Genomic DNA, 57,003 nt, shown 5'->3' with positions numbered 1-57,003 from the left:
CATCAGCGAGATCAACCAGCAGGGCACCACGGTGCTGCTGGTGGAGCAGAACGCCCAGCAGGCGCTGGCCCGCAGCGACCGCGCCTACATCATGGAGACCGGTGAGGTCACCAAAACCGGTCGCGGCGCGGAACTGCTCACAGATCCCGCGGTGAAATCGGCGTATCTGGGCGTGGGTTAGGCGCCCGCCTCGCCGTGCGCGGGCCCGGGGACGTGTCATGCGTGCCCGGTGCCCGCGGGCGCGCCGACTCCGGTGCCGCGCGGGCCGGCTCGAGGCATGATCGTGACCATGGATGGTCACGACGAGCTGATGAGCCTGGCCGAGCGGTATTGGGACAGTGTGCTCGAGGCGGCGCCGAGCGAGGCTACCTTGCTCGGCGACCGCCGCTTCGACGATCGGATCGAGGATCTGTCCGTCGACGCGGAGCAGCGGTTGCTGTCGACCTGGCGCGATCTGCTGCGCGCGGTCGACGCGCTCGACGCGGAGCCGTTGAGCCCGACCGACCGCATCACTCGCAGCCTGTTGCGCACCGAGTTGAGCGGCGCGGTCGAGCATCTGGAATGGCGGCCGGTGGAGATGGCCTCCGACCAGATGAACGGCGTGCACGCGGGCGTGCTGATGGTGGCGCCGCAGACGAACGCGCCGCGGCCCGAGCACGCGCTGGCACTGGTGCGGCGCTACCGGCAGTTCGGTGACATGCTCGGCCAGGCCGTGGAACGGTTCCGCGCGGGCCTGGCCGCCGGACGAGCGCCCGCGCGGATCACCATCGAGCGTTCGCTCAACCAATTGGACGGCTACCTGGATTCCGACCTCGCCGCCGACCCGTTCGTCACCTTCGCGGGACCGGAGGGCTGGGACGGCGAGGCCGCGTGGCGCTCCGAAATGGCCGACGTGACGCGGGATGTCATCCGGCCCGCGTTCCAGGTCTACCGCGACGCGCTGTACGACGAGCTGCTGCCCGCCGCCCGTCCCGACGACCGGCCCGGCCTCGGCTGGCTCGGCGCCGACGGCGAGGACATCTACCAGCGACTGCTGCGCCACCACACGACGCTGCCCGATCTGGGCGCCGACGAGATCCACGACCTCGGGCTCACCGAGCTGGCGAAGCTGCGCGAGGAGTACGCGACGGTGGGCGCGCGCCTGTTCGGCACCGGCGATCTCGGTGAGATCTTCGCCCGCCTGCGTGACGATCCCGCGCTGTGCTACGACGACGCGGAGCAGATCATGTTCGACGCCCGCCGAGCGCTGGCCATGGCGGGCACCGAGATGGGGAACTGGTTCGGGCGCCTGCCGAAGGAGTCCTGCGACATCGTCCCGGTGCCGGAATTCCTGGCCGCGGATTCGCCCGCGGCGTACTACTTTCCGCCCGCCGCCGACGGTTCCCGGCCCGGCACGTATTTCGTCAACCAGCACCATCCCACCGGCCGCGGCCGGTACGAGACCGCGTCGGTGGCCTACCACGAGGCGATCCCCGGCCATCACCTGCAACTCACCATCGCCAACGAACTCGACCATCTGCCGCGCTTCCAGCGCCAGTCCTTCGCCAACACCGCTTTCGTCGAAGGGTGGGCGCTCTACACCGAGCGGCTGGCCGACGAAATGGGTTTGTACGAGGACGATCTGGGCCGGCTCGGCATGCTGGCCGGAGACTCGTGGCGCTCCTGCCGTCTGGTGGTCGACACCGGCTTGCACGCGAAGGGGTGGAGCAGGCAGCGGGCCATCGACTTCATGGTGGCCAACGCGCCGGTCGGGCTGGCCGAGATCACCGTCGAGGTGGACCGCTACATCGCCATGCCGGGGCAGGCGGTCGCCTACAAGGTCGGCCAGCTGGAGATCCTGCGCCAGCGGGTGGCGGCCACCGAGCGGCTCGGCGCGGACTTCGACATCAAGGCATTCCACGACGTGGTGCTCGGCTCCGGATCGGTGAGCCTGCCGGTGCTGCGAGAACTGGTCGCCACGCTGTGACAGCCGCGGGGCGCGATCGACGCGCGTCCCGTGAGCCGGAAGTCCGGCGCCGGGGGCACCTGGGTGTCGGCGTATCGCCTTGTCGGTGCCGGTCCCTAGACTCTGGGGCGTGAGTTCACCCACGACCGCTCCGCGTCCCGCCCCCGCGTCCGGCTCCGGCGATCCCGGCTCGGGAGACCGGCCGACGTTGCTGTTGCTGGACGGGCATTCGATCGCCTATCGCGCGTTCTTCGCGCTACCCGCGGAGAACTTCAAGACGGTCACCGGGCAGACCACGAACGCGGTCTACGGCTTCACCGCGATGCTGATCAACCTGCTGCGCGACGAGAAGCCCACGCACGTGGCCGCGGCGTTCGACGTCTCGCGCCAGACCTTCCGCGCCGAGGCGTACCCGGAGTACAAGGCCAATCGCAGCGCCACCCCGGACGAGTTCCGCGGCCAGGTCGAACTCACCAAGGACGTGCTGGGCGCCTTGGGCATCCCGGTGATGGCGATCGAGGGCTTCGAGGCCGACGACCTCATCGCCACGCTCACCACGCAGGCGACGGCCGCGGGTTTCCGCGTGTTGATCGTCACCGGCGACCGGGACTCCATCCAGTTGGTGAACGAGAACGTCACGGTGCTGTACCCGCGCAAGGGCGTCTCCGACCTGACCCGGTTCACCCCGGACGAGGTGATGGCGAAATACGGCCTCACGCCCAACCAGTACCCCGATTACGCGGCGCTGCGCGGCGACCCGAGCGACAACCTGCCCGGCATCCCGGGCGTGGGGGAGAAGACCGCCGCCAAGTGGATCCGCGAGTACGGCGACCTGAACACCTTGGTCGAGAAGGTCGATCAGGTGAAGGGCAAGGTCGGTGACGCGCTGCGGGCGAACCTGAGCAGCGTGGTGCTCAACCGGCAGCTCACCGAGCTGATGCGGGACGTGCCGCTGCCCTACACCCCCGACCAGCTGGCGCAGGGGCCGTGGGATCGCGAGAAGATCCATCAGCTGTTCGACGACCTCGAATTCCGCGTGCTGCGCGACCGGCTGTTCGAGACGCTGGCGCCGCCGGAGCCGGAGGCGGAGGCGGGATTCGAGATCAGCGGCGGCGCGCTGGAGATCGGCGCGGTCGCGGACTGGCTCGGCGAGCACGCGAAAGCCGGTGTGCGCCACGGCGTCTCGATTCTCGGCACGGGCTCCCCGGCCGGTGGTGACGTCCGCGCGCTGGCCATCGCGGCGGGCGACGGCGAGAGCGGTTACATCGACGTCACCGTGCTCACCCCCGAGGACGAGGCCGCGCTGGGCGCCTGGCTCGCCGACCCGGCGGTGCCGAAGGCGCTGCACGAGGCCAAGGCCGCCGTGCACGCGCTGCGCGGCCGCGGCTGGACCCTCGGCGGGCTGGCCAGCGACACCGCGCTGGCGGCGTATCTGGTTCGCCCGGGCCAGCGCACGTTCAACCTCGACGACCTGTCGCTGCGCTACCTGCACCGGGAGTTGCGCGCCGAGACCGGCGAGACCGCGCAGCTGTCGCTGCTCGACGAAGAGGACGCCGTCGACGCCGAGCTGGCGCGGGCGCAGATGCTGCGCGCGCGTGCCGTCGCGGACCTGGCCGACGCGCTCGACGGGGAACTGGCCCAGATCGAGGCCACCCCGCTGCTGGCGGAGATGGAACTGCCGCTGCTGGGCGTGCTGTCCACCTTGGAAGAGGCGGGCATCGCGGTGGACACCGACCAGCTCGCGACGCTGCAGCGGCAGTTCGCCGACCGGGTGGCCGAGGCGGCGGAGGCGGCCTACGAGGTGATCGGCAAGCAGATCAACCTCGGCTCGCCCAAGCAGTTGCAGGTGGTGCTGTTCGACGAGCTGGACATGCCGAAGACCAAGCGCACCAAGACCGGCTACACCACCGACGCGGACGCGCTGGAGTCGCTGTACGAGAAGACCCAGCACCCGTTCCTGGAGCATCTGCTCAGGCACCGCGACGCCACCCGCCTCAAGGTCACCGTCGACGGACTGCTCAAATGCGTCGCCGACGACGGCCGCATCCACACCACGTTCAACCAGACGATCGCGGCCACCGGGCGGCTGTCCTCGACCGAACCGAATCTGCAGAACATCCCGATCCGCACCGACACCGGCAGGCAGATCCGCGACACCTTCGTGGTCGGCTCCGGCTACCAGTCGCTGATGACCGCCGACTACAGCCAGATCGAGATGCGGATCATGGCGCACCTGTCCGGGGACGAGGGGCTGATCGAGGCGTTCAACTCCGGTGAGGACCTGCACACCTTCGTGGCATCCAAAGCCTTCGACATCCCGATCTCCGAAGTGAGTCCGGAACTGCGCCGCCGGATCAAGGCGATGTCCTACGGCCTGGCCTACGGGTTGAGTTCCTACGGCCTGTCCGCGCAGCTGAAGATCAGCACCACCGAGGCGAAGGAGCAGATGGAGGTCTACTTCGCCCGCTTCGGCCGCATCCGCGACTACCTCTACGAGGTGGTGGAGCAGGCGCGCAAGGTCGGCTATACCGAGACGCTGTTCGGCCGCCGCCGCTACCTGCCCGATCTGGACTCCAGCAACCGGCAGCGCCGGGAATCGGCCGAGCGGATGGCGCTCAACGCCCCGATCCAGGGCACCGCGGCCGACATCATCAAGGTGGCGATGATCAACGTGCACCGGGCGATGCGCGAGGCGGGGCTGCGCTCCAGGATGCTGTTGCAGATCCACGACGAACTGCTGTTCGAGGTCGCCGACGGGGAACGAGAGACGCTCGAGGCGCTGGCACGCGAGCAGATGTCCGCCGCCATCGCCCTTTCCGTGCCGCTGGAGGTATCGGTCGGCGTCGGCCACAGCTGGGACTCCGCCGCGCACTGACCGGCGCGGCGCGGGAGGACATGCCGGGCCCGACCGCAGGGGCCCGGCATCCGGCATCCGGAGAGCTACCATCGGGCCGCCGCGTGCAAGTAAACGAATCACGGTGAACGGGACGGATGTCCCGTGCCGCGCGGCCACCTACCGTGGGGCTGGTCGTACCGAGGGATTCACGCATACCGAGCGCAGGGGATGGCCCATGACTGTCACCGATGAGTACCTGGAGAACAACGCGGCCTACGCGAGCACCTTCCGAGGCCCGCTGCCGCTACCGCCCTCGAAGGGCGTTGCCGTGGTCGCGTGCATGGACGCGCGGCTGAACGTCTACGGCGCGCTCGGCCTCGCCGAGGGCGAGGCGCACGTCATCCGCAACGCGGGCGGCGTGATCACCTCCGACGAGATCCGCTCGCTGGCGATCAGCCAGCGACTGCTCGGGACGAGGGAGATCATCCTGATCCACCACACCGATTGCGGCATGCTCACCTTCACCGACGACGACTTCAAGGCGAGCATCCAGGAGGAGACCGGCATCAAGCCGGAGTGGTCGGCGGAGTCGTTCTCCGACCTGGAAACCGATGTGCGCCAATCGATCGCGCGCATCGTCGCCAGTCCGTTCGTGCCGCACAAGGACTCGATCCGCGGTTTCGTGTTCGACGTGGCCACCGGCAAACTGAACGAGGTCCTTGCTCGCCGGTAAGGCGAATTTCCCACTATGCCAGTGAGGTCCGGGTGAGATTCCCCGGATCTCACTGTGTTCCGGCGTATTTCACGGGAGCCGGTGCGGAACGAGGCGCGCCGAACCCGCTGTGAGGTCCACGTCGTCGCGCGGCGGCGCGCCGTCGGAGGGGTCCTCCCGGTGCATCAGCGTCGTCAGGCGCTGCTCGAACTCGTGGTGTTTGCCGCCCTGGAAGACTGCCGTGACCTCCTCGAAGCCCGCGGCGGCCACGGGGCGGCCGGACCGCGCGCGAGTCCAGGGCAGTGCTCGGCTGCCGGTGAGCCTGTTCCAGGCCACTTCGGCGAAGGCCAGGACGATGAGCAGCACCGCCAGACCTGGAATGGTCATGGCCACGAGGAGACCCATGTCACCGACGCTACCCTCGTACCGGCCGCAACGTCCTGAACTGCAGGGATGGTACTCGTCAGTAGACAAATCGGGCATCGGATGTGGTTGCTATTGCGCCGCGATGTCCCTATCCTCGATGCCGTGCCGAATCCCGCCGACCGCCGCAGTGCAGCGCTCACCGTCGCAGACCGCGACAGCGCTCTGCTTTCGGCGTCGCTCATCGGGCCCTCCGTGGCTGCGCAGGCTACCGCCTCCGAGTCCGAGGTTCGCGCCGAGCTACTTCCGCTCACCGCGACGGTGGCGCCGCGTCCCCGAGTTCTCGTAGTAGCCCGCCGTAGCGGGGTCTGATCCGGGCCGGCCCCCTCGCTGCGGGCTTTTCCACTTGTTAGTGCTGGTCCCCTCTGTCAACTGAGCCACGACATTCTTCGGGAAGACCTACTTTCAATGACCATCCTGACTCTTGATACAGACCTGTTCCACGCCGCCGCTCCCAAGGCCCTACGTGCCGAAGCGGCCGGGCTGACCTCGGCGGAGTTCCACAGCCGCTACTGTGCGCACGGCGGTCCGATCCGCCTCGGCGAATGGTCGCCCGCGGGCGCCAGGACCGCGGAGTTCACCGCCACGCTGGAGTTCGCAGGCCATTTGCGGACCGTCATCGCCACCGGCAGCCCCGTCGCGGCGATGACCTCGGCCCTCTACGAGGAGGGCTATCCGGTGGAGATCCTGCAATTCCACCAGCGGCGCACCGCCGAGGGCACCGCCACGTTCGTGCAGTGCGAATGCAACGGCAGGCGCGGCTGGGGCGCGGCGATCGCGGACGACGGCGCCGAGTCGACGGTCCGCGCCATGATCGCGGGCGTCAACCTGCTCGGCGTGTCCTGAGATCCGGCGTTCGACCGCGGGGCGGCAGCACGTCGCCCCGCGGTCGGACGCTGACCGGCGCCGGACGTGGTGCGGGCCCGGATACGGACTGCCGCATTCGCCTGTCCGTACCCGGGCCCGAATCAATACCATTGCGGCGCAAGGCCTGTCGCGCCGCGTGGTCCACCGTCGGTCTGCTACTCGGCGGCCTGCTGCTGCTCGGCGATCTGCTTGCGCACCTCGTCCATGTCCAGCGCCTTGACCTGGCTCACCAGATCCTCGAGCGCCGCGGGCGGCAGCGCGCCGGGCTGCGCGAACACCAGCACGCCCTCCCGGAAAGCCATGATCGTCGGAATGGAGCGGATGTTCGCGGCCGCCGCGAGGCCCTGCTCGGATTCGGTGTCGACCTTTCCGTGCACCACGTCGGGGTGCTTGGCGGAGGAGGCCTCGAAAGTCGGTGCGAAACTCTTGCACGGACCGCACCAATCGGCCCAGAAATCGACGAGTACCACGTCGTTTCCGGTGACTACCTCGTCGAAGTTCTGCTGGGTCAGCGTCTGGGTGGCCATGACGTCCTCTCGTTTCGGTGTGCCTGCTACAACGCGGGCTGCTCCGGTTATCTTCCACGGCGGATCCGGCCGACCGGCCACTCGCGCCGCTGATCCCCGTCCCATCGACGGATACCCAGCACGGTCGCCGGAAAATCCCGGTCCCTGGCGACGGCGTGGATCGCCTCGCCGAGTTGGTGCGGCGGCACCCGCCTGGCCAGGGTGATGTGCGGGGTCCACGCGTCCGGTTGCACGTTGGCGGGCACGCCGGGGCACGGGGAGATCGTGTGGAAGATCCGGCGGTGCAGGGTGAGCAGCGCCTCGGTCGGCACCACCAGCCGCACCAGGATGCAACGGCGCGCACCGAAGACCACCACGCCACCGAGCCGTACCGGGATCGGCGCGAAGATCTGCTCGTCGAGCGCCTGCTCGATGCGCGGCCAGATCTGCTTTGCCACCGCGGCGGTGATGTGCGGACGATTGGACTCGTCGGTGCGCGCGGCGAGGCTGCGCACACCGGCCTCCGCGAGCAGTTGCCACTGCCCGCGGATCTCGGCGTCGGCGGCCTCGTCGAGGAGTAGTTCGACCGACTGCACCATGGTCCCCGAAGGTAACCGCAATCGGCGTGTCCGCGGGCCGCTTCGGGCAGCCGGGCGCGTCGGCGGGAGGATGTTGCGGTGAACGACGCGAACCAACCCCGCCGGAACCGGGCGCTGCGGCTCGGCCTGATCGATGGCGACGGTATCGGCCCCGAGGTGGTGCGAGCGGCCGGGCAGGTGGTCGACGAGGCGCTGGCCGCCGCGGGAGCCCCGCCGGTCGAATGGGTGCCGCTGCTCATGGGGCACCGCGCCATCGCCGAGTTCGGCACCCCATTGCCCGAGCAGACGCTCGAGGAGCTGGCCGGGGTGGACGCGTGGATTCTCGGCCCGCACGACAACGCGTCCTATCCGGCCGAACATCGCGTCGCGCCCGGCGGCCTGATCCGCAAGCATTTCGGCCTCTACGCCAACATCCGTCCCGCGCGGGCCTTCGCCGGTGTGCGCGCCGCGGCGCCGGACATCGACCTGGTGATCGTCCGGGAGAACAGCGAAGGGTTCTACGCCGACCGCAACATGTTCGCCGGGTCGGGGGAGTTCCGGCCGACGCCTGACGTCGCGATGTCGGTGGGGCTGGTGACCCGTGCGGCCTGCGAGCGGATCGCGCACGAGGCGTTCCGGCTGGCCGCGACACGGCGCAAGCGGGTGACCATCGTGCACAAGGCCAATGTCCTGCCGTTGACGATGGGGCTGTTCCGCGACGTCTGCCGCGAGGTCGGCGGGGCGTACCCGGGGATCGAGGTGGACGACGAACACGTCGACGCGGCGGCCGCGCACCTGGTCCGAGCCGCCGCCGACTACGACGTACTGGTCACCGAGAACCTGTTCGGTGACATCCTGTCCGACCTGGCCGGGGAGTTGAGCGGATCGCTCGGGCTGGCCGCGTCGCTGAACTGTTCGGCTACCACGGCGATGGCCCAGGCGGTGCACGGCGCGGCGCCGTCGCTGGCCGGGCACAACCGGGCGAACCCGGCGGCGCTGCAGTTGTCGTCGGCGATGCTGTTGCGCTGGTTGGCTACCCGGGACGCCGAGGGGACCTTGGCGCGGGCGGGTGAGCGCATCGAGCGGGCCGTGGCCGCGACCTTCGAGGCGGGCATCGCCACCGCCGACCTCGGAGGGCTCGCCTCCACCGGTGAGTTCACCGAGCAGGTGTGCGCCAGGGTGCACCGCCGGTAGCCGGAGCCGGTCGTTCGTACGCCGTCGGCGTTCGCTCGCCCGGGGCTCCGCGCGGCCCGCGCCCGGTCCTGAATTCGCAGGTCAGCGACCAGGAGGGTAGGGTGTCCCGCCGGTGAACCGGCATCGGACGGCGCGCCCGGTCGTGTTGCTGTTGCATTACTGTCCAGCGCGGAGCGCCCTGGTCGCTTAGATTGCCAAACGGGTGGTGACGCCCGGGTTTCGTGGAGCCGAAATGTGGAGGGCTGTTGTGTCTGATCGTTCGTTTCTCGGCAGGCGCGCCCTGCGAGCCACCATGGGTGTGCTCGCCGCGGGTGCGGTGGTGCTGACGGGCTGTACTACGAACACCGAGGACACCGGCCCCTCGGCGGCCAAGGTGCAGGTGGACAAAGTCGACGAGATCGCCGCGCAACTCCCCGACAAGATCAAGCAGTCCGGCAAGCTCGTCGTCGGCGTGAACATCCCCTATCAGCCGAACGAGTACAAGGACGCCAGCGGCCGGATCGTGGGCTTCGACGTGGACCTGATGGACGCGGTCGCCTCCGTGCTCGGCGTCGAGGCCGAATACGTCGAGTCGGCCTTCGAGAAGATCATCCCCTCGATCCAGGCCGGAACCTACGACGTGGGCATGTCGTCGATCACCGACTCCAAGGAACGCGAGCAGCAGGTCGACTTCACCACCTACTTCAACGCGGGCGTCCAGTGGGCCCAGCAGAAGGGCAAGCCGGTCGACCCGGAGAACGCCTGCGGCAAGAAGGTCGCCGTGCAGGCCACCACGGTGGAGCACACCGACGAGGTGCCCGCCAAGAGCGCCAAGTGCGTCGCCGAGGGCAAACCCGCCATCGACATCAAGCCGTTCGACGAGCAGAGCGCCGCGACCAACGCGCTGGTGCTCGGCCAGGTCGACGCCATGTCGGCCGACTCCCCGGTGACGGCGTACGCGATCAAGCAGAGCGGCGGCAAGATCGAGAACGCGGGCCCGGTGTTCGACTCCGCCCCCTACGGCTGGGCGGTGCCCAAGGGCGCGCCGCTGGCCGCCGTGCTGCAGAAGGCGGTTCAGCACCTGATCGACACCGGCAAGTACGTCGAGATCACGAAGAACTGGGGTGTCCAGGAAGGCGCCATCACCAAGTCCCTCGTCAACGGCGCTGTGAGCTGATCGATGGCGGACGACGACACTCGGCCGGCGCCCGGCGATCCCGGGCCCGGCGGAGCGGACCAGGCGCGGGAGCCGGAGCCGATCAAAGCGGTTCCGCTGCGCAGGCCGGGGCGCTGGATAGCGGCGGCGGTCATCCTCGTCTTGGTGGCGCTGTTCGTCTACGGCGCCGCGACGAACCCGGCCTATCGCTGGGATACCTACGGGAAATACCTGTTCGACACCCGGATCACCGCGGGCGCCATCGTGACGCTGGAACTGACCGTGTGCGCGATGGCGATCGCGGTCGCGCTCGGGACGACACTCGCCGTCATGCGGCTGTCACCGAATCCGGTGTTGCGGAGCACGGCCTGGGTGTATCTCTGGATCTTCCGCGGCACCCCGGTGTTCGTGCAGCTGGTGTTCTGGGGGTTGGTCCCCTCGCTGTACCGGCAGATCCACCTGGGCATCCCGTTCGGGCCGCAGTTCTTCCAGCTCGACGTGCAGCACCTGCAGGCCGCGTTCGCCTTCGCGGTGCTCGGCCTCGGTCTCAACGAAGCCGCCTACATGGCCGAAATCGTCCGGGCCGGAATCAATTCCGTCGGTGAGGGGCAGCGGGAGGCGTCGTTCGCGCTCGGCATGTCCTGGAGCCAGACCATGCGCCGCACGGTGCTGCCGCAGGCCATGCGCGTGATCATCCCGCCGACCGGCAACGAGCTCATCGGCATGCTGAAGACCACCTCGCTGGTCACCGGTATCCCGCTGAGCACCGATCTGTTCGGCCGGGCGCGCGACATCTACGGCGTGAACTTCCAGCCCATCCCGCTGCTGCTGGTCGCCGCCACCTGGTACTTGGCCATCACGAGTGTGCTCATGGTCGGGCAGTACTACTTGGAGCGCTACTACTCGCGCGGCGTCTCCCGCCGGCTGACCGCCAAACAGCTACAGCAACTCGCCGACGCGCAGCATGGGGAGAAGGCGAAATGAGCGTGGATGTCGAGAAGGCCACCGCCCCCGCGATGATCGTCGCGGACCGGGTCTGCAAGAACTTCGGCGCGCTCCAGGTACTCAAGGGCGTTTCCCTCGAAGTGGGGCGCGGCGAGGTGATGTGCCTGATCGGTCCGTCCGGCTCGGGCAAGTCCACCTTCCTGCGCTGCATCAATCACCTGGAACAGGTGAACGCGGGCCGGCTCTACGTCGACGGCGAGATCGTGGGCTACCGGGAGAAGAACGGCAGGCTCTACGAGATGCACCCGCGCGACGCGGCCAAGCAGCGCCGCGAGATCGGCATGGTGTTCCAGCACTTCAACCTGTTCCCGCACCGGACCGCGCTGGAGAACGTCATCGAGGCGCCCACCCAGGTGAAGAAGCTGCGCAAGGCGGACGCGGTGACCAGGGCGAGGGAACTGCTGGACCGGGTCGGCCTGGCGGACAAGGCGAACGCCTACCCGGCGCAGCTGTCCGGCGGTCAGCAGCAGCGCGTGGCGATCGCCCGTGCGCTGGCCATGGACCCCAAGCTCATGCTGTTCGACGAGCCGACCTCCGCGCTGGATCCGGAGCTGGTCGGGGAGGTCCTCACGGTCATGCGGGAACTCGCTCGCTCGGGCATGACGATGGTCGTGGTGACCCACGAGATGGGCTTCGCGCGGGAGGTCGCCGATCAGCTGGTCTTCATGGACGGCGGGGTGGTCGTGGAGGCGGGAGCGCCCAGGGAACTGCTGGCCGATCCGCGGCACGAGCGCACCAAGGCGTTCCTTTCGCGCCTGCTCTGAGCCGACTCACGCGTCGGCGCGCAGGGCGATGCGCAGCTGCCCGAGCAGGACTTTGGCCGCCGGGCTCGCGGGACGGTCGGTGCGCCAGGCCAGCGCCAGGCGCCCGCGCAGTTCCGGCTCGACGATGCGGACGGTCCGCAGCCCGAAAGCCGCGGCCTCCTCGGGGGTGAGTTCGGGTACGACGGCGACGCCGAGACCGCGTGCGGCGAGGCGCAGCAGCAGGGCGGGCGCCGCAGCCTCGTAGGCGATGCCGGGCTCGAATCCGGCCGCCGCGCAAGCTCGCTCGAAGACGCCGCGAATGCCGGTGCCCGGCGTGAGGCAGATCAGCGGGCGATCCCGCAGCCCGGTGAGCGCGACCTCGTCGCCGTAGCCGGGATCCGCCGCGGCCACCGCGGCCACCACCGCCGTCTCCAGCACCACTTCGATGCCGATGGCCGGGTCGAGTTCCGCGCCGGTCATCCCGACCAGGGCCATATCCAGCTCACCGCGGCCGAGCGCGGCGAGCATCCGCTCGGAGGTGTCCTCGGTCAGGCTGATACCGATCTGCGGGTGGTCGTGGTGGAAATCGGCGAGCACGGCGGCGACGTCGAATTCCTCGACCGCCGCCCCGGAGATCAGCCCGACCCGGACCTGACCCCGCAGCAAGCCGGTGAACTCCTCCGTCGTGTGGGTGATCCGCTCGGTGGCGGCCAGCGCCGCCCGCGCGTGCGGCAGGACGGCGGCGCCGACCTCGGTCGGAGTGACCGTGCGCCCGCCACGGTCCAGCAGTGGGTGGCCGAGTTCGCGCTCCAATTGCCGGATCTGCGCGCTGAGCCCCGGCTGGGCCAGGTGCAGCCGAGCCGCCGCGCGAGTGAAGCTCGCCTCCTGGACGACCGTGACGAAGTAACGCAGCTGCCGCAATTCCATAAGCAACCATTATAGGAACAAGAAGAACTATCTGTTTTACTTCTTCCTGCTCGTGCAGCAGGGTCGAAGTCATGGGAAACAACATCTTCACCGGCCGGGTCTTCCGTCCGGGCGACGAGGGCTATGACGCGGAGATCGCCGGGTTCCAGACCGCCTACACGCACCGGCCGGGGTTGATCGTCGGCGCCGTGCACGCCGAGGACGTGCGCGCCGCCGTGGAGTACGCCGCGCGCCGCGAGCTGCCGATCGCCGTGCAGGCCACCGGCCACGGCCTGTCCGTCGCCACGGACGGCGGCGTGCTGATCAGCACGCGGCGGATGACCGGCATCCGGATCGATCCGGCCCGCCGGACCGCGCAGGTCGGCGCGGGGGTGCGCGCGGGCGCGCTGGTCGAGGCCGCGGCCGAGCACGGGCTCGCGCCGTTGAACGGTTCGTCGCCGTCGGTAGGTGTGGTGGGCTACCTGCTCGGCGGGGGAGTCGGGCTGCTCGCGCGGCAGTTCGGGTACGCCGCCGAGCACGTGCGGACGATCGAGCTGGTCACCGCCGACGGCCGGGTGCGCACGCTGACACCGGACGACGAGCTGTTCGGCGCCGTCCTCGGCAGCGGAGGCAACTTCGGCGTGGTGACGGCGCTGGAGGTCGGGCTGGTCCCGGTCACGACGGTGTACGGCGGACAGCTCGTGTTCGACACGCCACTGGTCGAGCGGGCGCTGGAGGCGTGGCGGCGCTGGACCGCGACCGTGCCGGAAGAACTGACCTCGACGGTGAGCATGCTCGCCTTCCCGGACATCCCGCAGGTACCCGCACCGATGCGCGGGCGGTACGTCGCCTCGATCCGCATCGCGTACAGCGGTCTCGCCGAGGAAGGCGAACGTCTGGTCGCACCGCTGCGGGCGGTCGGGGAACGACTGCGGGACGACCTGCGCGCGATGCCGTACACCGAGTCGCACACCATTCACAGCGACCCCGACCATCCGCATGCCTACGCCGCCACCAACGCACTGCTCGGCGAGTTCACCGAGGAGACGGCCGCGGCGTTGCTCGAGGTCGCGGGGCCGGAATCCGGCGCCGGAGCGGTTGTCGACGTCCGTCACCTCGGTGGCGCGCTGGCTCGTGCGAGCGACGCCGGAATCGCGGTGGACCATCGCGACGCCGCCTACATCGTGCGGATCATCACCGGCCCGGAGGGCGCCGCGGCCCGAGCCGGCATCCGTGCCGCGCTGACGCCGTGGACGCTGGGCCACAGCCTCAATTTTCTCTACGGCGCGGGCGCCGACGCGGACGAGGCGCAGACCCGCGCGGGTTATCGGCCGGGCACCTACGCCCGGCTGACCGCGCTCAAGGCCCGGCACGATCCACGCAACCTGTTCCGCTTCAACCGCAACATCCGGCCGAACGCCGGGTGATCTCCCGCCGCCGCGCCTGGTGTGGCGCGGCGGCGTCATGCTATCTTCGTGATATCACTTTGATATTCGGAGGATGTCATGCAGTTTCGATCCGCGTTCCACGTCAACGGTTTCCTGGTGCTGCTGGGGTGGTTCGCGCTCACCCTCTTGTTCGGCGGCGCCGCGGTGCTCGGCTTCGTCGTGGGCGCCCGGCACGACAACGCCGTCGCCGTGGTCGGCGCGGTGGCGGCGATCGTCGTGGTCGTCGTCTTGCTGCTGGCGGCGACCGGCTTGACCGTGGTGAACCCGAACGAGGCCAAAGTGGTGCAATTCTTCGGCCGCTACATCGGCTCGGTGAGCGAGCCGGGCTTCTTCTCGGTGCTCCCGCTGACCGATCGCAAGAGCATCTCGCTGCGCGTGCGGAACTTCGAGACCCAGAAGCTCAAGGTCAACGACGCCGACGGCAACCCGGTGGAGATCGCCGCGGTGGTCGTCTACCGGGTGGTGGACAGCTTCAAGGCCGCCTTCGCCGTCGACGACTACGAGGAGTACGTCGAGACCCAGTCCGAGGCGGCCGTCCGGCACCTCGCCACGACGCATCCCTACGACGCGCACGAAGCGGACCGCACCAGCCTGCGTGACGGCGCCGAAGTGGCCGAGGAGTTGACCGTCGAACTGCGTGATCGCACCGAGATGGCGGGTATCGAAGTCCTGGAGGCGCGGATCACCCACCTCGCCTACGCGCCTGAGATCGCCCAGGCCATGCTGGTGCGCCAGCAGGCCGCCCAGGTGGTCGCCGCGCGGACCCGGATCGTCGAGGGCGCCGTCGGCATGGTCGGCCTGGCGCTGGAGCGGCTCGCCCAGCAGGGCGTGGTGGAACTGGACGAGGAACGCAAGGCGGCGATGGTGTCGAACCTGCTCGTCGTGCTGTGCGGTGATCGCGCCACCCAGCCCGTCGTCAACGCCGGTTCGCTGTACTCGTGAGGCGGGCGGCCCATGGCTGAGCGCAAGAAGCTGCTGCTACGCCTGGACCCGGCCGTCCACGACGCCATCGCGAAGTGGGCGGCCGACGACCTGCGCAGTATCAACGCCCAGATCGAGTACGCGCTGCGTCTCGCGCTGGAGCAGGCCGGGCGCAAACCGAAGTCGCAGTGACACGACCTCGATACCGATCAGAGATGGTGCCCCGGCCCCATGGCGCGAAGACTGGCTAGGTGTCAGCGACTGTCCTGCTGTCCGCGCCGGAAGGGGCAATCACCGAAAGGGGCAATGATGACCACGATTGTGCACATCGACGACACCGTGCGCGACTACGACACGTGGAAGCCTGCGTTCGACGGTCTCGAGCAGTACTTCGCGGAGGCGGGAGCCCGCAACTGCCGCGTGGCGCGATTCACGCACAACCCCAACCGGGTGCTGGTCGAGCTGGACTTCGGCACCGTGGCGGAGGCCGAAGCCTTCCGGGACGGATTGCGCAAGCTCATCGACCTGCCGGCGACGCAGATACTACTGGTCAGCCACGAGGTCTCCATTCTCGAACTGGTCGACGACCGCCGCCTCACCGTCCGGGCTTCCTCGTGACGAAGATCGCCGTGCCGGGGAACAGTTCGCCGCGCAGCGGGCTCCACTGTCCCCATTCCCGGTCGAGCCATTCCGGCCATTCCGGCTCGACGATGTCCTCCACCATCAGTCCCGCGGCGACGATCTCCCGGACCCGGTCGCCGATCGTCCGGTGGTGCTCGACGTAGGTGGGCACGTCGTCGCCGTCGACCTCCACGTAAGGGGTGCGGTCGAAGTACGGGATAGTGGCGGTCAGGCCCGCCGGCCCGGGATCGTCCGGGAAGATCCAGCGCATCGGGTGGTTCACCGAGAAGACCCAGCGCCCGCCCGGCCGCAGCACCCGCCCGACTTCCCGCATCACCAGCGCGGAGTCGGCGACGAACGGCACGGCGCCGAACGCCGAGCAGGCCAGATCGAACGACGCGTCCGCGAACGGAAGAGCCTCGGCGTCCGCCTGCACCAGCGGCACCCGAGGGCCGCCGCGCGCCATCACCGCCAAGCCCCGCTCCAGCATGCCGCGCGACAGATCGAGCCCGACCGGCCGCGCGCCCTGCCCGGCCAGCCAGCGAGCGCACGGGGCCGAGCCGCAGCCGATCTCCAGCACCAGCTTGCCGGTGACGTCGCCGAGGAATCGCATGTCGCCCTCGTGCAGGCCCTCCGGGCACCACACGAACTCGCCGCCGGGGGAGTCCACGCCGAGGAACTCCGCGTGCGTCTCGTGGTATTGGGCGGCGTCGGCGTCCCACCACCGCCGGCTGGCCAGCTTGCTGGCCGCCGATCCGATCCGGGTCCGCGCGATGCCCGTCGTTCCGAGCAGTGCGTTTGCTTGCGCATGGCGATCTTCCGACACGCCGATCAGACTATCGGCGTGGCGACCCGACGGTTTGCCCGCCCGGACCGAGGTCGCGTACGCTGAACGCGCGAGTGTCTTCCGTACAACCGTACCGAAGTTCAACCCGTGCTGAGTTTCACGCGCGTCACGTGCGGTACGTTCCTAAGTGTCCGTCTTCACACCTCGCGGTGAGATCGCAGCGTACCGAAAGTTCCAATGTCCGCAACCGACCACAATCCGTCCGGAGCAAACCGACATATGCCCACCACCGTCACCTCGCCGCAGGTAGCCGTCAACGACATCGGCTCCGCCGAGGATTTCCTCGCCGCCATCGACGCCACGATCAAGTACTTCAACGACGGCGACATCGTCGAAGGAACCATCGTCAAGGTCGATCGCGACGAGGTCCTGCTCGACATCGGTTACAAGACCGAAGGCGTCATCCCCTCTCGCGAACTCTCCATCAAGCACGATGTCGACCCCAATGAGGTCGTTTCCGTGGGTGATGAGGTCGAGGCCCTTGTTCTCACGAAGGAGGACAAGGAAGGCCGCCTGATCCTGTCGAAGAAGCGGGCGCAGTACGAGCGTGCGTGGGGCACCATCGAGGAGCTCAAGGAGAAGGACGAGGCCGTCAAGGGCACCGTCATCGAGGTCGTCAAGGGCGGCCTGATCCTCGACATCGGCCTGCGCGGATTCCTGCCCGCGTCGCTGGTCGAGATGCGCCGGGTCCGCGATCTCCAGCCGTACGTCGGCAAGGAGATCGAGGCCAAGATCATCGAGCTGGACAAGAACCGCAACAACGTCGTGCTGTCCCGCCGCGCCTGGCTGGAGCAGACCCAGTCCGAGGTCCGCAGCGAGTTCCTGCACCAGCTGCAGAAGGGCCAGGTCCGCAAGGGTGTGGTCTCCTCGATCGTCAACTTCGGCGCCTTCGTCGACCTGGGCGGCGTGGACGGTCTGGTGCACGTCTCCGAGCTGTCCTGGAAGCACATCGACCACCCGTCCGAGGTCGTCGAGGTCGGCAACGAGGTCACCGTCGAGGTTCTCGACGTCGATCTGGACCGCGAGCGTGTCTCGCTGTCGCTCAAGGCGACCCAGGAAGACCCGTGGCGTCAGTTCGCCCGCACCCACGCGATCGGCCAGATCGTGCCGGGCAAGGTCACCAAGCTCGTTCCGTTCGGCGCGTTCGTCCGCGTCGAGGAGGGCATCGAGGGCCTGGTGCACATCTCCGAGCTGGCCGAGCGCCACGTCGAGGTGCCGGACCAGGTCGTGGCGGTCGGCGACGACGCGATGGTCAAGGTCATCGACATCGACCTGGAGCGTCGCCGGATCTCGCTGAGCCTCAAGCAGGCCAACGAGGACTACCACGCCGAGTTCGACCCGTCGAAGTACGGCATGGCCGACAGCTACGACGAGCAGGGCAACTACATCTTCCCCGAGGGCTTCGATCCCGACACCAACGAGTGGCTCGAGGGCTTCGACAAGCAGCGCGAAGAGTGGGAAGGCCGCTACGCCGAGGCGGAGCGTCGCCACAAGATGCACACCGCGCAGATGGAGAAGATGGCGGCCGACGCCGCGGCCGAGGCCGCGAACGGCGGCGGCGCGTCGAACTACTCCTCCGAGAGCGGTTCGCAGTCCTCCGAGCGCCAGGCCGAGTCCGCCGGTGGTTCGCTGGCGAGCGACGCCCAGCTGGCGGCTCTGCGTGAGAAGCTGTCCGGCAACGCCTGATAGGCAATAGTCCGAACGCCTGTGCCCCAACCGGAATCCGGTTGGGGCACAGGCGTTTTCGCTGACGCCCTCAGACGTTTTCGCGGCGCGAAGGTTTCGTGGTGCCGCGTTTGACTTGTGGCGCGTGGGCGGGCCGCCGCGCCGCCTCATGTGGCGCGACCATCTGCGCGGTGGTGAGCGCGACGACTTGAATTTGCTCCAGCCGCAACCCGAGCGAGGCCAGCCGGGCGATGACGCCCAGCCGATGCTCCGGCAATCCGGGGCGGATCACCAGCGGATCCCGCTCCGGACGACGCAACACGTAGGCCCGGCGTTCGGCGTCGAATCGCACGGGTACGCCGTCGCGGATGGCTCGGTAGGCATCCAGATCCAGCGTGCTGTGCCGGGTAGGGTCGATCATCAGCGACTCGACGAATTGCTCCGCCTGCCGCAGGAACGGCTCTTGGTCCGACGGGTCCAAGTGCTCGATCCGCTGGGCCACGCGCCACCGATAATCCTCCGCGGCGTGGCGCAGCAGAGACCGGTGCCGCTCGATCTCGGCCGCGAATGCCACGAGTTCCTCGTGGTCCACGGCGCGTGGGTCGGGCGTCGAAGCTTGGACGTCGGGCATGGGGGCCCCTATCTCTCGGGTTGCGGATTACATTGCGTGGCAACCAGATCGACGTCCGACACTGTTTATTGTGCCGCAGGGGTCCGACAGAAACGGCGTAGGAACCGTCCGCTCAGTAGCCGACGGTGAAGCGGCGCTGCACGAAACGCGGCAGTTCGGCTTCGTCGAGGATCGCGACGGCCACGTCTTCGGCGGAGATGTCGGGGCCTCCGACCAAGAGCTGATCGCCGCCGATCCGGAAGCGGCCGGTGCGCTCACCGGGATTGATCCGCCCCGAGGAGGGGCTCAGGTAGGTCCAATTGCGGTTGGACAGCCGGTAGATGTTCAAGGCGTCGCGTAGCGCGCGTACCACCTGGGCGTACTCCGCGGGGACGTCGAGGACCTCGGTGAGGGTGCGGGTGAATTGCGCACCGGTGTCCAGCAATTGCGTGCCCGGCGTGACCTCCAAGCTGCCCGCCCCGCCCACGGCGATCAGCCGGACGCGCGGTTGCCGGTCCAGCGCGGCGACCATCGCCCGCGCGCCCACCACGAAGTTGTCGGCCGAGGCAATGGTGTCGGCGATGCCGCGCCCGGCGTTCACCGCGCTCACAACTACGTCGAGGCCGGCGATGGCATCCGCGATGCTGCCCGCGTCCAGCCAATCGGCCACCGCCCACGTCTCCTCCCCGCGCCGGGCCGGGAAGCGCGCCGCGTCGCGCGTGAAGGCGCTGACCCGATGCCCCGCCGCACTGCCTCGGTGACGACGCGGGAACCGATGACGCCGGTAGCCCCGAAAACCCCGATATCCACGAGCACTCCTCAACGTTGTTCATTTACTACACGCCGTTCAGTTTAGATACGGCAGATAGTAGCCGAACGCTGTAGGGTGTCAACCGTGGCCGAGATCGTGAGAAGTCGCCGGGAGCGCCTGCGCACCCAGACGCTGGAGGATATCGAGACGATCGCCATGCGGCTGCTCGCCGAGGGCGGGCCGGACGCGATCTCGTTGCGCGCCATCGCCCGCGAGATGGGCATGACGGCGGGCGCGATCTACGGCTACTTCGCCACCCGCGACGACCTGATCTCCGCTCTCATCTCGAACGTGTACACCGCCCTGGTCGACCGGCTCGAAGCGGCGCGCGATGCCGTGGCGGTGGAGGATCCGGCCGGGCGCATCATGGCTTGGGCCGAGGCTGTGCGCGCGTGGGCGGTGCAGCGGCCCGCCGAATTCCGGCTCATCTACGGGGATCCGGTCGCCGGCTATCGGCCGCCGCCCGGCGGACCCGCCGCCGCGGCGGAATTGCGGGCCTGCACCGGCCTGGTCGGTCTCGCGGCCGCCGCGTGGCCCCACGCCGCGGCGACACAGGCGGCCGACGACTGCGCCTGGTCGGACTTCGACCCGGATCTGGTCGCGCATGTTCGCTCCGGCTTTCCGGAGTTGCCTCCCGATGCACTCGCCCTCGCGCTGCGTATGTGGGGCCGGATGCACGGACCGATCGCGCTCGAGGTGTACGGCCATCTGCGCCCGCAATCCCAGGACCCGGCAAAGCTTTTCCGCGCCGAAATGCGCGACCTGGTCCGCTCGCTCGGGCTTTGAGTGAACCGAGGGTGCGGGCGGGTCCGTGGAGCCTCCGAAGCGGCTCTCGAAGGGGACCGGTGACCTAGCTGACCTGCGGTGCCGTCGCGAGCGACTCCGGTTCGGTGGGGCCGTGCGCGATGTCGTGAAAAGCGTTCCGCAGCAAAGCGATGATCCGTTGCGGCGGCGCGTCGCGCAGCCCGTCGAGTTCGAGCAGGTGGCGGCCGATCACCACACCGATGGTCAGGGCTCCGAGCAACCCGGCGCGCAGGTCCGCCTCCTCGTCGGCGAGCTGCCCCGCCGCTTCGCGCTGGCGCGCGGTCATGGCCGCGCGCACTTCGTCGGCGGCCTCCGGGACGGTGAGCATCGAGCGGATCGCCGCCAGGGTGTTGACCGGCCGGTCGGCGAGTTTGATGGCGAGCGCGTCGAGCAGGAGCTCGGCCACCTGCTCCGGCGTACCGGTGATCGGGTGGTCGTCGGCGAAGACCGCGACGCGCGCGAACAGATTCTCCTTGGACCCGAAATAGCGCATCACCAGGCTGGGGTCGGTGTCCGCCTCCGTCGCGACGGCACGGATGGTCGTCCGGTCGTATCCGATCTCCGCGAACAACCGGCCCGCCGCCGCCAGGATCCGGTTCTCGGTATTCCGGCGTTGCTGAGCGCGCGTGGGGGTCGAATCCATGAATTCAGTCTACGTCTGTTGACTCAATAGCCACGCGGCGGTAGGTTTCGGTCTACAACTGTTGACTGAAGTGGAAAGTGAGGTGGTTCCGATGTGGTCCACCGTCGCCCTGTCGCTGGTCGCCGGGATCCTCGGGGTGAACGCCGTTCCGCACTTCGTGAAAGGCATGATGGGGGAGGAGTTCCCGAACGTGACGGGTAACGCGCCGGTCCGCAACGCCGTGGCCGGGTTCCTCGGGCTGCTGCTGACGGCGATGATCGCGTCCTGGGCCGACCTGCCGAGTCATCCCTGGGCCGGCGCAGTCGGGATCGGCCTGGGCGGCCTGAGTATGGCGATCTTCCACGGCCTGGGCGGGGCCTACCGGCTCAACACCGCCTTGGGTCTGCCGAATCCTCCTCGTCAGCTGCACTCGACGGTGGCGTGATCCGAGAGTCGCGCCGGTAGCGCACCTTCGACGAGGCTTCCCCTGGATGCCTCGTCATCGGCTTTCCGCCCTCCGGCGAACATTCGGCGCCTCGAGGGCGCGGGGTCACCCAGCTGGGTGCCGACCTGTCGAATACCGCGAGCGTGGTGGATCGTCTGGAGGCGCTGGGCCTGGTGCGCAAGGAGATTCACCCGTCCGATCGCCGTGCGCGTCTGTTGACGCTCACCGACCGGGGGGGAGGAGCTGCGGAAAACGCTCGACCGGGAGGTGTTCGGCGACGTTCCCGCGCTGGCCGTGCTCGACGAGGCGGAGCGCAAGCAGTTGTACGGGCTGCTGCGACGGGTGACAACCGGCTGAGTCGGTCGGTCTGTGCGCCGCTGGGCGGTCACTGGAGGAGAAGCGTCCCAGCGTCCGGTCGCCGAGTAGGGCGGAAATGAACTCGGATCGGTGGCCGTGTCCAGAGATTTGCCGTCATCGGTGTATGCCGGGGTCCTCGACGACTCGGCAGCTCATGCTCGTACGCGGTATGCGAAACACGGCACATCGAAATGGCGAACGGGGATGCCACTGTTTCGTGGTCTTTCGCGCGGTACCGCGATTAGCGAGAAAATCGTCCCGGGGGGTGCGGGAACTATCTCGCCCGCGGCGATTGTCGTCCGAAATGGAATCGAGCGCCCGCGTAGTCCGGCCACCATTGCGGTACCCTGCGTGCTCGTCGCTCGGTCATGGGAATTTTTCGGTGAAATTTCGCCGACCGACGAACGTGATGTCGGACGGTGCTCTGCTTCATTCCCGACCGTGCTCCGCGCACGCAAAACAGTGGCCCAGCCTTGGCGAGAGGCTGGGCCACTTCGAACTCGGGTTCAGCTTGCGGTAGCAGGTACCCACCGGACCGCGGGTGCGGCCGGACGGTTCCGCATGGCAGCGAAACTGTGCCGCGCGGGACTGATGAACGCGGTGAACCAAGAGCGGCGGTGCTCGGCGAGCGCCGCCGCGACAGCAGGGATGTGAATGCAGTGCACTCGCCCCGCCATGCCCAGGCGGTGGCGACCCGTCTGGTTGATTCTGGTGCCCAATGGTGTTCCTTTGCTTCGCTGGTGTCGGCCTGGATCGCCACGGCGAAGATTAGCGGAACGAAACTGCGGGGCAGAGTATTTTGCCCGAGTAATTGCCTCGGCGTGTCGGAAAGTCGCGGAGGCCGAACCCTAAACATCCGGAATTGTTGCGAATCGGTCTCGGCACAGTCACGGATCGGGCAAATGGCGCCACCGGTGGTGGAATGCGCGAGCCCCTCGGGTAATCGACCGGGTCGTCGGTTCCCGCGGGTCGGGACCCGATCGGGGCGGCGGATGCCCGCGCGCGGGCCGGATGCGAGACTGGTCGAATGTTACGAATCGGCCTCACCGGAGGCATGGGCGCGGGGAAGTCGACGGTGGCCCGGGCACTCGCCGACCTGGGCGCGGTGGTCATCGACTCCGACCTGATCGCCCGGGAGGTGGTCGAACCGGGCACCGAGGGGCTGGCCGCTCTGGTCGAGGCGTTCGGCGCCGACATTCTCGCCGCGGACGGCAGCCTCGACCGGCCTGCCCTGGCGGCCAAGGCCTTCGGTGACGACGCGGCGCGCGCGAAACTGAATTCGATCACCCACCCGCTCGTGGGAAAGCGCACCGCGGAATTGATCGCGGCCGCGCCCGCGGACGCCATTGTGGTGCAGGATATTCCGCTTCTGGTGGAAAACGGCCTCGCGCCGCTGATGAATCTCGTGCTCATCGTCGACGTCGACGCCGAAACGCGTATTCGCCGCCTGGTGGAATTCCGCGGCGTGGCCGAATCCGATGCGCGGGCGCGTATCTCGGCCCAGGCCACCGATGAACAACGCCGAGCCGTTGCCGATGTGTTGCTGGACAACAGCGGCGCACCCGGTGTAGTCGAGGCCGAGGTGCGTAGGCTGTGGGCCGAGCGTTTGGTGCCGTTCGAGCGCAACCTGCGTGCCGGGACACCCGCCCGCCGCGACGGCATCCGGCTCGTGCCCGCCGATCCGGCCTGGCCCGCGCAGGCGCAGCGGCTGATCGCCCGGTTGTGGGTCGCCTGCGGCAGCGCCGCGTCGCGCATCGACCACGTCGGGTCCACCTCGATACCGGGGTTGCCCGCGAAGGACGTGATCGATCTGCAGATCACGGTCGCCGATCTGGCGGCCGCCGACGGTTTGCGCGACGCCCTCGGCGCGGCCGGATTCCCGGTGCGGCCGGAGGCCACCCAGGACAATCCCAAGCCGACACCGCAGGACACCGCGGGGGTCGACACCGCGCTGTGGACCAAACGTTTCCACCAGAACGCCGACCCGGGCCGGTTGGCCAACGTGCACGTGCGCGCCGAGGGATCACCCGGGCAGCAGTACGCGCTGCTGCTGCGGGATTGGCTGCGCGCGGACGACGAGGCGCGCGCGGAGTACCTCGCCGTCAAGCGCGAGGGCGAAGCCGAGGCGGCGGGGCTGACGGGCGCGGAGGCGACCGCCGCCTACCTCGGCGTCAAGGAACCGTGGTTCGACGCCGCCTATGCCAGGGCTCTTGCTTGGCGGGACACGTCGGCGCCCTAGGCCCGACGAACGTCCCAACCGGCGCGGGCAGCGTCCCGCAGGGGACTACAGCCAGGTCAAGGTGATGTCCATGGTCTCCAGCCAGCCCTCGAAGGTGTGGCCGTTGGCGGCGATGCCGTCGATGGCGGCGGTCGCGTGCTGCACGGCGGCCTCGGCGTCGGCGAGGGTGATCAGTCCGGCCGCGTGCGCGGCGATCAGCTCGTCGACGTCGAGCAGCTGGGTGTCGCGCGAGGAGCGCACGATGATGTCGAGATAGTGATCGACGGCCTTCCACTTCTTCGGGGCGACCGCCGTGAAATCACCGACGTCGAGGTAGTAGTCCTGGTCGCGCCGATGCGCCGGCAGGTAGTGGAAGACCGTCGCGCGCAGGTGCAGCTTCGGCAGCAGCCAGGACTCGATGTAGTGGAACTGCGGATGGTCCGACGTGCGCGCCATGTACAGGCCCCACGGCTCGACGCGGTACTTCTCGACCGGGCGCACGAAGCCTTTCGGATCCGTGTTCGTCAGATCCGCGATGTTGAAGTACTCGACCTTCGGGCGGTGCACGTCGACGATAGGTGCCTGCGTCATGCATCAAGAATCTACCGTCGTTCTCGACCCGTCGAGTCGATGGAGTGATCGGCGGGCTACATCCAGGTGAGCGTGATGCCGTGGGTGGCCAGCCACTCCTCCACGCAGTGGTCGTGCGCGGCCAGCCCGTCCAGCACCGCCGTGGCCCGCTCGAACGCTCGGTGCGCCTGTGCCGTGTCGACCAGCCCGGCGGCATGCGCGGCCAGCAGCTCGTCGACCCCGAGCAGTTCCGCGGTGCGGCGCGGGCGCACGGCGATGTCGAGGTAGTGGTCGACGGCCTTCCAGCGCTTCGGGCCGACTCGGGTGAACTCCCCGATGTCGAGGCGATAGACGCGTTCGCGATGGTGTGCCGGGTTGGTCCGCGTCAGCGTCGCGCGCAACGAGAGTCCCGGCAGCAACCAGGATTCGAGGTAGTGCGAGTCCGGTCCGGCGACCGGGCGCGCCATGTACAGGCCCCACGGCTCGACGTGGAAACGCTCGACCGGGCGGACGAAGCCCTTGGCGTCGGTATTGGTGAGTTCGGCCAGATTGAAGAATTCCACCCTGGGCCGGTGTGGCGCCGGGGCGGCCGCGGCGAGTGGCCCCGGTGGGGCGGCCGTGGCGGCGCCGCTACCGACGGAGGGAACCGCCGCGCGGATGTCTCTGGCGACGTACCCGGCGAGGCCGGTCACGGCCGGCACGGCGACGAGCAATGGAATCAGACCGCTCATGGGCTCTTGTCCTCACGTCCGAACAACCAGATCAGGTTACACCTGGCGCGGGGCCACCGCGCGGTTCGAGATAAGCTGTTCTCGAACACGAAACCTATTGCGGCAATGGACATTTCGGACATGTAACCGAATGCGCCGAGCGGGCTCGGCGCGGCTGTGAGGCCGCAGGCGCGGCAGCGGCAACGCGTCCGCTTCCGGTAACCCCCTGCCACCGTGAGTGATCGGGAGTACGCCCGCAGCGTTTCGTCGAAAATGGTTGGTAAGACTCGAAATCGGTGTACCCACGACGCGCCCTCGCGTATCGCTTTGTTTCGGGGTGGCATCAGGTTTTCCGGGTAGGCGCAGACTTATCCCCGGTTCTCGCGTCTGGCGGCCGGTAGATACCGTCCACTCCGAGTGTGACCAGCTTCACATGATGGGTTCGGTCCCGTGAAATCGCCGGAATCGGGCCGCCCGCCACCCCGGGAAAGCTGTCGGTGGGTGCGCCTACGCTGGTGAGCATGGCATTCGCAACCGAGATTCCGGCGGAGGGCTTCGAGGACAGGGCGGCCGAGCAGCCGCTCGCGCACTCGGAGTTCCGCCCCGTCGGCGAGATCGAGCGCGTCGGCGGCCGGTTCGAGGTGGTCAGCGAGCACCAGCCCGCGGGAGACCAGCCCGCCGCGATCGCCGAATTGGAGCGCAGGATCAAAGCGGGGGAGCGCGACGTGGTGCTGCTCGGCGCCACCGGTACCGGAAAGTCGGCCACCACGGCCTGGCTGATCGAGCGGTTGCAGCGGCCCGCGCTGGTGATGGCGCCGAACAAGACGCTCGCCGCCCAGCTGGCCAACGAACTGCGCGAGATGCTCCCGCACAACGCCGTCGAGTACTTCGTCTCCTACTACGACTACTACCAACCCGAGGCGTACATCGCGCAGACCGACACCTACATCGAGAAGGACAGCTCGATCAACGACGATGTCGAGCGGCTGCGCCATTCGGCGACCTCCAGCCTGCTGTCCCGGCGCGATGTGGTGGTGGTCGCCTCGGTGTCGTGCATCTACGGCCTCGGCACGCCGCAGTCGTATCTCGATCGCTCGGTGCAACTGCAGGTCGGCACCGAGCTCGACCGGGACGCGCTGCTGCGGCTGCTGGTCGACGTGCAGTACACCCGCAACGACATGGCGTTCACCCGCGGCTCGTTCCGGGTGCGTGGCGACACCGTGGAGATCATCCCGTCCTACGAGGAGCTGGCCGTCCGCATCGAGTTCTTCGGTGACGAGATAGAAGCGCTGTACTACCTGCACCCGCTCACCGGTGACGTGGTCCGCCAGGTGGACATGCTGCGGATCTTCCCCGCCACCCACTACGTGGCCGGGCCGGATCGGATGGAGCGCGCGGTGCGCGACATCGAGGCCGAACTCGAGGATCGGCTCGCCGAGCTGGAACGCCAGGGCAAATTGCTCGAGGCGCAGCGGCTGCGCATGCGCACCCAGTACGACCTGGAGATGATCCGTCAGGTCGGGTTCTGCTCCGGCATCGAGAACTATTCGCGGCACATCGACGGCCGCCCGGCCGGTTCGGCGCCCGCGACGCTGCTGGACTACTTCCCGGAGGACTTCCTGCTCGTCATCGACGAGTCGCACAACACCGTTCCGCAGATCGGCGGTATGTACGAAGGCGACATGTCGCGCAAGCGCAATCTGGTGGAATACGGCTTCCGATTGCCGTCCGCGGTGGACAACCGGCCGCTGACCTGGGAGGAATTCGCCGATCGGATCGGGCAGACGGTCTACCTGTCGGCCACCCCCGGCCCCTACGAGCTCGGGCAGACCGGCGGTGAGGTGGTCGAGCAGGTCATCCGGCCGACCGGCTTGGTCGACCCCAAGGTCGTGGTGAAGCCGACGAAGGGCCAGATCGACGATCTGATCCACGAGATCAGGCAACGCACCGAACGCGACGAGCGCGTGCTGGTCACCACGCTCACGAAGAAGATGTCCGAGGATCTCACCGATTATCTGCTCGGGCTGGGGGTCCGGGTGCGCTACCTGCACTCCGAGATCGACACCTTGCGCCGGGTCGAGCTGCTGCGGCAGCTGCGACTCGGCGAATACGATGTGCTCGTCGGCATCAATCTGCTGCGCGAGGGCCTGGACCTGCCCGAGGTGTCGCTGGTGGCGATTCTCGACGCCGACAAGGAAGGATTCCTGCGCAGCACTACCGCGCTGATCCAGACGATCGGCCGCGCGGCGCGCAACGTCTCCGGCGAGGTGCACATGTACGCGGACAAGATCACCGACTCCATGCAGTTCGCCATCGACGAGACCGAGCGCCGCCGCGCGAAGCAGATCGCCTACAACGAGGAGATGGGCATCGATCCGCAGCCGCTGCGCAAGAAGATCGCCGACATCCTCGACCAGGTGTACCGCGAGGCCGACGAGACCGAGGTGGAGGTCGGCGGCTCCGGCCGCAATGCCAGCCGCGGCAGGCGTGCGCAAGGCGAGCCCGGCAGAGCGGTGAGCGCGGGCGTGTACGAGGGCCGCGACGTCAAGTCGATGCCGCGCGCCGAACTCGCCGATCTCGTCAAAGAGCTGACGGCACAGATGATGAACGCCGCGCGAGAGTTGCAGTTCGAGCTCGCCGGACGTCTGCGCGACGAGATCGCGGATCTGAAGAAGGAACTGCGCGGCATGGACGCCGCCGGATTGAGTTGACCCGGATCGCAGCGGCGCTGCCTCCGCGGGCCGTTCGCCGGACAACCGCGGAGGCAGTCGAGCCGTCAGGACTTGGTGGCCATCCATTCGTTCACCCGGCGCTCGGCCTCTTCGCGCGAGACGTCCTCGACCTTGGTGAGCACCGCCCAGCGGTGGCCGAAGGGATCGATGACCACGCCGAACCGATCGCCGGTGACAAAGGTCTGCGGCTCCTCGACGCTGCGGGCGCCGTGTTCGACGGCGCGCCGCACGACCGCGTCGACGTCCGGGCAGTAGTGCACGATCGAGGTGTGCACCCACTCGCCGTTCGGTGCCAGGACGCCGTTGTCGGGAATGGGCATCCCCATCTGCAGGGTCGAATCACCGATCTTCAGTTCCGCGTGCGCCGGCTGACCATCGGGCAGATCGTTGCGAGTGATCACCTCGGCCTCGAAGACGGCGGTGTAGAAATCGATCGCTTTGTTGCCGTCGCCGACCGCGAGAAAACAGGTGATCGAGTGGTAGCCGTCGGCGATGGGATTCACTGTGTTCGTCATGCCCACCACTTTCGCCGGTCGCGGCCGGTGGGTCTTGTAAGAAAGCGACACCGTGGCGCCTAGTGCCGAATCCGCCGCCGAGCCGCCGCAGGCCCGCAACCCCGCCGCGCCCACCGACACCAAGGGAATCCTGCACCCGGACGAGCAGGCGAAGCATCGCTCCCTGCTCCGCTTGCCGCCGAGCCCGGCGGTGGACCGCTACGTCGAGTGGTACTGGGCGGTGCGGTGGGATCTGCGCGGCAGGCCGCCCTACCGAGCCGAGGTGCTGTCCTACCCGAGCGTGAACCTCACCTTCGAGCGATCCGAGACGCGCACCGGCGGATTCGTCAACGGCGTGGTCACCACGAAATTCATTCGTGAACTCAGCGGGCAGGGGGAGACGTTCGGGATCCGTTTCCGCGCGGGCGGGTTCGGCGCGTTCACCGGCCTCGATGTCGGCTCGTTCCGCGACCGCGCCGTGCCCATCGGCGACGTGCTGCCCGACGCCGCGAGCCTGACCGAGCGGGTGTTCGACGCGCCGACCGCCGAGCGGCGCCGCCTGGTCGTCGAGAACTACCTCGCGGACCATCCCGTCGTGGCGGACCCTACGTATCACCTGGTGCTGCGCATCGTCGACGCCATGGCCACCGACCAGGAGCTGACCAGGGTCGATCAGATCGCCGAGCGATTCGATGTGCCCGCCCGTACATTGCAGCGCATGTTCCGCAGGTACGTCGGTGCGGGTCCGAAATGGGTGCTGCGGCGCTACCGGTTGCAGGACGGCGCCGATCTGCTGGCGAAGGGCCGTACCGAAGATCTCGCGGCGTTGGCCGCGGAACTCGGTTATTTCGACCAGGCGCACTTCTCGCGTGAGTTCACCACGGAAGTGGGTATGGCCCCCCTCGAATACGCCAAGAATTCGCTACGCTTCCGCAACGAGGTCACCGCGAAGGTCGTACGGACGCGGGATTAGTTGCCGGACTGCCGACGAGGAGCCGGACATGGACGTCGTGGTGTTGATCGGACGAGTGTTGTTCGCGGTGCTGTTCCTGACTTCCGCCCTCGGGCACTTCACGCAGACCGAGGCGATGGCGGGGTACGCCCAGAGCAAGGGAGTCCCGATGGCGAAGGCCGCCGTGCTCGGCTCGGGCCTGCTGTTCGCCCTCGGCGGCCTGAGCGTGCTGCTGGGTGTCTGGGCCGACCTCGGTGCTCTGCTGCTCGTTCTCGCGCTGCTGCCCACCGCCGTCGTGATGCACCGGTTCTGGCAGGAGACCGATGAGGAGACCAAGCAGAGCGAGCTGATCCAGTTCAGCAAGGACGTGGCTCTGGCGGGTGCCGCCCTGATGTTGTTCGCGTTCTTCGCACATGTCGACGAACTCGGATCGACCATCACCGGGCCCCTTTTCGACCTCTAGTCCCGCCCCTGCGCGCTGATATTGCGCATCGTTTTCAGCGCAGGAAGAGGAAGCCATGGACCGCATAGGAGCGATTCATGGCATATTCTGGGCAAACTATCGGCAGTGGCCCTGGCGGCACGGTAGTCCGGTTCCCATCGACCTGTTCCCGGCGCGCGATTCACGTGCCGGACAGGCCGGTCTTCATGTGACGGACCTGGCTCTGTGATGAATATCCCAGGGCCGCAAAACGGTTCGACGCGGTTGTGGCACCTCACAGGTTTAGTTCCCTGGAATTGAGTCTTCCCTGGTTGCTCAGGCCCTTCCGGCATTCCCTGGCGAATCCGCGGCGGGAATGGCCGAACACCCCGAGTGTGATGTCTTGCGATTTCTGATATTTCCGCCCGGTTTGCCGCTATGGTCGAGCCCAGTCGCCGCGCCGGCGTCCCGGTCGAACCGGGACGAACCCGTGCGCGGCACCTGACCCACCGCATAGTTGGAGGAGAGAATGACCGCCTACCGGACCATTGTCGTCGGTACCGATGGCTCGGACTCGTCGTATGTCGCCGTCGAGAAGGCAGGGGCCCTGGCCGGTGTGTCCGGCGCGACCCTGGTCATCGCCTGCGCGTACTACCCGACCGACGACCGCGATGTCGCGGCCGCGGCCGACGTGCTGAAGGAAGAGGCCTACCAGGTACGCGGTTCCGCGCCGACCAACGAGATCCTGCGCATCGCCCGCGACAAGGCGATCGCGGTGGGTGCGGCCGACATCGTCGAGCGCGCGATCGTCGGCGAGCCGGTGGAATCGCTGCTCGCGCTGATGAAGGAGGTCGACGCCGACCTGTTGGTCGTCGGTAACCGGGGCCTGAACACCCTGGCCGGGCGGCTGCTCGGCTCGGTGCCCTCCGACGTGGCGCGCAAGTCCCGCTCCGACGTGCTGATCGTGCACACCGTGCGCTGAGTCTCGCGACGATCGAAAGGCTCCGTGTCCATCGCGAATCGCGATGTGGCGCGGAGCCTTTCTCGTTCCGAGGTCCGGGCGCCGATCAGCGCAGCCGGGCGAGCACGCCGGGCAGGTCCGCGCCGTGCACCACGCCGAGCCGCTGGGTGGCGCGCGTCAGCGCGACGTACAGATCGTTGAGCCCGCGGGGCGATTCGCCGAGGATGTCCTGCGGTTCCACCAGGTAGACCGCGTCGAACTCCAAGCCCTTCACCTCGTGCACGGTCAGCACCCGCACCGACTCGCCCGCGAGATCGGCCAACTCCGCCACCAGCGCCTGCGGCGCGATCACCGCCGTGGTGCCCGGCCCCGTCTCGGTGGCGACCAGCCCGGCCACCTCCGCGTGCACCTCGCCGGGCGCGACCCGGTACGCACGCGGCGCGACGCCGGTCTCGCGGACCGAACGCGGAGCGGTCGCCGCCGGATCGATGGCGGCAAGGACGTCGGCCGCGACGTCCATGATCTCCGCGGGGGTGCGGTAGTTGACGGTGAGCTCGGTCAGCTTCCACCGGGACGCGACGTAGGGCTCCAGCATCTGCTGCCACGAGGACGCGCCCGCCGGGTCGCCGGTCTGGGCGACGTCCCCGACCACGGTGACCCACCGGTTCGGGATGCGCCGCATCACCATGCGCCACGCCATCTCCGACAGCTCCTGCGCCTCGTCCACGATCACATGACCGTAGGTCCAGGTGCGATCGCCCGCGGCGCGCTCCGCGGTCGTCTGGCGGGAGCGGGTGTCCTGTCGTTCGGCCAGCTGGCTCGCGTCGATCAGGTCGTAGGCCATGAGGATCTCGGGATCGAGATCGTCCTCGAGATCCTGCGGGGCGGAGCCGGTGAGGATGTCGAGGGCGTCCTGCGCCTCGGCGATCCGGGCGCGCCAGCGGCGACGGGCGCGCTCGCGTTCCTCGGTGTCGTCCACGCCGAGCAGCTCGGCCAGCTCGTCCAGCAGCGGCGCGTCGGCGGCGCTGAACCGCCCGTCGTCCGGTCGCAGCAGTTCGGCGCGGTCGGCCGGGTCCAGCGAGCTCGCGGCCCGGTCCAGCCGCTTCGGGTCGGCGAGCAGGTCGGCCAGCACGTCCTGCGGGGACAGGATCGGCCAGAGTTTCGCGATGGCGGCCTGGATCTGCGGATCGGCCCGCATGTCGTCGCGGATCTCGGTGAGGTCGGCCGAGCTGAGCAGGCTGGGGCCGCCGGAGAGATCGGAGCCCATGGTCTCGGCCAGCTGATCGGTCAGCGCGTCGATCACCGAGGCGGCGAAGATCGGCCGGGCCAGGTTGTGCGGGCGGCGTGAGGACCGGGCGCGGCCGCGGGCCTTGGTGGCGATCTTGCGATCCAGCGTGACCGGATAGCCGTCGAAGCTGAGCCGGACAGGTTCGGCGGGCACTTCCTGGCGGTCGCGCACCGCCTGCTTGAGCACCTCCAGGATCGTCAGCGAGCCCTTGATCTCGCCCGCGCGCAGCGAGTCCTCGCGGGCCGCGCGCACGCCCGGATACAGATCGCCGATGGTGGACAGCAGCACGCCGGTCTCGCCGAGCGACGGCAGCACCTGGCCGATGTAGTCCAAGAAGGTGGCGTTCGGTCCGATGATCAGCACGCCGCTCTTGGCCAGCTGCTGACGGTAGGTGTAGAGCAGATACGCCGCGCGATGCAGCGCGACGGCGGTCTTGCCGGTGCCGGGCCCGCCCTGCACGACGAGCACGCTCTTGTGCTCGGAGCGGATGATCGCGTCCTGCTCGTGCTGGATGGTCTCGACGATGTCGTTCATGTGACCGGTGCGCGCGGCGTTGAGCGCGGACAGCAGCGCGCTCTCGCTGCCGACACCGCCGTCGGCGTCGGTGACGCCGGCCCGGCGCGCGGCCTCCAGATCGAGGTACTCGTCGTTGATTGCGGTGACCTTGCGATTGCGCGAGCGGATGTGCCTGCGCCGGGTCACACCGTCCGGCGCCGCGGTGGTGGCCAGGTAGAACGGTCTCGCCAGCGGGGCGCGCCAGTCCAGCAGCAGGCTCTCGTAGTCGTCCTTCTCATCGAGGATGCCGAGCCTGCCGATGTAGCGGTACTCCTCCTGCTCTCCGTCGAGGTCGATGCGGCCGAAACACAGGCCGTGCTCGGCGGCGTCGTATTTCGCCAGGTCCTCGGTGTAGAGCTGGCTGAAGGACTCTCGTTCGCTACGCGCCTGCGGGGTGCCCCCGGTCTCCAGCAGCACCGTGCGCAACCGGTTACGCGCGTAGTCGCGCATCTCGTCCAGCCGCTCGTACAGCACCGACAGATACGCCTGTTCCCGGTCGGTCTCGCGGGTCCGCTCGGGGGTGCCGTCGTGGGCGGCACGGTCCTGAGTGAGGTCGGGCAAACTGAACTCCTTGTCACCGCGAACAGGCGCGCGCCCGCTACCCCGGCCGGGCAGGTGAACGCGCGGAAAGCAGAGTTGTCGAGTTTACCGGGGCGGCGGCGGGCTCGCCGCAACCGCAGGTCAGTGCCCTGGCCGCGAAGTGGGGCCCGGGTCGTGGTCCGGGGTGAGCGGTACCGGCGTGAAGTGCTCGACCACCGGGAACGGGTCGTAGAAGTGGTGTAGCAGGTCCTTCCAGCGCTGATATTCCGGCGAGCCGCGGAACCCGACGACGTGATCGTCGAGCCGGTCCCATTCCACCCGGAGCAGGTAGTTGCCCGGCGACTCCACACCGCGCGACAGCGACAGCGACAAGAAGCCGGGCATGCTCGCGATGATCGGCCGCGCCGCGGCGAAAGCGGCCTCGAAATCGGCCGCACGCTCGGGGCGAACCGGCAGCAGGGCGTGTTCGATGATCATGCGCGTCAGGAGGCGTGGGTGCTGTTCGGCCTGCGGCCCTTGGTGACGGTGCCTTCGCGTCGCCCCGGCGGCTTCGCGCGGTACATCGCCAGGTCCGCGTCGTGCAGCACGGCTTCCGGGCTGCGCCGATCGCCGACCTCGAGTTCGGTGACGCCGATCGAGGCGTTCACCTCGATCCGGTGCCCGCGCGCGATGATCGGCTCGGCCATGGTGGAACGCAATCTGCTCACCAGTGCTTCGATGTCGACGCGGCGGGTGCGGCCGGACAGCAGCACCAGGAACTCGTCACCGCCGAGCCTGCCGACGATGTCGTCGCCGCGCAGCGCGCGCTGCAACCGCTGGGCGACGATCTGCAGCACCGTGTCGCCGATGGCGTGCCCGAGGGTGTCGTTGATCGCCTTGAACCCGTCCAGGTCGATGAACAGCACGGTGGACACCGGCAGCAGTTCGTCGGTGCTGGCCAGCGCGGCGGCCAGCTGGGAAAGGATCAGCGAGCGGTTGGCCAGCCCGGTGAGCGAGTCGTGCGTGGCCTGATACTCCAATTGCCGCCTGCTGGCACGGAATTCGGTGATGTCGGCGAAGGAGGACACCGCCGAGGAGCGCGGGTCGCCGGGGTTGAGCAGGCGGCTGCTGCCCGACAGCCAGCGGCGCTGACCGTCCACCCGGTCGACGCCGAAGACGTAGCCGGTGATGGTCTCGCCCGTGGCGAGCGTGCGCGCCACGGGATGGCGGCTCGGCGGCAGCAGCTGGGCGTTCGCGTCCAGCAGCACCAGCGGCAGCGACTGGATGGTGCGCCCGATCACCTGACGGTCGGGTCCCTCGGTGCCGAAGATGCGTTTGGCCGCCGGGTTCATCGATTCGATGCGGCCCTCCGGATCGATCACCACGACGCCCTCCTCCAACTGGGAGACGACCGTGGTGAAGTAGTGCTCGGCTCTGCGCTGCGCGGCCTCGGCGTGGCGCTGGGCGGTGAGGTCGTGGATCACCACCTGGTAGGCGAGGCGGTCGTGCCAGGCGGTCAGCACCGACACCGTCTCCACCGGGACGGTGCCGCCGTCCACCCGCATCAGCGTCATCTCGGTGGGGATCGAGGCCGCGCCCGCGGTGGTGAGGGTGCTGATGCGGTCGAGCATCGACGGGACGGACGCGGGGTGGACGAAGTCGGTCAGCGGGCGGCCGACGATCTCCTCGGCGTTCTCCGCGGCGAGCAGGCGCACGGTCGCCGGGTTGACGTAGACGACCCGGCCGCGCTCGTGCACACAGATTCCGTCCGGGGTGTGTTCGACCAGGGAGCGGTAGCGCGCGGCCAGCTGTTCGGCGGCGTCGACCGCGGCGGCCAGCTTGTCGTCACCCACTCGAACCCCCGATCATCGACCCGATTATGGCCATTGGAACACGGGATCATTCTGGTATCGACGTGTACAAGATCACATCGTCCACGGTATTGCTTCGATCACAGTACTGGCACGTTCTCGGCCGGGGTCCGGCGATCATGGCAGATACCGGTTGCCGAGTCGAGAAGGGGCGTACCGCTCGAGCGTCCCGGGCAGCCGGCGAAGGAGCGAGACATGCCGGGTGCCGACCCGAACACCGCCGCGCGGTTCCGAACTCCGCCGAGGCATCGAGATCCTATGACCATCGCCGGGATCGGCGCGATCACCGGCTACGGATGGGGCCGTGAACGGCTGTGGAACGGGTTGCTCAGCGGCAAGTCGGCCGCCGCCCTGCTGCCCGGCTACGGGCCCGGCCGGGACGAGGACGCCTGGGTCTCGCTGGTGCCCGACGGCGGCGATCCCGAGCTGAGCACGAGCCGTTACGGCCGGGCCGTGCACGAGGCGGCGCGGGAGGCCGTCGCCGACGCCCGCGCGCGGGGCTGGCGGCCCGGCCGCACGGTCGGTCTGCTGCACGCCATCGTGCTCGGCGACGTGGCGGACTGGCGCGACTTCTACCTCGTCGACGGGGGCAACCGCCGGTCGAGGGACTATCTGCGGCTGTTGCCGTCCACCCCGGTCTCGATGCTGATGCAGGAGTTCGGCTTCCACGGGCCGGCCATGAACGTGTCCGCCGCGTGCAGTTCCGCCAACGTCGCGCTGATCACCGCGAAGCTCTGGCTGGACGCGGGCATGGCCGACGATGTGATCTTCGTGGCGACCGACCTGTCCGCCACCCCGGACATGGTGGAGAGCTTCGTCCGGCTCGGCGCCGCGGTCACCGACGCCGAACCGCTGGACGCGTGCCGCCCCTTCCAGCAGGGCAGCCGCGGGTTCAGCATGGGGGAGGCCTCGGTGGCGTTCGTGCTGACCCGTTCGGCGGACCGGCCCTACGCCGCGGTCCTCGGCGGCGCGATGTCCAACGACGCCTATCACGTGGTCTCGGTCGACCCGACGCACGAGCAGATCCTCGACTGCGCACACCGCGCGCTCGCCGATGCGGAGGTCGCCGCCGCAGACGTGCGTTATTTCAACGCGCACGGCACCGGGACCAGGCAGTGCGATGTGGCCGAGCATCATCTGATCGAGCACCTGTTCGCGGGCTCTCCGCACATCTACGCGCTGAAGCCGCTGGTGGGCCACTGCCAGAGCGCGGCGGCCGCCGTGGAGGTGGCGGCGGCCGCGCTCGGCTACGAGCGCGGCATCGTGCCCGCCGCCCCGATCGTCGCGCCCGCGCATCCACGGTTGCTGGACGGCCCGGCGCCGTTCGAGGGCGGCGTCACCCTGAAGCTCTCCCTCGGCATGGGCGGCAACAACTCCGTCGTAGTGCTCGGCGCCGCCTGACCGCGCTTCGCCGCGCGGGCGAACACCCTGCCCGGCCCGGTCAGCCTGATTCGGGCCTGTGCCGGCGCTTTTCGCCGATGGGGACTTTCGGCCCTGTTCGCGGCAGCGCACGCGGTGCTGGCATAGGGGCGGGACGGATCGATCTGGAGAGCGGGGCAATGCCGATGGTCTCATCAGGGCTGCGGTGCGTATCGGAACAGTGGACGACGGCAGCGGGGCCGGAGGTCGCGGTGACCACGCGAGGGGAGGTGGCCGCCTTGGACGTCACGCGGGCGGTGCGAGCCGTCTCCCGGGTGCTGCGCAGACACCATCTCGACGCTCCCGCCCGGGTGCGCCTCGGCGCGCTGCCCGGCCCGGAGGCCCTGACGGTGGTGCAGGTCGACGTCCGCCACCGGGACGTCGTGACCCGGGTCCAGGTCACCGGGCCGCGCGGGTTCGCGGTGACCTTCGCCGCCGAGCGGCTCGACCGCCGGTTGGCCCGGCTGGCCGCGCGGGAAACGCGGACCTGGCCCGATCCGGCCCGGCCGCCGCTGTCCCGCGCCGGGGAGCCGCGTCCGATCGTTCGCCGCAAGCGGTGTGCCCTGTCCACCTGCACGCCCGCCGAAGCGGTCGCGGTGCTGGACGCCATGGATTACGAGGCCCACCTGTTCACCGACGCCGAGACCGGCCAGGACGCGGTGGTGCACTGGGCAGCGCCGGGCGTGCGGCTCATCCGCCAGTGCGCGACGTATCCGCCGATCCGGTCGCCGGAGCCGGTCCGGAGCATCCCGCCGATCGTCGTGGACGCGGAGCCCGCCGCATGCCTGCCTCCGGCCGAGGCTGCGACGGCGTTGTGCCGCGGCGGACTGCCGTTCCTGTTCTGTACCGACCCGGACAGCGGCCGGGGCGGGCTGCTGTACCGGCGCCACGACGGCGACCTGGCGCTCGTCGCGCCCGTCTGATCGCTAGGCCAGTGGCGCGGACCAGTGCACCCTGGTGCCGCCGCTCTCGGTCCGCCCGACCGTGCAGCGGCCGTCGGACATGCTCGCGCGCTGCGCGAGGTTGGCCAGCCCGCTCGATGTGACCTCCGCGGGCATGCCCGCGCCGTTGTCCTCGACGAGCACGGTCAGCTCGTCGCCGACGGTGATCTCGACGGCGAGCCGGTTGCCGCCGGAATGGCGCACCGCGTTGCTGACCGATTCGCGCACCACGGCTTCCGCGTGGTCGGCCAGTGCGTCGCCCACCACCGACAGCGGCCCGACGAATCGCACACTGGTCCGGAAGGCGCCGTCGGCGGTCTGCTGGCGGATCGCGTCCTCCAGTCGCCGCCGCAGCGGGTCCCCGCCGTGCAGGTCGAAGATCGACGTGCGGATCTCCTGCACGACCTCCTGCAAACCGTCCATCTCGGCCGAAAGCCGTTGCCGGACTTCGGGATCCTGCGTGCGTGCCGCGGTCGCCCGCAACCCGAGCCCGACCGCGAACAATCGTTGGACGACGTGGTCGTGCAGGTCGCGCGCGATGCGGTCGCGGTCGGCGAGCACGTCGAGTTCGCGCATCCTGCGCTGGGTCTCGGCCAGTTGCATGGCCAGAGCCGCCTGGTCGGTGAACGCGGCGGTCAGTTCGATCAAATCGCCGGGGTAGGGGGGAGCCCCGGGTGGCCGCGCGATGATCAGCACACCGAGGGCGAGATCCGCGGTCTGCAACGGCAGCACCAGCGCGGGCCCCGCCGGGCCCACCGCGGCGCCGAGATCCTCCGCGGCGGCCTCCGGCACCTGTACCGGCGCGCGCTGCGTGAATGCCGTGCCGGTGACGGTGCCCGCGATGCGCACCCGCTCCGGGCCCGGTCCGGGGCCGAACCATTGCGCCACCACGAGTTCGGTGGCTTCGTCGGGCGGCGTCGCGGGCGCCACCACGGCCAGCAGCGCCTGCTGCGAACCGGTCAGCGCGCGGGCGCGGGCGACCACCTGCGCGAGCACCAGATCCGGTGCCGTGCCCGCGAGGAATTCGGTCGCGATGTCGCGGGTCGCCTCGATCCACGCCTGCCTGGTCCGCGCGGATTCGTACAGCCTGGCGTTCTCGATCGCGATGCCCGCCGCGGCGGCCAGCGCCAGCACGACGGCCTCGTCGTCGTCGGTGAAGGGTTGCCCGCCCGCCTTCTCGGTGAGGTACAGATTGCCGAAGATCTCCTCGCCGACCCGCACCGGGACGCCGAGGAAGCTGCCCATCGGCGGATGGCCGGGCGGAAACCCCACGGAGGCAGAGTGTTCCGACAGGTCGTCCAGCCGGATCGGTCGCGGGTGCGCCAGCAGCAGGCCGAGTACGCCCTGCCCTCGCGGAGCCCGGCCGATGTGGGCAGGCGTCAGGTCGTCGACGCCCTGGAAGATGAATTCGACCAGCCGGTCGCCGTGTCCGCGTACGCCGAGCGCCCCGTAGCGGGCGTCGACCAGACGGGTGGCGGTCCGCACGAGGGCGCGCAAAGTGTCGAGCACCGTTGACGAGAGATGAGGGGTGAGTTCCGTCATGAAGGAGTCGGGGGAGGCCGGTGGGGGGCGCACAGCGCGCTCAGTCTAATCGGCGGTCCGTGCGTGCGCTGCGAAGTTGCGCCGAGCGATGACCCGGACGAGTCGGCGCGGCGCGAGACATCGGCGCGGTCTCGACCAGGGTGAGTTCCAGGGTCGCGATGTGGGTTGTCACACACAGGCGGGGTGACGTCGAGCACCGGGCGGCCGCGCGCCACTGCGCTGTCGATCACCCGCCTCCCAGGTCCCGGCTGCCTCGGGTGCGGGCGGCGGCGGCGTGACGGCCGCGTCGAGGGGAATGACGAGTGCGGTCGCGCTGTTGACCAGTGGTGCCGGGAGGGCGATGCTACGGAGGCGTCCTGGCCTGTTTCCCCGGCCCGATCCGTAATGTCCGGTCGCCGGGTTCCCGCTATTCGTCGAGGTGACGGGCGGTCCGCGAAACTTGTCGGTGCCCATGCCTAGCATGGCGGCCGGGGGTATGTCTGGACGCCGAACACGAAGGAGAAGGGACGACCTGTGGCGGAACGCCTCACTGTGCGCGGAGCTCGGGAACACAACCTGAAGGGTGTCGATCTCGACCTGCCCCGCGACAGCCTCATCGTGTTCACCGGTCTGTCCGGCTCCGGCAAGTCCAGCCTGGCCTTCGACACGATCTTCGCCGAAGGGCAGCGCCGCTACGTCGAGTCGCTGTCGGCCTACGCGCGGCAGTTCCTGGGGCAGATGGACAAACCCGACGTCGACTTCATCGAAGGCCTGTCGCCCGCGGTGTCCATCGACCAGAAGTCGACCAACCGCAACCCGCGCTCCACCGTGGGCACCATCACCGAGGTCTACGACTATCTGCGGCTGCTCTACGCGCGGGCGGGCACGCCGCACTGCCCCGTGTGCGGCGAGCTGATCGCCAAGCAGACGCCGCAGCAGATCGTCGACCAGGTGCTGGCCATGGAGGAGGGCATCCGCTTCCAGGTGCTCGCCCCGGTGGTGCGCACCCGCAAGGGCGAGTTCGTCGACCTGTTCGACCAGCTGAACTCCCAGGGCTACTCCCGCGTGCGGGTCGACGGCGTGGTGTATCCGCTCACCGACCCGCCGAAGCTGAAGAAGCAGGAGAAGCACGACGTCGAGGTCGTGGTCGACCGGCTGGCGGTGAAACCGGGTTCCAAGCAGCGCTTGACCGATTCGATCGAGACCGCGCTGCGGCTCGCCGACGGCATCGTGGTGCTCGACTTCGTCGATCGCGACGAGCACGCGCACGACCGGGAGCGCCGCTTCTCCGAACGCCTCGCCTGCCCGAACGGTCACCCGCTCGACATCGAGGACCTGGAGCCGCGCTCGTTCTCGTTCAACTCGCCCTACGGCGCCTGCCCGGACTGCACCGGCCTCGGCATCCGCAAGGAGGTCGACCCGGAACTGGTGGTGCCCGACCCGGCGCTGAGCCTCAACGACGGCGCCATCGCGCCGTGGTCGCGCGGCCAGACCGCCGAGTACTTCACCAGGCTGCTGTCCGGTCTCGCCGACGCCATCGGCTTCTCCATGGACACCCCGTGGCAGGATCTCCCGCCCAAGGCACGCAAAGCGGTGCTGGAGGGCAGCGCCGACCAAGTGCACGTGTCCTACACCAACCGCTACGGCCGCAAGCGTTCGTACTACGCGGACTTCGAGGGCGTGATGCCGTTCTTGCAGCGGCGCCTGGAGAGCACCGAGTCCGAGCAGATGAAAGAGCACTACGACGGGTACATGCGCGACATCCCGTGCCCGGTGTGCAACGGCGCCCGGCTGCGCCCGGAGATCCTGGCCGTCACCATCGCCGCGAACGGCGACAAGAAGTCCATCGCCGACGTCAGCGACCTGTCCATCGGCGAGTGCTCGGCGTTCCTGAATTCGCTCACCCTGGGGGAGCGCGAGGCGGCCATCGCCGGGCAGGTGCTCAAAGAGGTGCAGGCGCGGCTGGGCTTCCTGCTCGATGTGGGCTTGGAGTACCTCTCGCTGTCCCGCGCGGCCGCCACGCTCTCCGGCGGTGAGGCGCAGCGCATCCGGCTCGCCACCCAGATCGGCTCCGGTCTGGTCGGCGTGCTGTACGTGCTCGACGAGCCGTCCATCGGCCTGCACCAGCGGGACAATCGCAGGCTCATCGAAACCCTCACGCGCCTGCGCAATCTCGGCAACACGCTGATCGTGGTCGAGCACGACGAGGACACCATCCGCGCCTCGGACTGGGTGGTCGACATCGGCCCGTTCGCAGGCGAGCACGGCGGCACGGTGGTGCACAGCGGGCCCTACGAGGAACTGCTCACCGACCCGAACTCGCTGACCGGGGCGTATCTGTCGGGCCGGGAGCGGATCGAGGTGCCGCTGGTGCGCCGTCCGGTCGCCAAGAAGCGCCAGCTGACCGTCGTCGGGGCGAGCGAGCACAATCTCCAGGGCATCGACGTCGCCTTCCCGCTCGGCGTGCTCACCTCGGTGACGGGCGTCTCCGGATCGGGCAAGTCGACCTTGGTGAACGACATCCTGGCGACGGTGCTGGCGAACCGGCTCAACGGCGCGCGGCAGGTGCCCGGCAGGCACACCCGGGTCAACGGCCTCGACCACCTCGACAAACTCGTGCAGGTGGACCAGTCGCCGATCGGCCGCACGCCGCGGTCCAACCCGGCCACCTACACCGGCGTCTTCGACAAGATCCGCACGCTGTTCGCGGCCACCACCGAGGCGAAGGTGCGGGGATACCAGCCGGGCCGGTTCTCGTTCAACGTCAAGGGCGGTCGCTGCGAGGCCTGCTCCGGCGACGGCACGCTGAAGATCGAGATGAACTTCCTGCCGGACGTCTACGTCCCCTGCGAGGTCTGCCACGGGGCCCGGTACAACCGGGAAACCCTCGAGGTGCACTACAAGGGCAAGACCATCGCCGAGGTGCTGGACATGTCCATCGAGGAAGCCGCCGAATTCTTCGAACCGGTGACCTCGATCCACCGCTACCTCAAGACCCTGGTGGACGTGGGGCTCGGCTATGTGCGCCTCGGGCAGAGCGCTCCCACCCTCTCCGGTGGCGAGGCCCAGCGGGTGAAGCTCGCCGCCGAGTTGCAGAAGCGGTCCACCGGCCGCACCGTGTACATCCTCGACGAGCCGACCACGGGCCTGCACTTCGAGGACATCCGCAAGCTGCTCAACGTCATCAACGGTTTGGTGGACAAGGGCAACACGGTGATCGTCATCGAACACAACCTGGACGTCATCAAGACCTCCGACTGGGTGATCGACATGGGCCCCGAGGGCGGCTCCGGCGGCGGCACCGTGGTGGCGGAGGGCACACCGGAAGAGGTCGCGGCCGTCGCGCACAGCTACACCGGCCAGTTCCTCAAAGAGGTGCTGGACCAGCCGCCCGCGCCGCAGACCGCCGCGAAGAAGGCTCCGGCGAAGAAGGCCGCGGCGAAGGCCACCAAGCGCGCGGTGAAGAAGACCGCGGCGGTCGGCTGACCCGTCGTCCGATGCGGCGCGGCCCGGATGCTCCGGGGCCGCGCCGCTTTTCGCCTCAGCGGTTGGCGATGGTGTGGATCAGAGCGGCGAGTTCCTTCGGCTTCGACCACATGGGCCAGTGTCCCGTGGGCAGGTCGACGTACTCGGCATCGATGCGCGCCAGCTCGGCGAAGAGGGGGGCTTCCCCGTTGTCCCGTAGCTTCTCGACCAGATCGGCGGTCATGCTGCTGCAGATCACAGTGGTCGCAACGGCCAGCCGCGCGGCCGAATCGCTCAATCGCAGCGGCGCGGCCGCGACGGACGTGGGCTCCGGCACGGCGCGTTCGCGGAAGCGCGCCAGGGCGGCTTCGTCCAGGCCCGCCAAGCTGCTGCCTCCGGCCTCCAGTTCGGACCATTCCGGCAGCGCCCACTCGCGCGCGGCGATGTCCAGGGCGGAGTTGATGACGAAGCCGTTGGGCAGCGGCGCGCTGTCGACGTAGATCGCCCGGCGGAACAGGGCGGGCGCTCGGTCGATGGCGAGATAGGCGGGCGCCGCGCCGCCGGAATGCGCGACGAGCACGACGGTCTCGTCCGCGGGCACCGCGTCGATGATGGCTTGCGCTTGGGATTCCAGGGTGGCCGACAACCGATCCGGATCAGCCGCGTCCAGGCCGGGGAGTGTGAGCGCCGTTACCTCGTTGCCACGCTGCCGCAGATCGGGTGCGACCTCGTCCCACGCCCATGCACCGAGCCAGAATCCGGGAGCGAGCAGAATCCGAGTAGCCATGGGCTCACTGTGCACTACCCGTTGGGAAATTTCCTAAACATCGTTGTCTCAGTGCGTGATTCGCCCACAATTTCCGCCGCGCTTCGGAATTCCGCCGGGCGGGGCCCGACGGGTATGCCCTCGCCGTATGCCCGCCGCAGTCGGCGGCTCAGCGCAGCGCGACACCGGGCGTCGTCGCTCAGCGCCCGGATCGAGCCGCTGGGCGCGCGACGTCCCCGTGCCTCGTGGCCGAGCCGGTCAGTAAACCGGGCCGGTGTACTTCTCGCCAGGGCCCTTGCCCGGCTCGTCGGGATGCGCGGAGGACTCACGGAAGGCGCGTTGCAGCGACTGCAACCCTTCGCGAATCGGTCCGGCGTGCGGGCCCAGGTACTCCACCGACGCCGTGACGAGTCCCGCCAGCGCGGTGATCAGGCGGCGCGCCTCGTCCAGGTCGCGGCGCGGGCTGGCGTCCGGGTCCTCGTCGGCCAGCCCGAGCTTCTCCGCCGCCGAGCTCATCAGCATCACCGCGGCGCGGCTGATCACCTCGACCGCGGGGATGTCGGCCAGTTCGCGTACGGAGGCGTCGAGCTCGTCAGTCATGCCTTCAGGCTAGCGACGCCGCGCGCAGCATCCGGAGGTGGCCGATCTCCGTGACGTTCTTCATCAGCTCCGCGTTCACCCAGCCCGCCAGGTGCGCGACGGTCGATCCGGCTTCGGCGGGCCACGGATAGGCGGAAGGGCGGTCCAGAGCGGTCTCGTCGAGCCCGTCGAGCACGCGCGTCCACTCGCCGTGCAGATCGCGCAGGCAGGCGATGGCGGCGGCGCCATCGCCGGGCCAGTGCACGTCCTCCCGCGCGGGCGGGGTGACGCCTTCGGCATGATCGATGGCGGCGCCCCACCACCAGCCGATGTGCCAAGTGAGCCAGCCGATCGTGGGGATGGGCACGGGGTCGGGTTCGGTGTCCGCCCAATCCGGCCGCCAGACGCCGTCGGCATCGGGGCGGACCGTCCAGCTGAGTTCGGCGGGTTCCCAGAGGAAGTCCTCCGGCGTGAGAGCGTCGAGGTGGATCCCGGCGAGTGACCAGGTCAGGTCGAACTGCCATCGCAGCAGGTCACGGCGTGGTGTGAGCACCGGGGGAGCGTGGCACGCGGGACACGGCCGGGCAAGGTGTTTTCCGCCCGATTCGGCGATAGCGGAACGGAATGTTAGACTTTCCGCTGACGACCGCCCCGGGCTTGCCCCGGGGCTGATAAGTGGAGCCCGACTCCCACCGTTGCCGACGAGTCATCGTACGGCCAACGGTCCGGTCGCCCGCCCCGCGAGGGCGGGTTTCTCGTGCCGAGGTTCTCGTGGAGAACCGGGACGCGAGGGTCGGCCCGAGTTCGCTCGTGGCCGGCGATCGGTCGACATCGGGCCCCGTCGCGGAATACCGCACCGGGGCCTTCGTGTTGAACAGGGGTTGCAGTTATTGCGCGCGGTCGTCCGACGACACCGCTTGACCTAGGAGGCCCCATCAGCACTGAGACCCGCATCAACGATCGCATCCGTGTTCCCGAGGTCCGGCTCATCGGACCGGGCGGCGAGCAGGTTGGGATCGTGCGTGTTGAAGATGCACTACGCGTCGCCCTCGAAGCCGACCTCGATCTGGTCGAGGTGGCACCGGATGCCCGTCCGCCGGTCTGCAAGATCATGGATTACGGCAAGTTCAAGTACGAGACGGCGCAGAAGGCGCGCGAGTCTCGGAAGAACCAGCAGCAGACGGTGATCAAGGAGCAGAAGCTCCGTCCGAAGATCGACGACCACGACTACGAGACCAAGAAGCGCAACGTCGTTCGCTTCCTCGAGGCCGGGTCCAAGGTCAAGGTGACGATCATGTTCCGGGGACGCGAGCAGTCCCGCCCCGAACTCGGCTTCCGGCTGCTGCAGCGCCTGGCGTCCGACGTCGCCGAGCTCGGATTCGTGGAAACCTCGGCCAAGCAGGACGGTCGCAACATGACCATGGTCCTCGCCCCCCACAAGGGTGCGAAGACCCGGGTGAAGGCGCAACAGGAGTCGGCCCCGCGCCCGGCGCCCAGCGCCGCCCCGGCCGGTCAGCCCGCTGCGGAGCAGGCCGAGACCGCCGGCCCGCAGTAACACCGATCAGAACACCGGCGGTCCGCCGCGACCGCCGGGACGACAGATAGAGGAATCCATGCCGAAGATGAAGACCCACAGCGGCGCCTCGAAGCGATTCAAGGTGTCCGGTAAAGGCAAGCTGCTGCGCCAGCAGGCGAACCGTCGCCACCTGTTCGAGCACAAGCCCAGCCGCCGGACTCGTCGTCTGGACGGCGTGGAAGTTGTCGCCTCCGCCGACGTCCGTCGCGTGAAGAAGCTGCTCGGTCTCTGATCGCGCCCGCGCAGACCGATAGGCACACCGCGACCGGACCAGCTCCGTCGCCACCTACCGACCCCATTTCCGGGCGCTGCCCCGCGCCCCCAGATCGAACAGGACTGACCAGTGGCACGCGTCAAAAGGGCCGTCAACGCTCAGAAGAAGCGCCGTTCCATCCTCGAGGCCTCCAAGGGTTACCGCGGCCAGCGCTCGCGGCTGTACCGCAAGGCCAAGGAACAGCAGCTGCACTCGCTCGCCTACGCCTACCGGGACCGCCGGGCGCGCAAGGGTGACTTCCGCAAGCTGTGGATCGCGCGCATCAACGCCGCCGCGCGGATCAACGACATCACCTACAACCGCTTCATCCAGGGCCTGAAGGCCGCCGGTGTCGAGGTGGACCGCAAGATCCTCGCCGAGCTGGCGGTGTCGGACGCCGAGGCGTTCGCCGGTCTCGTCGCCGTCGCCAAGGCCGCCCTGCCGCAGGACGTCAACGCGCCGGCCGCCTGAGCCGCATCCGTTGGCACACGGACATCTTTCGGAACGACCCGTGGAAGCGCTCAGCGAGCGCAATCCGCGGGTCGTTTCCGCTGTCAAGCTGCAGCGTGGCGCGCAGCGTCGTAAAACGGGCCGATTCCTCGCCGAAGGTGCCAATGCCGTCGCCGCGGCGCTGGAGACCGCGCGCGTCCACGAGTTGTTCTTTTCGGCGGCGGCCGCCGAACGAGACCACGCGCTGATCGCGGGGGCGGCCGCGGTGGGGGTCCGCACCACGCTGGTCAGCGATCGAGCGGCGCAGCATCTCGGGGAAACCGTGACCGCGCCGGGGCTGGTGGCGGTCTGTGACCTGCTCGACGTGCCCTTGAGCCAGATCTTGGACGCGCGACCGCGCATGCTGGCCGTCCCGGTCGAGATGGCCGAGCCCGGGAACGCGGGCACGCTCGTGCGGGTCGCCGACGCGGTCGGCGCCGACGGCGTGGTGCTGGCGGGTGACACGGTCGACCCGCACAATGGCAAGTGCGTGCGGGCCAGCGCGGGCAGCATCTTCCACGTGCCGATCGCGCGGCACCGCGAGGTGGCCGAGACGCTGGACGCGATCGCCGCGGCGGGTATCACGATCCTGGCGACGGCGGCGAACGGCGAAGTCGGCCTGGACGACGCCGACGCACTGTTCACCGGGCCGGTGGCCTGGCTGTTCGGCAACGAGGCGCACGGCTTGGACCCGGCCGTGGCGCGCCGGGCCGACCATCGCATCCGCATTCCCATTCGTGGCCGCGCCGAGAGCCTGAACCTGGCGACGGCCGCCGCGATCTGCCTGTACGCGAACTCCCGCGTTCGCTACGGTGCTTGATCGGTGTTGGTTTTTCCAGCGCCTGCGGCGCTGGGTGTTCGCGGCCCCTTTGTGGCTCGCGTCCGAGCGACCACCGCTTGCTCCTTCGTCGCCTACGCGGCGGCCACTCGGACGCGAGCCGGGCTGTGTTGGTTTTTCCAGCGCCTGCGGCGCTGGGTGTTCGCGGCCCCTTTGTGGCTCGCGTCCGAGCGGCCACCGCTTGCTCCTTCGTCGCCTACGCGGCGGCCACTCGGACGCGAGCCGGACCGCGAACGGGCGGTGCTCGGTCTCGCTTGACTCGAGACACGTGGTGGAGGTGCGGGGTTACGGGTGTTGTGATCCAACTAGCCGGTGTCGTCGGGGCCTCGAAGCGTCGCGGCAGCGTGGCGAGGTGCGATTGCATCGCGCTGCATCGCGCCGCGTGCGCGGGCAACCTCAGGTCGTCAATCGCCGTGGGTGCTCAGATTCTCCAGAAGCTCCGTCGCCCACGCAGCGGGAATCGCGTCGGGTCCCGCCACCCGCATCGCGCTCATCACCGTGAGCAGCATGCCGGTGGCGAGGAAGCGCCGAGCCTCCGTTTCCGACGCGCCCGTCAGTTCCCGGATCAACTGGTAGATCTCCCCGAATCGGGTCCTGACCTGGTTGCCGATCTCCGGCTCGATGCTGGCCGCGAACCCGTGCAGCAGTAGCTGGAGCAGCTCGCGTTCGGCGAGGAAGACCGAATAGCCGCCGCCGAGTGCCGCCAAAGCCGCTTCGGGGTCCGCGTCGGGCGCCGCCTCCGTGCGCGCGGCGCGGAAGACCTCCTCGATCCGGTCGCACACGCGGTGCAGAGCGGCGCGGAACAGGTTCTGTTTGGTGCCGAACAGCCGGATCACGTACGGCTGTGACACGCCCGCGCGCCGGGCGATCTCGTCGGTCCGGGTGGCGGCGTAACCGGATTCGGCGAACGCGGAGACCGCCGCACGCAGTACCTGCTCGCCCCGTTCGGTGGCCGTCATCCTGGTCCTGGTCGCCATCGTGCTCCATTTGCGCTGGTTCTGGGCTCGTCTTGACATGTTATCAGTCGATGCCTAACGTTCTCCAGTGTAGTTATCAGTCGATTACAACAAGGACTGGACATGACCGAGACCCTTCCACCCGCCGCGGCGCCGGTCGCCGCGCCCGCGGCCGCGATCGGTGGTCGCAGGCTCGCCGCCGTACTGGCCGCGGTCGGCATCCCGATGTTCATGGTCACGCTGGACAACCTGGTCGTGACGAACGCGCTGCCGGTGATCCGCACCGAACTCGGCGCCTCGCTGGCCGACCTGCAATGGTTCGTGAACGCCTACACGTTGTCGTTCGCCTCGCTGCTACTCACCGCGTCCGCCCTCGGTGACCGGCTCGGCCGACGCCGGATCTTCCTGGTCGGCATCGCGGTGTTCACGGCGGCCTCCGCGATCTGCGCGCTGGCGACCGCACCGGGCATGCTCATCGCGGCGCGGGCGGTACAGGGCTTCGGCGCGGCGGCGGTGATGCCGCTGTCGCTGACACTGTTGTCGGCGGCGGTGCCGGAGAAGATGCGCAGCGCCGCTATCGGCGTCTGGGGCGGGATCGCGGGCCTCGGCGTGGCACTGGGTCCGCTCATCGGCGGCGCGGTCGTCGAGGGGCTGAGCTGGCAGTGGATCTTCTGGGTGAACGTGCCGATCGGCCTGCTGGTGCTGCCGTTCGCGCTGCGGGTACTGGAGGAGTCGCACGGCGGCAGCAGGCGGGTCGACCTGCCGGGACTGCTGCTGTCGGCGGGCGGCGTGCTCGCGATGGTGTGGGGCGTGATCCACGGCGCCGACGATGGCTGGACGTCTCCCGGCGTGCTGTCCGCGCTGGTCGGCGGCGTTGCGCTGCTCGGCTGCCTGATCGCCTGGGAGCTGCGTACGCCGGAGCCGATGCTGCCGCTGCGGTTGTTCCGCTCCCGCGCATTCCGGGTGAGCAATGCGACCGGCTTCACCTTCTCGATGGGCGTGTTCGGCTCGATCTTCCTGCTGGCCCAGTACTTCCAGGTCGTGCAGGGCTATGGGCCGTTGCAGTCCGGTATCCGTACCATGCCGTGGACGATGGCACCGATGGTCGTCGCTCCGCTGGCGGGTCTGATCGTCGACCGGGTCGGCGCCAGGGCGCTGCTCACCACCGGGCAGGTGTTGCTGGCCGTCGCGCTGGCCTGGATGGCGGTGGTCACCTCCGTCGACGCGAGTTACCTGTCGTTCGTCGGTCCGTTCCTGCTCGGCGGCATCGGCATGGGCCTGACCTTCGCGCCCAGCGCCACCGTGGTGATGGCCGCGGCGGCGGAGGAGGACCGCGCGATAGCGTCGGGAACCAACAACACCCTGCGGGAAGTCGGGGTGGCCATGGGCGTCGCGGTGCTGGCGTCGGTGTTCGCCGCGCAGGGCTCCTACGAGGATCCGCAGAGCTACGTCGACGGGCTGGTGCCCGCGGTGTGGCTCGGCGCCGCGATCGTCGCGGTCGGCGCGGTGGTGTCGCGGTTGCTGCCCGCCCGCATCGCCGTCGCGCGCTGACCGCCGAACCGTCGCGCATCGACCGCTGGACGCCCGGTCACCGGAGTTCTCTCCACGGCCGGGCGTTCCGCTGCGGCCGCCGGAACTCCCCCTCATCCCTTCCTGCTCGGCCTGCGGCCGGACGTGGTGGCGGTCCGCGCCGTTCCGGCGCATGCCCGGCCTGCTCGGCGCGTGCGGGTGCACGGCTCACGTGGCTACCACACGGCTCGCGCGGCGTCGCGGGTAATCCGGGTGAATCCGCCGTAGCGCATCGAATACGATTGCGACCAGCAGCAATGCGGGCAGGCGGCAGCCGTGCCCGCGAACCGATCCCCAGGGGAGAGACGGAGCATCGTGGCCGACGACATCGACGCAGGCGAGCAGAACGCGGCGCTGACCGAGGAGGCACTGGCCGCGGCAGCGGCGGCCGCCGAGAAGGCGTTCGCCGCTGCCGCCGACCTGGATGCGCTCGCGGTCGCGAAAACCGAGCACCTCGGCGGCAAGGCGCCGCTGGCGCTGGCGCAGCGTGCGCTGGGCAGCCTGCCCAAGTCGGAGAAAGCCGACGCGGGCAAGCGGGTCAACGTCGCCAGGTCCCGGGTGTCGGAGGCGTTCGAGGCGCGCCGCGCCACCTTGCTGGCCGAGCGCGACGCCGCCGTGCTGGTCGCCGAGGCCATCGACGTGACGCTGCCCGCGGGCCGCGCGGCCGTGGGCGCCCGGCACCCGATCACGGTCATCTCCGAGCAGATCGCCGATGTGTTCGTCGCGATGGGCTGGGAGGTCGCCGAAGGTCCCGAGGTGGAGACCGAGCACTTCAACTTCGACGCGCTGAACTTCCTGCCCGACCATCCGGCCCGCACCATGCAGGACACCTTCCACATCGCGCCGGAGGGCTCGCGGCAGGTGCTGCGCACGCACACTTCTCCGGTGCAGGTGCGCTCGATGCTGGAACGCGACCTGCCGATCTATGTGGTCTGCCCGGGCCGCACCTTCCGCACCGACGAGCTCGACGCCACGCACACGCCGGTGTTCTCGCAGGTCGAGGGCCTGGCGGTGGACAAGGGCCTGACCATGGCGCATCTGCGGGGCACGCTGGACGCGTTCGCCAGGGCGCTGTTCGGCCCGGAGACCCGCACTCGCATGCGCCCGAACTACTTCCCGTTCACCGAGCCCTCGGCCGAGGTCGACGTGTGGTTCCCGGACAAGAAGGGTGGCGCGGGCTGGGTCGAGTGGGGCGGCTGCGGCATGGTGAACCCGAAGGTGCTGATCGCCAGCGGGATCGATCCCGAGGTGTACAGCGGGTTCGCGTTCGGGATGGGCCTGGAGCGGACACTGCAGTTCCGCAACGGCATCCCGGACATGCGCGACATCGTCGAGGGCGACGTGCGTTTCACGCTGCCCTTCGGTATCCGGTCCTGACCTCACCCTTCGATCGAGAGAGCGAAACGTCAAGTGCGAGTAGCGCAGTCCTGGCTGACCGACATCATCCAGCGCACCAACCCGGAGTGGTCGGTGACGCCGGAGGAGCTCGACGCGGGATTCGTCCGGGTCGGACTGGAAGTCGAAGAGGTCGACAAGCTCTATCGGGTGGCGGGCCCGGAGGACGGCGAGCCGCCGCTGGTGGTCGGCCGGGTCGCCGAGATCACCGAGCTGACCGAGTTCAAGAAGCCGATCCGCTTCTGCAAGGTGGACATCGGCAAGCCCGAACTGCAGGAGATCATCTGCGGCGCGCGGAATTTCGAGGTCGGTGACCTGGTCGTCGCGGTGCTGCCCGGTGGCGTGCTGCCCGGTGGGTTCGAGATCACCTCGCGCAAGACCTACGGCCACGTCTCCAACGGAATGATCTGCTCGGTCGCCGAACTCGGTATCGGCAAGGACCATTCCGGCATCCTGGTGCTGGAACCGGGCACCGCCGAGCCGGGCACCGACGCCAACGCGCTGCTCGGTCTGGACGACACCGTCATCGAACTGAACATCACCCCCGACCGCGGCTACTGCTTCTCGGTGCGCGGCCTGGCGCGCGAACTGGCCTGCGGCTTCGATCTCGAATACGCCGACCCTGCGGTGCGTACCCTGCCCGACCACGAGCAGGAAGCCTGGTCGATCCGGGTCGAGCCGGACTCCCGGTGCACCCGCTTCGCGGCCCGCCGGGTCACCGGCATCGACCCGAAGGCGGTCAGCCCGTGGTGGTTGCAGCGCAGGCTGCTGCTGTCGGGCGTGCGCCCGATCTCGCCCGCGGTGGATGTCACCAATTACGTGATGCTCGAGCTGGGGCAGCCGCTGCATGCCTTCGACGCCGCGAAGGTGTCGGGCGGCCTGGTGGTCCGCACCGCGAACCAGGGCGAGACGCTGCGCACCTTGGACGAGGTGGAGCGCACGCTCGACGCCGAGGACGTGGTGATCGCCGACGATTCGGGTGTCGTCTCGCTGGCGGGCGTGATGGGCGGCGCGAGCACCGAGGTCGGCGCGCAGAGCACCGACATCCTGCTCGAGGCGGCCACCTGGAACCCGTTGCTGGTCTACCGGACCGCGCGCAGGCACAAACTGGTGTCCGAGGCGGGCAAGCGGTACGAGCGGGTCGTCGATCCGGAGATCAACGTCGCCGCGCTGGACCGCGCGGCCACCCTGCTCGCCGAAATCGCCGGTGGCACCGTCGAACCCGTGCTGACGGATTTCCGGGCCCCGATCCCGGCGCCCGAGCCCATCCGGATGGACATCGACCTGGCCGACCGTGTCGCGGGCGTCACCTACCCCACCGGAACCTCCGCGCGCCGCTTGGCCCAGATCGGCTGCACCGTGGAGGTCGCCGTCAGCGAGGCCGGGCACGGCCAGCTGGTGGTGACCCCGCCCAGCTGGCGGCCCGACCTGGCCCAGCCCGCCGACCTGGTGGAAGAGGTGCTGCGGCTGGAAGGCCTCGAGCAGATCCCGTCCGTGCTGCCCGCCGCACCGGCCGGGCGGGGACTCACGCCGACCCAGCGCCGCCGCCGAGCCGTCAGCCGCGCACTGGCGTTCGCCGGCGCCGTGGAGGTTCTGCCGCCTGTGTTCCTGCCCGCCGGGGTGTTCGACACCTGGGGCCTGGATGCCGACGACCCGCGCCGCGCCACCACCAGGGTGCTCAATCCGCTCGACGTGGAGCGCGCCGAACTGGCCACCACCCTGCTGCCCGGCCTGCTCGAAGTGGCCGTCCGCAACATCTCGCGGGGTGCGCGTGATCTGGCGATCTACGGCATCGCGCAGGTCGTGCGGCCCGGGGCGAACATCAGGGCGGTCGACCCGCTGCCGGTGGACCGGCGCCCCACCGACGCCGAGATCGCCGAGCTGCTCGACTCGCTGCCCGAGCAGCCGGTGCACGTGGCCGCCGTCCTGACCGGCCGCCGCGAGCCGCGCGGGCCGTGGGGTCCGGGTCGTGCCGTCGAGGCCGCCGACGCGTTCGCACTGGCCGACGCCGTCGCCGACGCGGCCGGTGTGACCATCGAGCGCAGGGCGGCGGCCCAGCTGCCCTGGCATCCCGGTCGCTGCGCCGAGCTGGTCGTCGACGGAACGGTTGTCGGTTATGCGGGTGAACTGCACCCCGCCGTGCTGGAACGTTCGGGTCTGCCGCCGCGCACGTGCGCCGTCGAACTCGACCTCGACGCGTTGCCGCTGCGGGAAGCGCGGCCGGTTCCCACCGTGTCGCCGTTCCCCGCGGTGCTCCAGGACGTCTCGGTGAGCGTCGAGAAGACGATTCCGGCGGCGACCGTACAGGCCGCGCTGCGCACCGGCGGCGGGGAGCTGCTGGAGGACATCGCGCTGTTCGACGTGTACGAAGGCGCTCAGGCGGGCGAGGGACGCAAGTCGCTCACCTATGCGCTGCGTTTCCGGGCCGCCGACCGGACCCTCACCGAAGACGAGGCCAGTGCGGCGCGCGACGCGGCTGTCGCGGCGGCGGCCGACGCCGTGGGCGCGGTGCTGCGAGGCTGACGCGGTGCGGCACCCGGCCCGTCCGATCCTCAACGCGCTGACCTACCTGCCGGAGCGGACGGTGCTGCAGACCCCGGCGCTGCTCGGCATGGAGTACGCCGAGCTGTCGCTGCCCACCTCGGACGGGGAGATCGTGCACGCGTGGTGGATGCCCGCCCGGAACTCGGTCGGGCACATCCTCTTCGCGCACGGCAACGCGGGCAACCTCGGCGACCGGGTGCCGATCTACGCGTTGCTCACCGAGGCCGGGTTCGACGTGCTGGCCTTCGATTACCGCGGGTACGGGCGCAGCACCGGCAAACCGACCGAGCACGGCACCTACCTGGATGCGCATGCCGCGCACCGGGCGCTGCTCGCGCAACCGGGTGTCGATCCGAATCGTGTGCTGTACCTGGGTAAGTCCCTCGGCGGCGGCGTCGTGCTCGAGCTGGCGCAACACCATCCGCCGGCGGGGGTGATGCTGATGTCCACCTTCAGCGGTCTGCGCGACGCGGCTCGTTCGGTGTATCCGTTCCTGCCCGCGCCCTTGGTGCCGAACGCCTATCCGAACGAACGCCGCATCCGCACGTTGCGCGCTCCGGTGCTGATCATGCACGGCGACCAGGACGAGTTGCTGCCGCTGCGGCACGCGCACCGGCTCTACGCCGCGGCGCCGGAGCCGAAACGGCTCGTCGTGTTTCCCGGGGCCGGGCACAACGATCTGATCGTCGTCGGCGGCTCGGCCTGGTACGACCTCGTTCGCGACTGGGCGGGCGCACTCGTCCGGTCGTGAACCACGTGCGGCGCGGTCGTGGCTGCGTAGCCTGGCGGTATGAGTGACAACAGCGATATCGCGAGCCGGTTGGGCGGGCTGTCCGACGCGGAACTGGCAGGTGTCCTGCTGGTCGCCACGGCGGGCCGTCCCGGGTTCGCGGCGGTCCACGCCGCGTTGCTGGGGCTGGTGGAGACGGGGGATGCCGGTACCGCCGGGGATGTGACTCCTACCACCCCGGTCGGCGGCCCCGCGCTCCCCGGGCAGGGGTCGGAGGTATCCGGCCAGGTAGGCGGTGGTTCCGCGGTACCGGCGGTACCGGTACCGCCGCCGGGTATGCCCGGCACCGCCCCGAGCGGCGGATATTCGGTCTCCGGTGTTCCTACTTTCGAGTCAGTTCGCGATAAGGTCGAGCAGCGCTTCGGCACCGCGCAGGGGATGGGCGAACTCGACCGGCAGACTCCAGCGGGCCGCAGCGCGGACGAACAATGGCAGGCACGCGAGAAGGCCGCGCGTGAGCGACTGGACCGGATCCGGGAATCGTTGCACGGCAACGACGCCGAGCCGCACCAGACGTGAACCGGGCCGGGCGCGCCGGATGAAGATGGGTGGAATTCGATGAGCGAGCCGCGTGAGATCGCCGAACGGCTACTGGACGCCCAGGTGGAATTCCTGCTCGGCGAGGTCACCGGCGAGCGCTTCGCGGAGGTGATCGCGCGCGACACCGAGGCCGTCCTCGGAGTCGCCGACACGATCGTCTTCCGGGACGTGGTCGAGGTCGAGCAGGCCAAGCAGACCGTCCGCACCATCGTCGAGCTGATCGGCGGCAGCCCGGTGTTCGCCGACATGGTCGGTGTGTTCGCCGACTCCATCTACGACCACATCGCAACCAACAACGACTACACCCTCGGCGAGGTGGTCGAGCGCGAGCCGGTCGAGGCGCTGCTGGAGAAGATCCTCGGCATGCACCAGGCGCAGGAGCGCATCCTGGACCGGCTCACCGAGAGCCCGCTGGTGGCCACCGTCGCGTCGAAATTCGTGGACAAGCTGATCAACGACTTCATGCAGGCCAACCGCGAGCGCGCCGAGAAGATCCCGGGCGTCTCCTCGCTGATGTCGCTGGGCCAGTCGGCGGCCAATCGCGCCAAGAAGGCCGCCGACGGTACATTCGTCGGCGATCTGGCGGGCAAGGGCGCGCTGTTCGCCCTCAAGCGCACCAACAACGCCATCCGCGAGATGCTGCGCGACGCGCCGGTGCACGCCGCCGCGATGGAGTTCTGGGATCTGCACGCCGACGAACCGGTCAGCGGTCTGCGCGAATACCTCAGCCGCAAGGACCTCAACGAACTGGTGCTGCTGTGCTACGAAATCGCCGTCACCACGCGCGAGAAGGAGTACTTCGGCCTGCTGCTGGACGAGTGCGTGGAGGTGTTCTTCACCAAGTACGGCGATTACACCCTGGCGGCCATGCTGCCCGAACTCGGTCTCACCGGTGACGACATCGCCGCGGAGATCCTGCGGTACGGACCGGCGGTCATCGAGAGCGCGAAGCGGGAAGGCGTTCTGGCCGGATTGATCCGTGAACGCCTCGCGCCCTTCTACGCCTCCGACGAGGTACTTCGCATCCTCGCGGGGTGAGGCTGCGCTATTTCGGCAGCGCCGGGACGATCGATTCGCCGACGGTCGCCAGGCGATCGCAGGGGTTCTGGTCCGCGGTCCGGTTGACCAGCGTCAGTTGCAGCAACCCCTGCCGCGCCGGGAAGAGCACGTCGCACATCTGGTCCTTGGCGGCGTCGTCGACGCGGAACTGGCGGCCGGGCCGTCCGGCGATGGTGACGTCCCGGAAGTCGACATTGCCGGGCTTGCGTTCGAACTCGGCCACGGACGCGCCGTTGGAGAACACGCCGAGGGTGAAGTCGGCGCCCTTCCATCCGCAGATCTTCCAGCCCGGCTGCTCGACCCCGCCCACACCGACCTGCTTGCTCGCGGGATCGAGCCCGGCGCTCGTCAGCGCGGCGTCGGGGATGCCGGTGCAGGGATCGAACAACTGGGTGGCCGTGCTCGCGGCCTGCGTGGTGGTCGTCGCCGGTGACCCGCTGGACTCGTCGCCGCAGGCGACCGCTCCGAGCACTACTGCTATTGCCAAGGGAACCAACGTAATTCGGTGCGCCATCCAGCCCTCTTGCCCTCCGGGTATATCGCGCCGGACTGTATCAGAGTCGCGCGGCGAGGTTTCGCGGCGGCCGAGGACGGGTACTTGGTTGCTCGTGCGTCGGTGCCGGCGGCCGCATTCCATCGCCGGACATCGGTAGCGTGCCGGAAGCCTCGATCGGGGCGCCGAGTCGTCGTCAGCGACCCGGCCGCCGATCCGCGACCGCGCGTGCCGCCGACCGGCGCACCGCCACTGCTATCGAGAGGAGCAGGGAGCTTGTCCGGGTATTCCGACACGCGAACGCCGACCATGCCGTCTTCGGTGAAAATCGTGGTCGGCGGTGGTCACAACGTCGGGAAGACGACGTTCATCGGGGCCGTCTCCGAAATCGAGCCGCTGGTAGCCGCGGCGGCGACCGAGGTCGCCCTCGGCGCGGAAGATCCGGAGAGCTGGGCAGACGACCCGCGGCCCGGTGTCGCCCTCGACGTCGGGCGCATCACCCTGGACAGTTCACTGCT

Annotated in this window: 55 protein-coding genes (2 of these 55 cut by a window edge); 35 read left to right on the top strand and 20 right to left on the bottom strand. The window is 69.2% G+C overall.

Annotated elements, in window-relative coordinates; genetic code table 11:
* From NG1_RS38260 to NG1_RS13985, 4 genes are all read left to right on the top strand, one after another.
* A protein-coding gene (locus tag NG1_RS38260; protein ID WP_245548902.1) for an ABC transporter ATP-binding protein crosses the window boundary here: on the top strand, nt 1–181 show its end. The gene continues 515 nt to the left of window position 1, outside the view; 181 of the gene's 696 nt are visible here — the last part of the coding sequence; the start codon falls outside the window, past its left edge; its stop codon occupies nt 179–181.
* A gap of 108 nt (nt 182–289) precedes the next feature.
* Nucleotides 290–1,966 (top strand): DUF885 domain-containing protein, encoded by a 1,677-nt coding sequence (locus tag NG1_RS13995; RefSeq protein WP_245659897.1) that lies wholly within the window; start codon nt 290–292, stop codon nt 1,964–1,966.
* Between the two features lie 109 nt (nt 1,967–2,075).
* Nucleotides 2,076–4,820: a DNA polymerase I gene (polA, locus tag NG1_RS13990; protein WP_084498905.1), complete on the top strand. Its 2,745-nt coding sequence runs from the start codon at nt 2,076–2,078 to the stop codon at nt 4,818–4,820.
* A 196-nt stretch (nt 4,821–5,016) separates the two neighbouring features.
* Entirely contained in the window at nt 5,017–5,514 is a 498-nt protein-coding gene (locus NG1_RS13985) for a beta-class carbonic anhydrase (protein ID WP_062970843.1), read from the top strand.
* A gap of 69 nt (nt 5,515–5,583) precedes the next feature.
* On the opposite strand, the gene NG1_RS13980 is transcribed toward NG1_RS13985, so the two are convergent.
* Complete coding sequence (locus NG1_RS13980; protein WP_062970841.1) at nt 5,584–5,898, bottom strand: DUF6191 domain-containing protein; 315 nt, start codon at nt 5,896–5,898, stop codon at nt 5,584–5,586.
* 426 nt (nt 5,899–6,324) lie between these two features.
* On the opposite strand from NG1_RS13980, the gene NG1_RS13975 reads away from it, so the two are divergent.
* Nucleotides 6,325–6,762: a 2-isopropylmalate synthase gene (locus NG1_RS13975; RefSeq protein ID WP_062970839.1), complete on the top strand. Its 438-nt coding sequence runs from the start codon at nt 6,325–6,327 to the stop codon at nt 6,760–6,762.
* Between the two features lie 176 nt (nt 6,763–6,938).
* On the opposite strand, the gene trxA is transcribed toward NG1_RS13975, so the two are convergent.
* Both trxA and NG1_RS13965 read right to left on the bottom strand, forming a co-directional pair.
* The gene (trxA, locus tag NG1_RS13970) at nt 6,939–7,310 is read right to left on the bottom strand and encodes a thioredoxin (RefSeq protein WP_040866048.1); all 372 of its coding nucleotides are present in this window, start codon (nt 7,308–7,310) and stop codon (nt 6,939–6,941) included.
* A 47-nt stretch (nt 7,311–7,357) separates the two neighbouring features.
* Nucleotides 7,358–7,888: a 2'-5' RNA ligase family protein gene (locus NG1_RS13965; RefSeq protein WP_062970837.1), complete on the bottom strand. Its 531-nt coding sequence runs from the start codon at nt 7,886–7,888 to the stop codon at nt 7,358–7,360.
* A 78-nt stretch (nt 7,889–7,966) separates the two neighbouring features.
* Between NG1_RS13965 and NG1_RS13960 the strand changes: the two genes are divergently transcribed.
* From NG1_RS13960 to NG1_RS13945, 4 genes are all read left to right on the top strand, one after another.
* Nucleotides 7,967–9,061 (top strand): isocitrate/isopropylmalate dehydrogenase family protein, encoded by a 1,095-nt coding sequence (locus NG1_RS13960; RefSeq protein WP_062970835.1) that lies wholly within the window; start codon nt 7,967–7,969, stop codon nt 9,059–9,061.
* Nucleotides 9,062–9,353: 292 nt separating this feature from the next.
* Nucleotides 9,354–10,217: an ABC transporter substrate-binding protein gene (locus tag NG1_RS13955; RefSeq protein ID WP_245659900.1), complete on the top strand. Its 864-nt coding sequence runs from the start codon at nt 9,354–9,356 to the stop codon at nt 10,215–10,217.
* Between the two features lie 3 nt (nt 10,218–10,220).
* Complete coding sequence (locus NG1_RS13950) at nt 10,221–11,180, top strand: amino acid ABC transporter permease (protein ID WP_062970831.1); 960 nt, start codon at nt 10,221–10,223, stop codon at nt 11,178–11,180.
* Nucleotides 11,181–11,212: 32 nt separating this feature from the next.
* Nucleotides 11,213–11,965: an amino acid ABC transporter ATP-binding protein gene (locus NG1_RS13945; protein WP_062970978.1), complete on the top strand. Its 753-nt coding sequence runs from the start codon at nt 11,213–11,215 to the stop codon at nt 11,963–11,965.
* A gap of 6 nt (nt 11,966–11,971) precedes the next feature.
* Here the strand turns inward: NG1_RS13945 and NG1_RS13940 are convergent, their stop codons facing one another.
* A complete protein-coding gene (locus tag NG1_RS13940; RefSeq protein ID WP_062970828.1) occupies nt 11,972–12,871 on the bottom strand; it encodes a LysR family transcriptional regulator in 900 nt (299 codons plus the stop codon).
* Nucleotides 12,872–12,942: 71 nt separating this feature from the next.
* Here NG1_RS13940 and NG1_RS13935 point away from each other — a divergent pair, with 71 nt between their 5' ends.
* From NG1_RS13935 to NG1_RS13925, 4 genes are all read left to right on the top strand, one after another.
* A complete protein-coding gene (locus tag NG1_RS13935; protein ID WP_062970826.1) occupies nt 12,943–14,277 on the top strand; it encodes an FAD-binding oxidoreductase in 1,335 nt (444 codons plus the stop codon).
* A 78-nt stretch (nt 14,278–14,355) separates the two neighbouring features.
* Nucleotides 14,356–15,240: an SPFH domain-containing protein gene (locus tag NG1_RS13930; RefSeq protein WP_062970824.1), complete on the top strand. Its 885-nt coding sequence runs from the start codon at nt 14,356–14,358 to the stop codon at nt 15,238–15,240.
* Between the two features lie 12 nt (nt 15,241–15,252).
* The gene (locus tag NG1_RS37430; protein WP_168434213.1) at nt 15,253–15,411 is read left to right on the top strand and encodes a type II toxin-antitoxin system antitoxin; all 159 of its coding nucleotides are present in this window, start codon (nt 15,253–15,255) and stop codon (nt 15,409–15,411) included.
* A gap of 117 nt (nt 15,412–15,528) precedes the next feature.
* The gene (locus tag NG1_RS13925; RefSeq protein ID WP_157114043.1) at nt 15,529–15,837 is read left to right on the top strand and encodes a hypothetical protein; all 309 of its coding nucleotides are present in this window, start codon (nt 15,529–15,531) and stop codon (nt 15,835–15,837) included.
* Here the strand turns inward: NG1_RS13925 and NG1_RS13920 are convergent.
* On the bottom strand, nt 15,815–16,666 hold the full coding sequence (locus NG1_RS13920) for a class I SAM-dependent methyltransferase (RefSeq protein ID WP_062970820.1): 852 nt from the start codon (nt 16,664–16,666) through the stop codon (nt 15,815–15,817). The genes NG1_RS13925 and NG1_RS13920 overlap by 23 nt on opposite strands.
* 240 nt (nt 16,667–16,906) lie before the next feature.
* On the opposite strand from NG1_RS13920, the gene rpsA reads away from it, so the two are divergent.
* Nucleotides 16,907–18,373 carry a 30S ribosomal protein S1 gene (gene rpsA, locus NG1_RS13915; RefSeq protein WP_062970818.1) on the top strand — a complete coding sequence of 489 codons (1,467 nt, stop codon included), beginning with the start codon at nt 16,907–16,909 and terminating at the stop codon, nt 18,371–18,373.
* Between the two features lie 70 nt (nt 18,374–18,443).
* Here the strand turns inward: rpsA and NG1_RS13910 are convergent, their stop codons facing one another.
* Both NG1_RS13910 and NG1_RS13905 read right to left on the bottom strand, forming a co-directional pair.
* Complete coding sequence (locus NG1_RS13910) at nt 18,444–18,983, bottom strand: hypothetical protein (protein WP_157114042.1); 540 nt, start codon at nt 18,981–18,983, stop codon at nt 18,444–18,446.
* Nucleotides 18,984–19,095: 112 nt separating this feature from the next.
* On the bottom strand, nt 19,096–19,785 hold the full coding sequence (locus tag NG1_RS13905; protein ID WP_245659896.1) for an NAD(P)-dependent oxidoreductase: 690 nt from the start codon (nt 19,783–19,785) through the stop codon (nt 19,096–19,098).
* Between the two features lie 72 nt (nt 19,786–19,857).
* Here NG1_RS13905 and NG1_RS13900 point away from each other — a divergent pair, with 72 nt between their 5' ends.
* Nucleotides 19,858–20,559 carry a TetR/AcrR family transcriptional regulator gene (locus NG1_RS13900; RefSeq protein WP_062970814.1) on the top strand — a complete coding sequence of 234 codons (702 nt, stop codon included), beginning with the start codon at nt 19,858–19,860 and terminating at the stop codon, nt 20,557–20,559.
* A 64-nt stretch (nt 20,560–20,623) separates the two neighbouring features.
* Here NG1_RS13900 and NG1_RS13895 read toward each other — a convergent pair whose 3' ends face one another.
* A complete protein-coding gene (locus NG1_RS13895) occupies nt 20,624–21,220 on the bottom strand; it encodes a TetR/AcrR family transcriptional regulator (RefSeq protein ID WP_062970812.1) in 597 nt (198 codons plus the stop codon).
* A gap of 91 nt (nt 21,221–21,311) precedes the next feature.
* Here NG1_RS13895 and NG1_RS13890 point away from each other — a divergent pair, with 91 nt between their 5' ends.
* Nucleotides 21,312–21,644, top strand: coding sequence for a hypothetical protein (locus NG1_RS13890; RefSeq protein ID WP_040866101.1), 333 nt, complete (start codon nt 21,312–21,314; stop codon nt 21,642–21,644).
* A 1,384-nt stretch (nt 21,645–23,028) separates the two neighbouring features.
* Nucleotides 23,029–24,240 (top strand): dephospho-CoA kinase, encoded by a 1,212-nt coding sequence (gene coaE, locus NG1_RS13885; protein WP_062970811.1) that lies wholly within the window; start codon nt 23,029–23,031, stop codon nt 24,238–24,240.
* Between the two features lie 45 nt (nt 24,241–24,285).
* On the opposite strand, the gene NG1_RS13880 is transcribed toward coaE, so the two are convergent.
* A complete protein-coding gene (locus NG1_RS13880) occupies nt 24,286–24,810 on the bottom strand; it encodes a ribonuclease FAU-1 family protein (protein ID WP_062970809.1) in 525 nt (174 codons plus the stop codon).
* A 56-nt stretch (nt 24,811–24,866) separates the two neighbouring features.
* Nucleotides 24,867–25,520 carry a ribonuclease FAU-1 family protein gene (locus tag NG1_RS13875; protein WP_084498903.1) on the bottom strand — a complete coding sequence of 218 codons (654 nt, stop codon included), beginning with the start codon at nt 25,518–25,520 and terminating at the stop codon, nt 24,867–24,869.
* Between the two features lie 500 nt (nt 25,521–26,020).
* Here NG1_RS13875 and uvrB point away from each other — a divergent pair, with 500 nt between their 5' ends.
* A complete protein-coding gene (gene uvrB, locus NG1_RS13870; protein WP_062970807.1) occupies nt 26,021–28,210 on the top strand; it encodes an excinuclease ABC subunit UvrB in 2,190 nt (729 codons plus the stop codon).
* A gap of 65 nt (nt 28,211–28,275) precedes the next feature.
* Here the strand turns inward: uvrB and NG1_RS13865 are convergent, their stop codons facing one another.
* Complete coding sequence (locus NG1_RS13865) at nt 28,276–28,746, bottom strand: VOC family protein (protein WP_062970804.1); 471 nt, start codon at nt 28,744–28,746, stop codon at nt 28,276–28,278.
* A 52-nt stretch (nt 28,747–28,798) separates the two neighbouring features.
* On the opposite strand from NG1_RS13865, the gene NG1_RS13860 reads away from it, so the two are divergent.
* The 3 genes from NG1_RS13860 (at nt 28,799) to NG1_RS13850 (ending at nt 31,080) form a co-directional block, all read left to right on the top strand.
* Nucleotides 28,799–29,698: a helix-turn-helix domain-containing protein gene (locus NG1_RS13860; RefSeq protein WP_084498902.1), complete on the top strand. Its 900-nt coding sequence runs from the start codon at nt 28,799–28,801 to the stop codon at nt 29,696–29,698.
* Between the two features lie 28 nt (nt 29,699–29,726).
* Nucleotides 29,727–30,140, top strand: coding sequence for a DoxX family protein (locus tag NG1_RS13855; protein ID WP_062970803.1), 414 nt, complete (start codon nt 29,727–29,729; stop codon nt 30,138–30,140).
* A gap of 487 nt (nt 30,141–30,627) precedes the next feature.
* Entirely contained in the window at nt 30,628–31,080 is a 453-nt protein-coding gene (locus tag NG1_RS13850) for a universal stress protein (RefSeq protein ID WP_062970801.1), read from the top strand.
* An 85-nt stretch (nt 31,081–31,165) separates the two neighbouring features.
* Here the strand turns inward: NG1_RS13850 and NG1_RS13845 are convergent, their stop codons facing one another.
* The 3 genes from NG1_RS13845 to NG1_RS13835 form a co-directional block, all read right to left on the bottom strand.
* Complete coding sequence (locus tag NG1_RS13845; RefSeq protein ID WP_373686141.1) at nt 31,166–33,463, bottom strand: HelD family protein; 2,298 nt, start codon at nt 33,461–33,463, stop codon at nt 31,166–31,168.
* Nucleotides 33,464–33,583: 120 nt separating this feature from the next.
* Nucleotides 33,584–33,919 carry an antibiotic biosynthesis monooxygenase family protein gene (locus NG1_RS13840; RefSeq protein WP_062970799.1) on the bottom strand — a complete coding sequence of 112 codons (336 nt, stop codon included), beginning with the start codon at nt 33,917–33,919 and terminating at the stop codon, nt 33,584–33,586.
* Nucleotides 33,920–33,924: 5 nt separating this feature from the next.
* The gene (locus NG1_RS13835) at nt 33,925–35,274 is read right to left on the bottom strand and encodes a diguanylate cyclase domain-containing protein (protein WP_062970797.1); all 1,350 of its coding nucleotides are present in this window, start codon (nt 35,272–35,274) and stop codon (nt 33,925–33,927) included.
* 276 nt (nt 35,275–35,550) lie between these two features.
* On the opposite strand from NG1_RS13835, the gene NG1_RS13830 reads away from it, so the two are divergent.
* Together NG1_RS13830 and NG1_RS13825 are read left to right on the top strand one after the other, a co-directional pair.
* Entirely contained in the window at nt 35,551–36,693 is a 1,143-nt protein-coding gene (locus NG1_RS13830) for a beta-ketoacyl synthase N-terminal-like domain-containing protein (protein ID WP_062970795.1), read from the top strand.
* A 230-nt stretch (nt 36,694–36,923) separates the two neighbouring features.
* Entirely contained in the window at nt 36,924–37,634 is a 711-nt protein-coding gene (locus NG1_RS13825; protein WP_063910342.1) for a sigma 54 modulation/S30EA ribosomal C-terminal domain-containing protein, read from the top strand.
* A 3-nt stretch (nt 37,635–37,637) separates the two neighbouring features.
* Here NG1_RS13825 and NG1_RS13820 read toward each other — a convergent pair whose 3' ends face one another.
* Nucleotides 37,638–39,227, bottom strand: coding sequence for a sensor histidine kinase (locus NG1_RS13820; protein ID WP_245659895.1), 1,590 nt, complete (start codon nt 39,225–39,227; stop codon nt 37,638–37,640).
* A 480-nt stretch (nt 39,228–39,707) separates the two neighbouring features.
* Between NG1_RS13820 and uvrA the strand changes: the two genes are divergently transcribed.
* Nucleotides 39,708–42,659 (top strand): excinuclease ABC subunit UvrA, encoded by a 2,952-nt coding sequence (gene uvrA / locus NG1_RS13815; protein ID WP_062970791.1) that lies wholly within the window; start codon nt 39,708–39,710, stop codon nt 42,657–42,659.
* A gap of 55 nt (nt 42,660–42,714) precedes the next feature.
* Here uvrA and NG1_RS13810 read toward each other — a convergent pair whose 3' ends face one another.
* The 3 genes from NG1_RS13810 to NG1_RS13800 form a co-directional block, all read right to left on the bottom strand.
* A complete protein-coding gene (locus NG1_RS13810; protein ID WP_062970963.1) occupies nt 42,715–43,425 on the bottom strand; it encodes an alpha/beta fold hydrolase in 711 nt (236 codons plus the stop codon).
* 237 nt (nt 43,426–43,662) lie between these two features.
* Nucleotides 43,663–44,004: a DUF1844 domain-containing protein gene (locus NG1_RS13805; RefSeq protein ID WP_040866072.1), complete on the bottom strand. Its 342-nt coding sequence runs from the start codon at nt 44,002–44,004 to the stop codon at nt 43,663–43,665.
* Between the two features lie 4 nt (nt 44,005–44,008).
* Entirely contained in the window at nt 44,009–44,536 is a 528-nt protein-coding gene (locus NG1_RS13800) for a DinB family protein (RefSeq protein WP_062970789.1), read from the bottom strand.
* A 336-nt stretch (nt 44,537–44,872) separates the two neighbouring features.
* On the opposite strand from NG1_RS13800, the gene infC reads away from it, so the two are divergent.
* From infC to NG1_RS13780, 4 genes are all read left to right on the top strand, one after another.
* Nucleotides 44,873–45,538 (top strand): translation initiation factor IF-3, encoded by a 666-nt coding sequence (gene infC, locus NG1_RS13795; RefSeq protein ID WP_083863358.1) that lies wholly within the window; start codon nt 44,873–44,875, stop codon nt 45,536–45,538.
* Between the two features lie 58 nt (nt 45,539–45,596).
* Entirely contained in the window at nt 45,597–45,791 is a 195-nt protein-coding gene (gene rpmI, locus NG1_RS13790; protein ID WP_039797322.1) for a 50S ribosomal protein L35, read from the top strand.
* Nucleotides 45,792–45,902: 111 nt separating this feature from the next.
* On the top strand, nt 45,903–46,283 hold the full coding sequence (gene rplT / locus NG1_RS13785) for a 50S ribosomal protein L20 (protein ID WP_040777418.1): 381 nt from the start codon (nt 45,903–45,905) through the stop codon (nt 46,281–46,283).
* A gap of 40 nt (nt 46,284–46,323) precedes the next feature.
* Nucleotides 46,324–47,121, top strand: a complete 798-nt coding sequence (locus tag NG1_RS13780; RefSeq protein WP_062970787.1) for a TrmH family RNA methyltransferase — start codon at nt 46,324–46,326, stop codon at nt 47,119–47,121.
* Nucleotides 47,122–47,543: 422 nt separating this feature from the next.
* Here NG1_RS13780 and NG1_RS13775 read toward each other — a convergent pair whose 3' ends face one another.
* Entirely contained in the window at nt 47,544–48,155 is a 612-nt protein-coding gene (locus tag NG1_RS13775) for a TetR/AcrR family transcriptional regulator (RefSeq protein WP_245659894.1), read from the bottom strand.
* A gap of 63 nt (nt 48,156–48,218) precedes the next feature.
* Here NG1_RS13775 and NG1_RS13770 point away from each other — a divergent pair, with 63 nt between their 5' ends.
* The 6 genes from NG1_RS13770 (at nt 48,219) to NG1_RS13745 (ending at nt 55,971) form a co-directional block, all read left to right on the top strand.
* Entirely contained in the window at nt 48,219–49,646 is a 1,428-nt protein-coding gene (locus NG1_RS13770) for an MFS transporter (protein ID WP_062970783.1), read from the top strand.
* 333 nt (nt 49,647–49,979) lie between these two features.
* Nucleotides 49,980–51,041, top strand: coding sequence for a phenylalanine--tRNA ligase subunit alpha (pheS, locus tag NG1_RS13765; RefSeq protein WP_062970781.1), 1,062 nt, complete (start codon nt 49,980–49,982; stop codon nt 51,039–51,041).
* Between the two features lie 33 nt (nt 51,042–51,074).
* Complete coding sequence (gene pheT, locus NG1_RS13760; protein WP_062970778.1) at nt 51,075–53,582, top strand: phenylalanine--tRNA ligase subunit beta; 2,508 nt, start codon at nt 51,075–51,077, stop codon at nt 53,580–53,582.
* A 4-nt stretch (nt 53,583–53,586) separates the two neighbouring features.
* The gene (locus NG1_RS13755) at nt 53,587–54,354 is read left to right on the top strand and encodes an alpha/beta hydrolase (RefSeq protein ID WP_062970961.1); all 768 of its coding nucleotides are present in this window, start codon (nt 53,587–53,589) and stop codon (nt 54,352–54,354) included.
* 39 nt (nt 54,355–54,393) lie between these two features.
* Nucleotides 54,394–54,912, top strand: coding sequence for a hypothetical protein (locus tag NG1_RS13750; RefSeq protein WP_063910341.1), 519 nt, complete (start codon nt 54,394–54,396; stop codon nt 54,910–54,912).
* Nucleotides 54,913–54,951: 39 nt separating this feature from the next.
* Nucleotides 54,952–55,971 (top strand): hypothetical protein, encoded by a 1,020-nt coding sequence (locus NG1_RS13745; RefSeq protein ID WP_062970776.1) that lies wholly within the window; start codon nt 54,952–54,954, stop codon nt 55,969–55,971.
* 7 nt (nt 55,972–55,978) lie between these two features.
* On the opposite strand, the gene NG1_RS35585 is transcribed toward NG1_RS13745, so the two are convergent.
* Nucleotides 55,979–56,479 carry a DUF3558 domain-containing protein gene (locus NG1_RS35585; RefSeq protein WP_168434215.1) on the bottom strand — a complete coding sequence of 167 codons (501 nt, stop codon included), beginning with the start codon at nt 56,477–56,479 and terminating at the stop codon, nt 55,979–55,981.
* A gap of 282 nt (nt 56,480–56,761) precedes the next feature.
* On the opposite strand from NG1_RS35585, the gene NG1_RS13735 reads away from it, so the two are divergent.
* On the top strand, nt 56,762–57,003 hold the 5' end (the start) of the coding sequence (locus NG1_RS13735; protein WP_245659893.1) for a GTP-binding protein. The gene runs 358 nt beyond the window's last position; the window shows 242 of its 600 coding nt (coding positions 1–242); its start codon is at nt 56,762–56,764; its stop codon lies off the right edge, out of view.

Source organism: Nocardia gamkensis NBRC 108242 (genome assembly GCF_001612985.1).
GTDB lineage: Bacteria > Actinomycetota > Actinomycetes > Mycobacteriales > Mycobacteriaceae > Nocardia > Nocardia gamkensis.
Note: the sequence above shows the minus strand (reverse complement) of the source record. Positions and strands in the feature narration are given on the sequence as shown.

Coding starts and splice junctions, on each gene's coding strand:
- NG1_RS13995 (WP_245659897.1), top strand. CDS start 290: ATGGATGGTCACGACGAGCTGATGAGCCTGGCCGAGCGGTATTGGGAC.
- NG1_RS13985 (WP_062970843.1), top strand. CDS start 5,017: ATGACTGTCACCGATGAGTACCTGGAGAACAACGCGGCCTACGCGAGC.
- NG1_RS13980 (WP_062970841.1), bottom strand. CDS start 5,898: ATGGGTCTCCTCGTGGCCATGACCATTCCAGGTCTGGCGGTGCTGCTC.
- NG1_RS13975 (WP_062970839.1), top strand. CDS start 6,325: ATGACCATCCTGACTCTTGATACAGACCTGTTCCACGCCGCCGCTCCC.
- trxA (WP_040866048.1), bottom strand. CDS start 7,310: ATGGCCACCCAGACGCTGACCCAGCAGAACTTCGACGAGGTAGTCACC.
- NG1_RS13965 (WP_062970837.1), bottom strand. CDS start 7,888: ATGGTGCAGTCGGTCGAACTACTCCTCGACGAGGCCGCCGACGCCGAG.
- NG1_RS13955 (WP_245659900.1), top strand. CDS start 9,354: ATGGGTGTGCTCGCCGCGGGTGCGGTGGTGCTGACGGGCTGTACTACG.
- NG1_RS13950 (WP_062970831.1), top strand. CDS start 10,221: ATGGCGGACGACGACACTCGGCCGGCGCCCGGCGATCCCGGGCCCGGC.
- NG1_RS13945 (WP_062970978.1), top strand. CDS start 11,213: ATGATCGTCGCGGACCGGGTCTGCAAGAACTTCGGCGCGCTCCAGGTA.
- NG1_RS13940 (WP_062970828.1), bottom strand. CDS start 12,871: ATGGAATTGCGGCAGCTGCGTTACTTCGTCACGGTCGTCCAGGAGGCG.
- NG1_RS13935 (WP_062970826.1), top strand. CDS start 12,943: ATGGGAAACAACATCTTCACCGGCCGGGTCTTCCGTCCGGGCGACGAG.
- NG1_RS13930 (WP_062970824.1), top strand. CDS start 14,356: ATGCAGTTTCGATCCGCGTTCCACGTCAACGGTTTCCTGGTGCTGCTG.
- NG1_RS37430 (WP_168434213.1), top strand. CDS start 15,253: ATGGCTGAGCGCAAGAAGCTGCTGCTACGCCTGGACCCGGCCGTCCAC.
- NG1_RS13925 (WP_157114043.1), top strand. CDS start 15,529: ATGACCACGATTGTGCACATCGACGACACCGTGCGCGACTACGACACG.
- rpsA (WP_062970818.1), top strand. CDS start 16,907: ATGCCCACCACCGTCACCTCGCCGCAGGTAGCCGTCAACGACATCGGC.
- NG1_RS13910 (WP_157114042.1), bottom strand. CDS start 18,983: ATGCCCGACGTCCAAGCTTCGACGCCCGACCCACGCGCCGTGGACCAC.
- NG1_RS13895 (WP_062970812.1), bottom strand. CDS start 21,220: ATGGATTCGACCCCCACGCGCGCTCAGCAACGCCGGAATACCGAGAAC.
- NG1_RS13890 (WP_040866101.1), top strand. CDS start 21,312: ATGTGGTCCACCGTCGCCCTGTCGCTGGTCGCCGGGATCCTCGGGGTG.
- coaE (WP_062970811.1), top strand. CDS start 23,029: ATGTTACGAATCGGCCTCACCGGAGGCATGGGCGCGGGGAAGTCGACG.
- NG1_RS13880 (WP_062970809.1), bottom strand. CDS start 24,810: ATGACGCAGGCACCTATCGTCGACGTGCACCGCCCGAAGGTCGAGTAC.
- NG1_RS13875 (WP_084498903.1), bottom strand. CDS start 25,520: ATGAGCGGTCTGATTCCATTGCTCGTCGCCGTGCCGGCCGTGACCGGC.
- uvrB (WP_062970807.1), top strand. CDS start 26,021: ATGGCATTCGCAACCGAGATTCCGGCGGAGGGCTTCGAGGACAGGGCG.
- NG1_RS13865 (WP_062970804.1), bottom strand. CDS start 28,746: ATGACGAACACAGTGAATCCCATCGCCGACGGCTACCACTCGATCACC.
- NG1_RS13855 (WP_062970803.1), top strand. CDS start 29,727: ATGGACGTCGTGGTGTTGATCGGACGAGTGTTGTTCGCGGTGCTGTTC.
- NG1_RS13850 (WP_062970801.1), top strand. CDS start 30,628: ATGACCGCCTACCGGACCATTGTCGTCGGTACCGATGGCTCGGACTCG.
- NG1_RS13840 (WP_062970799.1), bottom strand. CDS start 33,919: ATGATCATCGAACACGCCCTGCTGCCGGTTCGCCCCGAGCGTGCGGCC.
- NG1_RS13830 (WP_062970795.1), top strand. CDS start 35,551: ATGACCATCGCCGGGATCGGCGCGATCACCGGCTACGGATGGGGCCGT.
- NG1_RS13810 (WP_062970963.1), bottom strand. CDS start 43,425: ATGGCTACTCGGATTCTGCTCGCTCCCGGATTCTGGCTCGGTGCATGG.
- NG1_RS13805 (WP_040866072.1), bottom strand. CDS start 44,004: ATGACTGACGAGCTCGACGCCTCCGTACGCGAACTGGCCGACATCCCC.
- rpmI (WP_039797322.1), top strand. CDS start 45,597: ATGCCGAAGATGAAGACCCACAGCGGCGCCTCGAAGCGATTCAAGGTG.
- NG1_RS13775 (WP_245659894.1), bottom strand. CDS start 48,155: ATGTCAAGACGAGCCCAGAACCAGCGCAAATGGAGCACGATGGCGACC.
- NG1_RS13770 (WP_062970783.1), top strand. CDS start 48,219: ATGACCGAGACCCTTCCACCCGCCGCGGCGCCGGTCGCCGCGCCCGCG.
- NG1_RS13750 (WP_063910341.1), top strand. CDS start 54,394: ATGAGTGACAACAGCGATATCGCGAGCCGGTTGGGCGGGCTGTCCGAC.
- NG1_RS13745 (WP_062970776.1), top strand. CDS start 54,952: ATGAGCGAGCCGCGTGAGATCGCCGAACGGCTACTGGACGCCCAGGTG.